At 67.0% G+C, this 55,284-nt stretch carries 52 protein-coding genes (2 of these 52 running past the window's edge); 17 read left to right on the plus strand and 35 right to left on the minus strand.

Going from position 1 to position 55,284, the window contains the following annotated elements; all coding sequences use genetic code 11:
* Positions 1-23, minus strand: the beginning of a protein-coding gene (gene rpmG, locus OMP44_RS11295) for a 50S ribosomal protein L33 (RefSeq protein ID WP_007159904.1). It extends 133 nt beyond the left edge of the window; the window shows 23 of its 156 coding nt (coding positions 1-23); it begins with the start codon at positions 21-23; the stop codon falls past the left edge of the window.
* An 11-nt stretch (positions 24-34) separates the two neighbouring features.
* The gene (rpmB, locus tag OMP44_RS11300; protein WP_007159903.1) at positions 35-271 is read right to left on the minus strand and encodes a 50S ribosomal protein L28; all 237 of its coding nucleotides are present in this window, start codon (positions 269-271) and stop codon (positions 35-37) included.
* A gap of 391 nt (positions 272-662) precedes the next feature.
* On the opposite strand from rpmB, the gene OMP44_RS11305 reads away from it, so the two are divergent.
* Positions 663-2,240: an ABC transporter substrate-binding protein gene (locus OMP44_RS11305; protein ID WP_280308136.1), complete on the plus strand. Its 1,578-nt coding sequence runs from the start codon at positions 663-665 to the stop codon at positions 2,238-2,240.
* A gap of 51 nt (positions 2,241-2,291) precedes the next feature.
* Here the strand turns inward: OMP44_RS11305 and OMP44_RS11310 are convergent, their stop codons facing one another.
* The 10 genes from OMP44_RS11310 to OMP44_RS11355 all read right to left on the minus strand — a co-directional run bounded on the left by OMP44_RS11310 (position 2,292) and on the right by OMP44_RS11355 (position 15,715).
* Positions 2,292-2,621, minus strand: coding sequence for a Na+/H+ antiporter subunit G (locus OMP44_RS11310; RefSeq protein WP_133860017.1), 330 nt, complete (start codon positions 2,619-2,621; stop codon positions 2,292-2,294).
* Between the two features lie 171 nt (positions 2,622-2,792).
* The gene (locus OMP44_RS11315) at positions 2,793-3,062 is read right to left on the minus strand and encodes a K+/H+ antiporter subunit F (RefSeq protein WP_133860016.1); all 270 of its coding nucleotides are present in this window, start codon (positions 3,060-3,062) and stop codon (positions 2,793-2,795) included.
* Complete coding sequence (locus tag OMP44_RS11320; protein ID WP_187980593.1) at positions 3,047-3,550, minus strand: Na+/H+ antiporter subunit E; 504 nt, start codon at positions 3,548-3,550, stop codon at positions 3,047-3,049. The genes OMP44_RS11315 and OMP44_RS11320 overlap by 16 nt, the downstream gene beginning before the upstream one ends.
* The gene (locus OMP44_RS11325; RefSeq protein ID WP_280308144.1) at positions 3,547-5,046 is read right to left on the minus strand and encodes a monovalent cation/H+ antiporter subunit D; all 1,500 of its coding nucleotides are present in this window, start codon (positions 5,044-5,046) and stop codon (positions 3,547-3,549) included. The genes OMP44_RS11320 and OMP44_RS11325 overlap by 4 nt, the downstream gene beginning before the upstream one ends.
* Entirely contained in the window at positions 5,043-5,372 is a 330-nt protein-coding gene (locus OMP44_RS11330; protein ID WP_017642337.1) for a Na+/H+ antiporter subunit C, read from the minus strand. Before OMP44_RS11330 ends, OMP44_RS11325 begins: the two co-directional genes overlap by 4 nt.
* Before the next feature lies 1 nt (position 5,373).
* Positions 5,374-8,181, minus strand: a complete 2,808-nt coding sequence (locus tag OMP44_RS11335; protein WP_280308147.1) for a monovalent cation/H+ antiporter subunit A — start codon at positions 8,179-8,181, stop codon at positions 5,374-5,376.
* A 432-nt stretch (positions 8,182-8,613) separates the two neighbouring features.
* On the minus strand, positions 8,614-10,047 hold the full coding sequence (locus tag OMP44_RS11340) for a TolC family protein (protein WP_280308150.1): 1,434 nt from the start codon (positions 10,045-10,047) through the stop codon (positions 8,614-8,616).
* Positions 10,044-13,220, minus strand: a complete 3,177-nt coding sequence (locus OMP44_RS11345) for an efflux RND transporter permease subunit (RefSeq protein WP_273862437.1) — start codon at positions 13,218-13,220, stop codon at positions 10,044-10,046. The genes OMP44_RS11340 and OMP44_RS11345 overlap by 4 nt, the downstream gene beginning before the upstream one ends.
* 159 nt (positions 13,221-13,379) lie before the next feature.
* Positions 13,380-14,597 (minus strand): efflux RND transporter periplasmic adaptor subunit, encoded by a 1,218-nt coding sequence (locus OMP44_RS11350; RefSeq protein ID WP_133860010.1) that lies wholly within the window; start codon positions 14,595-14,597, stop codon positions 13,380-13,382.
* A 197-nt stretch (positions 14,598-14,794) separates the two neighbouring features.
* Positions 14,795-15,715, minus strand: coding sequence for a LysR family transcriptional regulator (locus tag OMP44_RS11355; protein WP_027597405.1), 921 nt, complete (start codon positions 15,713-15,715; stop codon positions 14,795-14,797).
* Positions 15,716-15,864: 149 nt separating this feature from the next.
* Between OMP44_RS11355 and OMP44_RS11360 the strand changes: the two genes are divergently transcribed.
* On the plus strand, positions 15,865-16,881 hold the full coding sequence (locus OMP44_RS11360; protein WP_187980588.1) for a zinc-dependent alcohol dehydrogenase family protein: 1,017 nt from the start codon (positions 15,865-15,867) through the stop codon (positions 16,879-16,881).
* 57 nt (positions 16,882-16,938) lie between these two features.
* On the opposite strand, the gene OMP44_RS11365 is transcribed toward OMP44_RS11360, so the two are convergent.
* Together OMP44_RS11365 and OMP44_RS11370 are read right to left on the minus strand one after the other, a co-directional pair.
* A complete protein-coding gene (locus tag OMP44_RS11365; protein ID WP_133860008.1) occupies positions 16,939-18,000 on the minus strand; it encodes an acyltransferase family protein in 1,062 nt (353 codons plus the stop codon).
* Positions 18,001-18,299: 299 nt separating this feature from the next.
* Entirely contained in the window at positions 18,300-18,596 is a 297-nt protein-coding gene (locus OMP44_RS11370) for a YciI family protein (protein WP_187980587.1), read from the minus strand.
* 197 nt (positions 18,597-18,793) lie between these two features.
* On the opposite strand from OMP44_RS11370, the gene OMP44_RS11375 reads away from it, so the two are divergent.
* Entirely contained in the window at positions 18,794-19,747 is a 954-nt protein-coding gene (locus OMP44_RS11375; protein ID WP_280308157.1) for an aliphatic sulfonate ABC transporter substrate-binding protein, read from the plus strand.
* A gap of 139 nt (positions 19,748-19,886) precedes the next feature.
* On the opposite strand, the gene znuB is transcribed toward OMP44_RS11375, so the two are convergent.
* The 3 genes from znuB to OMP44_RS11390 are packed head-to-tail and all read right to left on the minus strand — an operon-like array spanning position 19,887 to position 21,917.
* Entirely contained in the window at positions 19,887-20,672 is a 786-nt protein-coding gene (znuB, locus tag OMP44_RS11380) for a zinc ABC transporter permease subunit ZnuB (protein ID WP_133860006.1), read from the minus strand.
* Entirely contained in the window at positions 20,665-21,435 is a 771-nt protein-coding gene (gene znuC, locus OMP44_RS11385) for a zinc ABC transporter ATP-binding protein ZnuC (RefSeq protein WP_280308160.1), read from the minus strand. The genes znuB and znuC overlap by 8 nt, the downstream gene beginning before the upstream one ends.
* A complete protein-coding gene (locus tag OMP44_RS11390) occupies positions 21,432-21,917 on the minus strand; it encodes a Fur family transcriptional regulator (protein ID WP_133860004.1) in 486 nt (161 codons plus the stop codon). Before OMP44_RS11390 ends, znuC begins: the two co-directional genes overlap by 4 nt.
* A gap of 65 nt (positions 21,918-21,982) precedes the next feature.
* Here OMP44_RS11390 and znuA point away from each other — a divergent pair, with 65 nt between their 5' ends.
* From znuA to OMP44_RS11410, 4 genes are all read left to right on the plus strand, one after another.
* Entirely contained in the window at positions 21,983-22,969 is a 987-nt protein-coding gene (znuA, locus tag OMP44_RS11395) for a zinc ABC transporter substrate-binding protein ZnuA (RefSeq protein WP_280308164.1), read from the plus strand.
* Between the two features lie 518 nt (positions 22,970-23,487).
* A complete protein-coding gene (locus OMP44_RS11400; RefSeq protein WP_007159882.1) occupies positions 23,488-24,165 on the plus strand; it encodes a response regulator transcription factor in 678 nt (225 codons plus the stop codon).
* Positions 24,162-25,556 (plus strand): ATP-binding protein, encoded by a 1,395-nt coding sequence (locus OMP44_RS11405; RefSeq protein WP_133860002.1) that lies wholly within the window; start codon positions 24,162-24,164, stop codon positions 25,554-25,556. Before OMP44_RS11400 ends, OMP44_RS11405 begins: the two co-directional genes overlap by 4 nt.
* A gap of 61 nt (positions 25,557-25,617) precedes the next feature.
* Positions 25,618-26,070: a thioesterase domain-containing protein gene (locus OMP44_RS11410; protein WP_017642321.1), complete on the plus strand. Its 453-nt coding sequence runs from the start codon at positions 25,618-25,620 to the stop codon at positions 26,068-26,070.
* Positions 26,071-26,323: 253 nt separating this feature from the next.
* Here the strand turns inward: OMP44_RS11410 and OMP44_RS11415 are convergent, their stop codons facing one another.
* The gene (locus tag OMP44_RS11415; RefSeq protein WP_187980583.1) at positions 26,324-28,027 is read right to left on the minus strand and encodes a peptidoglycan D,D-transpeptidase FtsI family protein; all 1,704 of its coding nucleotides are present in this window, start codon (positions 28,025-28,027) and stop codon (positions 26,324-26,326) included.
* Between the two features lie 129 nt (positions 28,028-28,156).
* On the opposite strand from OMP44_RS11415, the gene OMP44_RS11420 reads away from it, so the two are divergent.
* Positions 28,157-28,471, plus strand: coding sequence for a YkgJ family cysteine cluster protein (locus OMP44_RS11420; protein ID WP_280308175.1), 315 nt, complete (start codon positions 28,157-28,159; stop codon positions 28,469-28,471).
* 181 nt (positions 28,472-28,652) lie between these two features.
* Here OMP44_RS11420 and OMP44_RS11425 read toward each other — a convergent pair whose 3' ends face one another.
* Both OMP44_RS11425 and OMP44_RS11430 read right to left on the minus strand, forming a co-directional pair.
* A complete protein-coding gene (locus OMP44_RS11425; protein WP_093255091.1) occupies positions 28,653-29,057 on the minus strand; it encodes a YkgJ family cysteine cluster protein in 405 nt (134 codons plus the stop codon).
* Between the two features lie 3 nt (positions 29,058-29,060).
* Positions 29,061-29,633, minus strand: coding sequence for a xanthine phosphoribosyltransferase (locus OMP44_RS11430; protein WP_044343057.1), 573 nt, complete (start codon positions 29,631-29,633; stop codon positions 29,061-29,063).
* A gap of 1,593 nt (positions 29,634-31,226) precedes the next feature.
* On the opposite strand from OMP44_RS11430, the gene OMP44_RS24980 reads away from it, so the two are divergent.
* Positions 31,227-31,871, plus strand: a complete 645-nt coding sequence (locus tag OMP44_RS24980) for a methyl-accepting chemotaxis protein (RefSeq protein WP_431312638.1) — start codon at positions 31,227-31,229, stop codon at positions 31,869-31,871.
* 52 nt (positions 31,872-31,923) lie between these two features.
* Here the strand turns inward: OMP44_RS24980 and OMP44_RS11440 are convergent, their stop codons facing one another.
* The 11 genes from OMP44_RS11440 to OMP44_RS11490 form a co-directional block, all read right to left on the minus strand.
* A complete protein-coding gene (locus tag OMP44_RS11440) occupies positions 31,924-32,190 on the minus strand; it encodes a hypothetical protein (protein WP_058791715.1) in 267 nt (88 codons plus the stop codon).
* A gap of 89 nt (positions 32,191-32,279) precedes the next feature.
* The gene (locus tag OMP44_RS11445; protein ID WP_280308192.1) at positions 32,280-33,386 is read right to left on the minus strand and encodes a hypothetical protein; all 1,107 of its coding nucleotides are present in this window, start codon (positions 33,384-33,386) and stop codon (positions 32,280-32,282) included.
* Positions 33,387-33,462: 76 nt separating this feature from the next.
* A complete protein-coding gene (gene bioD / locus OMP44_RS11450; protein WP_280308195.1) occupies positions 33,463-34,134 on the minus strand; it encodes a dethiobiotin synthase in 672 nt (223 codons plus the stop codon).
* Between the two features lie 5 nt (positions 34,135-34,139).
* Positions 34,140-34,937: a malonyl-ACP O-methyltransferase BioC gene (gene bioC / locus OMP44_RS11455; RefSeq protein WP_280308198.1), complete on the minus strand. Its 798-nt coding sequence runs from the start codon at positions 34,935-34,937 to the stop codon at positions 34,140-34,142.
* Positions 34,918-35,643, minus strand: coding sequence for an alpha/beta fold hydrolase (locus OMP44_RS11460; RefSeq protein WP_280308201.1), 726 nt, complete (start codon positions 35,641-35,643; stop codon positions 34,918-34,920). The genes bioC and OMP44_RS11460 overlap by 20 nt, the downstream gene beginning before the upstream one ends.
* 7 nt (positions 35,644-35,650) lie before the next feature.
* Positions 35,651-36,826, minus strand: a complete 1,176-nt coding sequence (bioF, locus tag OMP44_RS11465) for an 8-amino-7-oxononanoate synthase (RefSeq protein ID WP_133862047.1) — start codon at positions 36,824-36,826, stop codon at positions 35,651-35,653.
* A gap of 86 nt (positions 36,827-36,912) precedes the next feature.
* Positions 36,913-37,962: a biotin synthase BioB gene (bioB, locus tag OMP44_RS11470; RefSeq protein WP_280308206.1), complete on the minus strand. Its 1,050-nt coding sequence runs from the start codon at positions 37,960-37,962 to the stop codon at positions 36,913-36,915.
* A 276-nt stretch (positions 37,963-38,238) separates the two neighbouring features.
* The gene (locus OMP44_RS11475; protein ID WP_280308208.1) at positions 38,239-39,789 is read right to left on the minus strand and encodes a phospholipase D family protein; all 1,551 of its coding nucleotides are present in this window, start codon (positions 39,787-39,789) and stop codon (positions 38,239-38,241) included.
* Positions 39,786-41,066 carry an NAD(P)/FAD-dependent oxidoreductase gene (locus OMP44_RS11480; RefSeq protein WP_280308211.1) on the minus strand — a complete coding sequence of 427 codons (1,281 nt, stop codon included), beginning with the start codon at positions 41,064-41,066 and terminating at the stop codon, positions 39,786-39,788. The genes OMP44_RS11475 and OMP44_RS11480 overlap by 4 nt, the downstream gene beginning before the upstream one ends.
* A 34-nt stretch (positions 41,067-41,100) precedes the next feature.
* A complete protein-coding gene (locus tag OMP44_RS11485; RefSeq protein WP_280308213.1) occupies positions 41,101-41,910 on the minus strand; it encodes a class I SAM-dependent methyltransferase in 810 nt (269 codons plus the stop codon).
* Positions 41,911-41,982: 72 nt separating this feature from the next.
* A complete protein-coding gene (locus OMP44_RS11490) occupies positions 41,983-42,471 on the minus strand; it encodes an Lrp/AsnC ligand binding domain-containing protein (RefSeq protein WP_007159864.1) in 489 nt (162 codons plus the stop codon).
* Between the two features lie 157 nt (positions 42,472-42,628).
* Here OMP44_RS11490 and dadA point away from each other — a divergent pair, with 157 nt between their 5' ends.
* The 4 genes from dadA (at position 42,629) to OMP44_RS11510 (ending at position 46,159) form a co-directional block, all read left to right on the plus strand.
* Entirely contained in the window at positions 42,629-43,927 is a 1,299-nt protein-coding gene (dadA, locus tag OMP44_RS11495; protein WP_280308220.1) for a D-amino acid dehydrogenase, read from the plus strand.
* Entirely contained in the window at positions 43,902-44,258 is a 357-nt protein-coding gene (locus OMP44_RS11500) for a RidA family protein (RefSeq protein WP_027597427.1), read from the plus strand. Before dadA ends, OMP44_RS11500 begins: the two co-directional genes overlap by 26 nt.
* Positions 44,259-44,351: 93 nt before the next feature.
* The gene (alr, locus tag OMP44_RS11505) at positions 44,352-45,422 is read left to right on the plus strand and encodes an alanine racemase (protein WP_280308226.1); all 1,071 of its coding nucleotides are present in this window, start codon (positions 44,352-44,354) and stop codon (positions 45,420-45,422) included.
* A gap of 182 nt (positions 45,423-45,604) precedes the next feature.
* Complete coding sequence (locus tag OMP44_RS11510) at positions 45,605-46,159, plus strand: cupin domain-containing protein (protein WP_007159860.1); 555 nt, start codon at positions 45,605-45,607, stop codon at positions 46,157-46,159.
* A gap of 227 nt (positions 46,160-46,386) precedes the next feature.
* Here OMP44_RS11510 and OMP44_RS11515 read toward each other — a convergent pair whose 3' ends face one another.
* Positions 46,387-46,968 (minus strand): DinB family protein, encoded by a 582-nt coding sequence (locus OMP44_RS11515; RefSeq protein WP_280308229.1) that lies wholly within the window; start codon positions 46,966-46,968, stop codon positions 46,387-46,389.
* Between the two features lie 118 nt (positions 46,969-47,086).
* Here OMP44_RS11515 and OMP44_RS11520 point away from each other — a divergent pair, with 118 nt between their 5' ends.
* The 3 genes from OMP44_RS11520 to OMP44_RS11530 all read left to right on the plus strand — a co-directional run bounded on the left by OMP44_RS11520 (position 47,087) and on the right by OMP44_RS11530 (position 50,958).
* Positions 47,087-48,064, plus strand: a complete 978-nt coding sequence (locus OMP44_RS11520) for a hypothetical protein (protein WP_280308232.1) — start codon at positions 47,087-47,089, stop codon at positions 48,062-48,064.
* Positions 48,065-48,133: 69 nt separating this feature from the next.
* The gene (locus tag OMP44_RS11525; protein WP_273862419.1) at positions 48,134-48,349 is read left to right on the plus strand and encodes a hypothetical protein; all 216 of its coding nucleotides are present in this window, start codon (positions 48,134-48,136) and stop codon (positions 48,347-48,349) included.
* Positions 48,349-50,958 carry a cellulase family glycosylhydrolase gene (locus tag OMP44_RS11530; protein WP_280308235.1) on the plus strand — a complete coding sequence of 870 codons (2,610 nt, stop codon included), beginning with the start codon at positions 48,349-48,351 and terminating at the stop codon, positions 50,956-50,958. Before OMP44_RS11525 ends, OMP44_RS11530 begins: the two co-directional genes overlap by 1 nt.
* A gap of 232 nt (positions 50,959-51,190) precedes the next feature.
* On the opposite strand, the gene rep is transcribed toward OMP44_RS11530, so the two are convergent.
* Complete coding sequence (gene rep, locus OMP44_RS11535; RefSeq protein ID WP_187980568.1) at positions 51,191-53,203, minus strand: DNA helicase Rep; 2,013 nt, start codon at positions 53,201-53,203, stop codon at positions 51,191-51,193.
* 213 nt (positions 53,204-53,416) lie between these two features.
* Positions 53,417-54,109: a hypothetical protein gene (locus OMP44_RS11540; RefSeq protein ID WP_187980567.1), complete on the minus strand. Its 693-nt coding sequence runs from the start codon at positions 54,107-54,109 to the stop codon at positions 53,417-53,419.
* 173 nt (positions 54,110-54,282) lie between these two features.
* Between OMP44_RS11540 and OMP44_RS11545 the strand changes: the two genes are divergently transcribed.
* A complete protein-coding gene (locus OMP44_RS11545) occupies positions 54,283-54,867 on the plus strand; it encodes a flavin reductase family protein (RefSeq protein WP_187980566.1) in 585 nt (194 codons plus the stop codon).
* A gap of 39 nt (positions 54,868-54,906) precedes the next feature.
* On the opposite strand, the gene OMP44_RS24985 is transcribed toward OMP44_RS11545, so the two are convergent.
* Positions 54,907-55,284, minus strand: the 3' portion of a protein-coding gene (locus OMP44_RS24985; RefSeq protein WP_372241648.1) for a methyl-accepting chemotaxis protein. It continues 168 nt past the right edge of the window; the window shows 378 of its 546 coding nt (coding positions 169-546); the start codon falls outside the window, past its right edge — the gene reads right to left on this strand; its stop codon occupies positions 54,907-54,909.

The following is a 55,284-nucleotide window of genomic DNA, read 5'->3' on the forward strand; positions in this document are numbered from 1 at the left end:
ATCAAACGGATCAATTCACGCATGACGAATCCCCTTAGAATTTTTCGCCGCGGCTACGCAGCTCGGACAGTACGGTTTCGATACCGCGCTTGTCGATGATACGCATGCCCTTGGCAGAAACGCGCAGACGCACGAAGCGCTTCTCGGATTCTACCCAGAAACGGTGGTGCTGCAGATTCGGCAGGAAACGACGACGGGTTTTGTTGTTAGCGTGGGAAACGTTGTTCCCAGTAATCGGACCCTTACCGGTTACTTGGCAAACTCTCGACATGGCTCAGCCCTCATAAACCTCATGCCAAACCCGGCATGGGTTGGCCGCTTGTAACTGTATTGATTCCTGTTTTGACGGGGAGAGCCGGCAAATGCCGGGGACCTGAAGCGGCCATACCCCGAAAAAAGAGCGCTGTTTTATACCAGAAGTACTCTGGCATAACAAGGTAGGGCGACGGATGAAATGCCCGCGCACCGGGCGCTATGCGAGCCCGGCCGGAATGCCAACCGTTCGTCGGTCAGAAGCATTGTGACGGACGGACGGGTGGTCTAGTTTAGAGCGACTGCCATTTTCAATCCACGTCCGTCAGACGACCGCCCGCGGCGCCCGTCAGCCGTTGCCAGCCACCCGGGCGCCGTCTGCCCACTTCGGATCCACAAGGAATCGTTCTATGCGTCTCGCCGCCTTGCCTCTGCTCTTCGCGCCCCTGCTGGCGCAGGCCGCCACGCTCAGCGTCTGTACCGAAGCCAGTCCGGATGGATTCGACGTGGTGCAGTACAACTCCCTGACCACCACCAATGCCTCGGCCGACGTGCTGATGAATCGCCTGGTGGAATACGACGCCAGCGAAGCCAAGCTGGTGCCGAGCCTGGCGCAGAGCTGGACGGTATCGAGCGACGGCCTGACCTATGATTTCGCCCTGCGGCCGGACGTGAAGTTTCACCACACCGACTACTTCACTCCCAGCCGTACCCTGACCGCCGACGACGTGGTGTTCAGCTTCCAGCGCATGCTGGAAAAGGATCACCCCTGGCACGCGGTGGCCAAGAGCGGCTATCCCCATGCCCAGTCGATGCAGTGGCCCAAGCTGATCAAGAGCGTGGAAAAGACCAGTGACCTCGGCGTGCGCATCGTGCTCAACAGCCCGGACGCCACCTTTTTGCCGACCCTGAGCATGGGCTTCGCCTCCATCTATTCCGCCGAATACGCCGAGCAGTTGCTCAAGGCCGGCAAGACCGCCCAGCTCAATGACGAACCCATAGGCACCGGTCCCTTCGTCTTCAAGCGCTACCAGAAGGATGCCGCGGTGCGCTACGCCGCCAATCCGGACTACTTTGCCGGCAAGCCCAAGCTGGATGGGCTGATCTATGCCATCACCCCGGATTCGGCGGTGCGCCTGCAGCGACTCAAGCGCGGCGAGTGCCAGATCGCCCTGTCGCCCAAGCCCCAGGATCTGCAGAGCGCCCAGGAGGACAAGAGCCTGCAGGTGCTGCAGACGCCGGCCTTCATGACCGCCTTCGTCGGCATCAACACCAGCCATCCGCCGCTGGACAACATCAAGGTGCGCCAGGCCATCAACCTGGCGTTCGACAAGCAGAGCTATCTGAAGGCGGTGTTCCAGGACACCGCGGTGGCCGCCGACAACGTCTATCCGCCCACCACCTGGGGCTATGCCAAGGACGTGCCGGCCTACCCCTATGACCCGGCCAAGGCCAAGACGCTGCTGGCCCAGGCGGGCCTCAAGGACGGCTTCAAGACCACCATCTGGACGCGCCCCAGCGGCAGCCTGCTCAATCCCAATCCGCAACTGGGTGCCCAGATGCTGCAGGCCGACCTGAAGAAGATCGGCGTCGATGCGCAGATCCAGGTGATCGAGTGGGGCGAACTGATCCGCCGCGCCAAGACCGGCGAGCACGACCTGCTGTTCATGGGCTGGGCCGGCGACAACGGTGATCCGGACAACTACCTGACGCCGCAATTCTCCTGCGCCTCGGTGCAGTCGGGGCTGAATTTCGCCCGCTATTGCGACAAGACCCTGGATGGCGCCATCAGCAAGGGCAAGACCCTGTCCGACCAGATGGCACGCGCCACGGTGTATCACCAGGCGCAGCGCATCATCCACGACCAGGCGCTGTGGCTGCCGCTGGCGCACCCGACGGTGACGGTGCTGGCCAATAAAGGCGTCGAGGGCTACCAGCCCAATCCCTTCGGCCGCCAGGACTTCAGCAAGGTCAGCGGCGGTCGCTAGGAACGCCTGTAGCCCGACCGCCCGGGCGCGATGAGCGGGCCGTAGCCAGTCCTAGCGCCAGGGCCGGCCGTCGGTACGCTCGACCTGCCTGACCTTCTGCTGGATGGCGGCGCGCGCCAGCATGTGGGCGCTGACCGGCGCGGTGATGAAGATGAACAGGGCGATCAGCAGTTCGTGCAGGCTGAGGCCCTCGCCCTGGACGCTGAAGAACAGCATCGAGGCGACGATGGTGCTGCCCACGCCCAGGGTGGTGGCCTTGGTCGGACCGTGCAGGCGCATGAAGAAGTCCGGCAGCCGGTACAGGCCGATGGCGCCGATAAGGGCGAAGCTGCTGCCGATGAGCAGCAGGGCGCAGATCAGGAGTTCGAGCCAGAAGGGCATGGATTTTCCTCTCTAGAAGCTGTTCATGATCTTGCGAGCTAGAGCCAAGCAAGGCGAAAAGACTTGAGGAAGCGGATCGGACTCGCGCCCGAGTTTACGAATGGTAAATGAGCATTCCGAAAGTCTTTTCAACGCCGCTTGGCCGACGCGCAGCTGATCAGGGATAGGTTCTCAGTCGATGATTTCGCCATGCAGCATGTGCTTGCCCAGCGCCACGGTGCCGACGAAGCCGGTCACGGCGATGAGCAGCGCCGCTTCGAAGAAGACGTCGGTGGCCAGCCAGATGCCGAACAGGATGATGATCGCCAGGACATTGATATAGAGCGTATCCAGCGCCAGCACCCGATCCGGGATGTCCGGTCCCTTCACCAGGCGATAGACGTTGAGCACGGCGGCCACGCCCATCATCCCCATACACAGCAGGGTCACGTAGGTGAGCATTCGAAGATCTCCTTGAGCGGGGCTTCATAGCGCGTCTTGACCTGGCGGATCACCTCGTCCTTGTCCGCGACATCGAGACCGTGCAGCAGCAGGGTCTTGCGATCGCCGCTGAGGCCGGACGAAACGGTGCCGGGGGTGAGGGACACCACGCAGGCGAGCAGGGTGAGCAGGAATTCGTCCTCGATGTCGATGGGGACCTCGATGAATGCCGGCTTGAGCGCCTCGGTCCGGCCCAGCACCAGTCGCGCGACGTGCAGATTGGCGACGATGATGTCGTACAGCACCATCAGCATGTAGCGCAGCAGGAGCAGGGGACGGCGCAAGCGAGGGGCGTGCAGCAGGAAGTCCTGGCAGAGCAACGGGATGCCCCAGCCGAGCAGCAGGCCCAGCAGCAGCTGGCCGAGACTCAGGCTGTTGTTGAGCAGCAGCCAGGTCAGGGTCAGCAGGACGGTGAGCAGCGGGTGTGGCAACAGGCGCCAGCGCTTCATGGGCCAACCCCCCGGACGATGTCGAAGTAGGGTGCGACGTCCAGCAGTTGCCGGGCGGTCTCCAGGGCATAGCCATGCAGCGGCGCCGCCAGCGCCATCAGCAGCGGGCTGCCCAGCAGCAGGCCGAGGGTGGCGGCGAGCTGGACGGGATCGAGGCGCACGTCCAGGGTCGCGCCCTTGCCGCGCCAGAACAGCGTGGTCCCGGCACGAGACAGGGCGATGAGCATGCCCAGCCCGCCGAGCAGCACCACCGGCCAGATGATCAGTGCCGGCCAGGCGGTGCCAGTGGCCTGCAAGAGCATCACCTTGCCGAGAAAGCCGGGGAAGGGCGGCAGGCCGGCAACAGAGATCGCCCCGAGAAAGAACAGGCCGCCGAGCAACCGTGGATGACGCAACGGCGGACCGCTCTTGAGCAGGTCGCCTTGCCCGCCACGCTGCTGGGCGATGAGATCCGCCAGCAGGAACAGGGCGCCGGCGATCCAGGTGCTGTGGACCAGATAGAACAGCGTGGCGGCCAGGCCGGAGACGCTGCCCAGGGCCACGCCGGTCAGCAGCATCCCCACCGAGATGACCACCAGGTAGCCGAGCAGGGTCTTGAGATGGTGGGCGGCCAGGGCGCCGAATACCCCGGCGGCCAGGGTGACCGCCGCCAGTGGCCAGAGCCAGGGCAGCACGTAGTGGGCCAGGGGCCCGGCGGCCGCGCCGAACACCAGCAGGAAGACGCGGACGATGGCGTAGAGCCCGACCTTGGTCATGATGGCGAACAGGGCGGCGACCGGCGCACTGGCCGCCGAATAGGCGCTGGGCAGCCAGAAGTACAGCGGCAGGATGGCGCCCTTGAGGCCGAATACCACCAGCAGCAGGAAGCCCGCGGCGGCCAACAGGGGCGTGCGCTCGGGGTCGGCGCTGGCGACCCTCAGGCCGAGGTCGGCCAGGTTCAGGGTACCGAGCAGGCCGTAGAGCAGGCCGATGCCGATCAGGAACAGCGCCGAGCCCACCAGGTTGAGCACCACGTAGTGCAAGCCGGCGCGTACCCGTGCGGGGCCGGCGCCGTGCACCAGCAGGGCATAGGAGGCGATCAGCAGGATCTCGAAGAAGACGAAGAGATTGAACAGGTCGCCAGTGAGGAAGGCGCCGTTGATACCCAGCAACTGGAACTGGAACAGCGCGTGGAAATCCGGACCGCGCGCGTCGTCGCCGCGGCAGGCGTAGAGCGCCGCGCCCGCGGCCAGTACCGCCACGGTAGCCAGCATCAGCGCGGCCAGGCGATCCAGCAGCAGGACGATGCCGAAGGGCGCCGGCCAGTCGCCGAGGGCATAGACCTCCAGCTGGCCGCTGCCGGCCCGATGCAGGAGCAGCAGCGCTAGTGGCAGCAGGGTCGCGGTGGCGAGCAGCGACAGCCGGCGCGCGGTACGGGCGGACAGCCGCGGGCGCATGAGCAGGAGGGCGCCCATGAACAGCGGCACGAGGATCGGCAGGATGATCAGGTGCTTCATCGGCGCGGCTCCTCGCCATCCACGTGGTCGGTGCGCAATTCGCCCAGGGCACGCAGCGACAGGGCGACCACGAAGGCGGTCATGGCGAAGCCGATGACGATGGCGGTGAGCACCAGCGCCTGGGGCACCGGATCGGCCTGCTCGGCGGCCTTGCCGATCACCGCCGGCACGCCGGTGCGCAGGCGGCCCATGGCGAACAGGAAGAGGTTGACCGCGTAGGAGAGCAGGGTAAGGCCGAGCACCACCGGATAGAGGCGCGCCCTGAGCAGCAGGTACACGCCGCTGGCGGTGAGCACCCCGAGGGCCGTGCAGAACAGGATCTCCATGCTAGAGCACCTCCTGGCTGGAACCGTCCGTGTCCTTTTCGTCCCGGCTGACGTGGCCCAGGTTGGAGAGGATCAGGAGGGTGGCGCCGACGACGGCGAGGTAGACCCCGAGATCGAAGATCAGCGCGGTGGCCAGTTCGGTCTTGCCGATCAGGGGGATGGCGAAGTAGTCGAAGGCGGTGGTCAGGAAGGGCCGGCCGAACGCCAGCGAGCCCAACCCGGTGAGGGCGGCGATCAGCACCCCGAGGCCGCAGAGGGCGTGGTAGCTGATCGGCAGGCGGCGCTGGGTCCAGGTCACGCCATGGGCCACGTACTGCAGGATCAGAGCGATGGCGGTGATCAGGCCGGCGATGAAGCCGCCACCCGGCAGGTTGTGGCCACGCACGAAGATGAAGGCCGATACCAGCAGCGCCAGCGGCAGCAGCACCCGGGCCACGTTGTTGAGGATCATCGGATGGCTGTCGCGCGACCAGGGCGTGCCCTTGGGGTCGACCAGCGGATGCGGCAGGTGCAGGTGCTTGAGCAGGCCATAGACGCCCGCCGCGGCGATGGCCAGCACGGTGATCTCGCCGAGGGTGTCGAAGCCGCGGAAGTCCACCAGGATGACGTTGACCACGTTGTAGCCACCGCCACCGGACACCGAATTGGCCAGGAAGAAGTCGCCAATGTCGGTATAGGGCCGGGTGAGCACGGCATAGGCCAGCAGCGCCACCAGCAGCCCCAGGCCGCCGGCCAGCAGGACGTCGCGCAGGCCGCGCAGGCTGCTGGATTCGATGGGGGTGCGATCGGGCATGAAGAACAGCGCCAGCACCAGCAGGATGATGGTCACCACCTCCACCGACAACTGGGTCAGCGCCAGGTCGGGCGCCGAATAGCGGGCGAACAGCAGCGAGACGATCAGCCCCACGGTGCTCAGGGTCATCAGCGCCTTGAGTCTATTGCGGTGGAAGAACACCGTCAGCACCGCGGTCAGCATCAGGATGCCCAGGCCCAGGGCGGTGAGCGGATCGAAGGGCGACAGGGCCACCGGGCCGTGAAGGCTGTCCAGGCCGGACAGCGCCGCCACCAGCAGCACCAGGGTGGCAGCCAGCATCAGCGCGATATAGCCCTGCAGCGAGCCGCTTTCCAGGCCGAGGGTCAGGCGTTGGGCGAAGCCAGTCAGCCGACTCATGCTCTTCTCGAAGACCTGGAGGGCATCGATGTCGGGCAGGCCCTGCTGCCAGCGGAACAGCGGCTGGCGGAAGGCATAGACCAGCACGCCGCCGACCATGGCGACAAGGCTCATCACCAGGGCGGTGTTGAAGCCGTGCCAGATGGACAGGCTGTAGTCGGGCAGACTGCCGCCGAGGGCGGCGCTGGCCCCGGCGGCCAGCAGCGGCGCCACGGTGTAGCCCGGCACCACGCCCACCAGCAGGCAGAGCAGCACCAGGATCTCCACCGGGATCTTCATGTAGCGCGGCGGTTCGTGGGGCGGATAGTGAGGCAGGTCGCGCGGTTCGCCGTTGAAGAAGACGTCGTGGATGAAGCGCAGCGAATAGGCCACCGAGAAGACCCCGTAGAGCACCGCCACCGCCGGCACGATCCAGCTGAAGCTGCCGAACAGGCCGTGGTTGAGGGTCTCGTTGAAGAACATCTCCTTGCTCAGGAAGCCGTTGAGCAGCGGCACCCCGCCCATGGCCGCGGCGGCGACCATGGCCAGCACCGCGGTGTGCGGCATGTAGCGCCAGAGTCCGGCCAGGCGGCGCATGTCGCGGCTGCCGGTCTCGTGGTCGATGATGCCGGCGGCCATGAACAGCGAGGCCTTGAAGGTGGCGTGGTTGAGGATGTGGAACACCGCCGCCACGGTGGACAGCTGGGTGTCGAGGCCGAACAGCAGGGTGATCAGGCCCAGGTGGCTGATGGTGGAGTAGGCCAGCAGGCCTTTAAGGTCGTGCTGGAACAGCGCCAGGATGGCGCCCACCACCAGGGTGGTGAGGCCGGTGAGGGTGACGATGTAGAACCACCATTCCGAATCGGCCAGTGCCGGATAGAGCCGCGCCAGCAGGAAGACTCCGGCCTTGACCATGGTCGCCGAGTGCAGGTAGGCCGAGACCGGCGTCGGCGCGGCCATGGCCTGGGGCAGCCAGAAGTGGAAGGGGAATTGTGCGGACTTGGTGAAGACACCGATCAGCACCAGGATCAGCGCCAGCGGATAGAGGGCATGGCCGGTGATCAGCGGGCCGGCGGCGAGGACGTCGGTGAGCTCGAAGCTGCCGACGATATGGCCGAGCAGGAGGATGCCGGCGAGCAGGGCCAGGCCGCCGCCGCCGGTGACGGTCAGCGCCATGCGCGCGCCCTGGCGGGCTTCCTTGCTGTGGCTCCAGAAGCCGATCAAGAGGAAGGACGACAGGCTGGTCAGCTCCCAGAACACCATCAGCAGCAGCAGATTCTCCGCCAGCACCACGCCCAGCATGGCGCCCATGAACAAGAGCAGGTAGGCGAAGAAGCGCCCGACCTTTTCATCCTTGCTCAGGTAATAGGTGGCATAGAGGATCACCAGCAGGCCGATGACCAGGATCATCAGCGCGAACATCAGCCCCAGGCCGTCCAGGCGCAGGCTGAGATTCAACCCCAGCGCCGGTAACCAGTCGACCCGGTGCAGCAGCACGGCGCCGTCCAGGACCGCGGGCAGCTGCGTGGCCAGCAGGGCCAGGGCCAGGGCGGGGGCCACGGCGGTGCCCAGGGCGCAGGCGCGCCGGCCGAAGCGATCAGTCGCCAGCGACAGCAGTGTTCCCAGGAAGGGCAACGCGATGATCAGCGCCAATACCATGCCTGCATCCTTTAGCTGAGCCGCCTCACGGCGGTTGGTAGATGGGGCTCCCTCAGACCTCGAGCGGCATTCGATCCCTTCACGCAGCGATCGCCTGAATGGCGAAAGGCGCAGAAATCGATGTTCGAGTTTCGTACAAGAACAGGAGGTTTAATAACCTAAGGTGATAATAAAAGAGAGACCACAAAATCCTAGCCCCGTCTCCCTTACAAAATATTAGGAAACAGCCAGGCAGCGTCCAGCACAGGACGCAAACGCCCGACGGGCGCTGTTCGGGTCTCACTGAGACCTCTGGGACGGGCTTTTGCTCAGATCTGTGCGGAGGAGGGCTACCCGGTGCGGTGCCCAAGGCACCGCACCGGGTAGCGGAAGAAAAAACCCGACACGCCAAAGGAGCAAGAGAACACGCGAGTCGGGGGTAAGCGCCGGCGGTTAGCGCGCCGGCGCGGGGGAAGCGTTGCCCTGGGCGAGACGGGTGGGTTGCACGTCCCAGCCGCCACCCAGGGCCTTGTAGAGGGCGACGATGCCGCGATAGAGCTCGATTTCGCCCTGGGCCTGCTGGTCTTCGGCGGCCAGGCGTTCGCGCTGGGCGTCGAGCAGCACCAGGAAGTCGGTACCCCCCTCGCGGTAGCGGATCTCGGCCTGGTCGGCGGCGGCGCGGCTGGCCACCGACTGGCGGATCAGCGCCTGCAGGCGCTCCTGGCGACGGCCATAGTCGCTAAAGGCGTTGGCACTCTCTTCCAGGGCGGTCAGCACCTGCTGCTCGTAGTTGGCCAGGGCCTCGTCGGAGCCGGCGCGGGCGCCGCGCAAGCGGGCGCGGACGCTGCCCAGGTCGAAGGCCGCCCAGCTGATGCTCGGGCCAAGGCCCCAGGCGCGGGCGGCACTGCTGCCGATCTGCGAGCCGCGTCCGGCGGTAAAGCCGAGAAAGCCCGAGAGACTGACCCGCGGGAAGAGGTCGGCGGTGGCCACGCCAACGTCGGCGGTGGCGGCGGCCAGCCGGCGTTCGGCGGCCGCCACGTCCGGCCGGCGGCGCAGCAGCTCGCCGGGATCGCCGATGGGCAGGCGCTTGACGATGGCCGGCAGGGCCTTGGGCGCGAGATCCACGCTCAGCGCATCGGGACGCTGGCCGAGCAGGGTGGCGATGCGATTGCGCGCGCGGGTGGCCTGAGCCTGGAATTCCGGCAGGCTGGCTTCGGTGGCGGCCAGGCGTGCCTCGCTGCGCTGCACGTCCAGGTCGCTGCCCATGCCTTCGTCCCTCAGGGTCACGGTCAGGCGGCGCGCCTCGCGCTGATTGCCCAGGTTGTCACGGGCGATGCGTTCGCGCAGTTGGGCGCCGCGCAGGTCGCCATAGGCGTCCACCAGTTCGGCGATCAGGCTGACCTGCAGGCCGGCGAGGTCGGAGGCCGCGGCTTCGGCGCGGGCATCGCTGGCTTCCAGGGTATGGCGGACGCGACCGAACAGGTCCAGCTCCCAGGCCATGTCCAGGCCCAGGTCATAGCGGTCGCTGTTGACCCGCTGTTCGGTGAAGCCGGGCTGCTGGGCCTTGCCGAGCTGGCTGCTGGCGCGACTGGTGACCGTGGGATAGAGATCGTTGGCGTCGTCGTCGCGCAGGGCGCGGGCGGCACGCAGCCGGGCGAAGGCCGCGCGCAATTCGCGGTTGCCGTCCAGGCTGCTGGCGACCAGAGCGTTGAGGGTCGGGTCCTCGAACTGGCGCCACCAGAGCGTCTCGAAGCGACCCTGGTCATAGACCGCGGGCTGCTGGCTGGCCTTGAGTTGCGCGGGCGCCTGCTCGGGCGCCTGGTAGTGCGGACCGACGGCGCAGGCGGAGACCGCCAGCGCCAGCAGCAGGGGAGCGAAAGCCTTCATGCCTGGGCCTCCTGGGCAACGGCGGAGCGGGCCTGGCGACGCTCCACGAAGGCGCGTACCAGCACATAGAACAGTGGCGTGAGCAGCAGGCCGAAGAAGGTCACCCCGAGCATCCCGGAGAACACCGCGACGCCCATGGCATGGCGCATCTCGGCGCCGGCACCGGTCGAGGTCACCAGGGGCACCACGCCCATGATGAAGGCGAAGCTGGTCATCAGGATGGGTCTCAGGCGCAGGCGGCAGGCCTCCAGCACCGCGGCGACGCGGTCCTTGCCGGTGGCCTGCTGGTCCTTGGCGAACTCGACGATGAGGATGGCGTTCTTGCACGCCAGGCCCACCAATACGATCAGGCCGATCTGGGTGAAGATGTTGTTGTCGCTGCCGGCCAGGATCACCCCGGTGATGGCCGAGAGCAGGGTCATGGGCACGATCAGGATCACCGCCAGCGGCAGACTCCAGCTCTCGTACTGGGCGGCCAGCACCAGGAAGGCCAGCAGCACGCAGAGCGGGAACACCAGCAGGGCGGTATTGCCGGAGAGGATCTGCTGGTAGGTCAGCTCGGTCCATTCGAAGGTCATGCCGTTGGGCAGCTCCTGCCTGAGCAGCCCCTCGATGGCCGCCTGGGCCTGGCCGGAGCTGTAGCCCGGGGCCGGCGCGCCGTTGATCTCGGCGGTCAGGAAGCCGTTGTAGTGCATCACCCGATCGGGGCCGGCGGTGTCGCTGATCTTGACGAAGGTGGACAGGGGCACCATCTCGCCGCGGTCGTTGCGCACCTTGAGCTGGCCGATCTGCTCGGGCTCCAGGCGGAAGCGCTGGTCGGCCTGGACGTTGACCTGGAAGGTACGGCCGAAGCGGTTGAAGTCATTGGCGTAGACCGAGCCCAGATAGGCCTGCAGGGTGTCGAAGATGGCGTCGATGGGCACGCCGTGGGTCTTGGCCTTCTCGCGATCGATGTGGGCATCGATCTGCGGCACGTTGACCTGGTAGCTGGTGAACAGCGACTCCGGCGCCAGCTCCGGCAGCTGCCGCGCCTTGGCCAGCACGCTCTGGGTCTGGGCGTAGAGCTCTTCGTAGCCCAGGTTGCCGCGGTCCTCCACCTGCAGGCGGAAGCCGCCGATGCTGCCCAGCCCCTGCACCGGTGGCGGCGGGAAGATGGCGATGATGGATTCCTGGATGGCGGCGAATTCGCCGTTCAGCTGGGCGGCGATGGCGCCAGCCGACAGCGAGGGATCACGGCGCTCCTCGAAGGGCTTGAGGGTCACGAAGACGATGCCGCTGTTGGGGCTGTTGGTGAAGCCGTTGATGGACAGGCCCGGGAAGGCCACGGTGCTTTCCACGCCCGGATGCTTGAGGGCGATGGCCGACATGCGGCGGATGACCTCTTCGCTGCGATCCAGGGTGGCGGCGTCGGGCAGCTGGGCGAAGGCCACCAGGTACTGCTTGTCCTGGGGCGGCACGAAGCCGGTCGGCGTCTTCACCAGCCCCAGGCCGGTCAGGCCCAGGAGGATCACATAGAGCACCAACACGATGGAGCCACCGCGCAGCACCCGGCGCACGGCGCCGACGTAGCCGTGGCTGGCTTTTTCGAAGAAGCGGTTGAAGGGGGCGAACAGCCAGCCACCGAACAGCCGGTCGAGCAGGCGCGAGAAGCGGTCCTTGGGCGCGTCGTGGCCCTTGAGCAGCACCGCGGCCAGGGCCGGCGACAGGGTCAGGGAGTTGAAGGCCGAGATCACCGTGGAGATGGCGATGGTCAGGGCGAACTGGCGATAGAACTGCCCGGTGAGACCGGAGATGAAGGCGGTCGGCACGAACACCGCGCAGAGCACCAGGGCGGTGGCGATGATGGGCCCGGTCACCTCGCCCATGGCGCGCCGGGTGGCGGCCACCGGATCGAGGCCGAGGCCGATGTTCCGTTCGACGTTTTCCACCACCACGATGGCGTCGTCCACCACGATGCCGATGGCCAGCACCAGGCCGAACAGCGACAGCGCATTGAGCGAGAAGCCGAAGGCGTGCATCACCGCGAAGGTGCCGATCAGTGACACCGGCACCGCCGCCAGCGGAATGATCGAGGCGCGCCAGGTCTGCAGGAACAGGATCACCACCAGCACCACCAGGATGATGGCTTCGAACAGGGTGTGCACCACGGCCTCGATGGAGCCGCGCACGAAGATGGTCGGGTCGTAGACGATCTCGTAGTCCATGCCCTGGGGGAAGCCCTGCTTGAGCTCGGCCATCTTGGCGCGCACCTGGTTGGACAGGTCGATGGCATTGCTGCCGGGGCGCTGGAAGATCGGGATGGCCACCGCCGGCTGGTTGTTCAGCAGGGATCTCAGGGCGTACTGGTTGGAGCCCAGTTCGATGCGGGCGATGTCGCGCAGCCGGGTGATCTGGCCGTCGCTGCCGGCGCGCACGATGATGTTGGCGAATTCCTCCTCATCCACCAGGCGGCCCTGGGTGTTGATGGCCAGCTGGAAGCTGGTGCTGCCGGGGGCCGGCGGCGCGCCGAGGGCACCGGCGGCGACCTGGCGATTCTGCTCGCGGATGGCGGTGACCACGTCGCTGGCGGTCAGGCCGCGCGAGGCGACCTTGTCCGGATCGAGCCAGACGCGCAGGGAATAGTCGCCCATGCCGAACAGCTGGACATCGCCCACGCCGTCCAGTCGCGCCAGTTCGTCCTTGACGTTGATCAGGGCGTAGTTGGACAGATAGAGCATGTCGTAGCGCTGATCCGGCGAGGTCAGGTGCACGACCATCGCCAGGTCCGGCGAGGCCTTGTCGGCGGTCACGCCGAGGCGCTGCACCTCTTCCGGCAGCTTGGGCAGGGTGCGGGTGACGCGATTCTGCACCTGCACCTGGGCGGTATCCAGGTTGGTGCCCAGGGCGAAGGTGATGGTCAGGGTCAGCTTGCCGTCGGCGGTGGACTGGGACGACAGGTAGAGCATGTGCTCCACGCCGTTCATGGCCTGCTCCAGGGGCGCGGCGACGGTCTCGCCGATCACCTTGGGGTTGGCGCCGGGAAAGGTGGCGCGCACCACCACGGTGGGCGGGACCACCTCGGGGTATTCGCTGATCGGCAGCTGGAACAGCGAGATGGCCCCGCCGATCAGGATGATCAGCGAGAGCACGGCGGCGAAGATCGGCCGGCGGATGAAGAACTGGGAGAAGTTCATCGGAGCAGTCCTTGAGCGAAAGGCGTGCAGAGGCGCAGCCATCCCGGCCATGGGCCGCTCCTACAGGCACGGACGCCATCGTGGGAGCGGTCCATGACCGCGATACCGCGATGCCTGGACGGGAGAAAGTCTGAAACGGGACGGGGTGGAGCCTGGGGTCTAGCGGCTACCTACCTTGAGCGGCTGGGTAGGTGCCGGCAGGCTGGCGAGGACCGCGTCGCGCTGGCGCTTGAGAGCAGCCAGGGTGGTGGCATCGGCCATGGGCACCGACTGGGCGTCGACGGTCATGCCCGGGCGCACCCGCTGCAGGCCGTTGACCACGATGCGATCGCCGGCTTCCAGCCCCTTGCGCACGATGCGCAGGCCTTCCAGGCGCGGACCCAGGTCGACGGTGCGATAGGCCGTCTTGCTCTGGCCATCCACCACCAGCACGAATTTCTTGCCCAGGTCGGTGCCCACGGCGGCGTCCTGGATCAGGGTACCGTCGTAGGTGCCGCTGCCCACCAGGCGCAGCCGGGCATAGAGCCCCGGGGTGAAGCGACCGTCGGCGTTGTCGAACACGGCGCGACCATGGATGGTGCCGGTGCGCGGATCGAGCTGGTTGTCCATGAAGTCCATGTGGCCTTCATGGGAGAAGTCGTCCTCGTTGGACAGCGCCATGTAGACCGGGCTGGCCGTACCGCGCTGACCCTGGCGGGCCAGGGCCTGCTGCTTGAGGAAGACACGCTCGTCGGCGTCGAAATAGGCATAGACCTTGTCGGTGGAGACCAGGGTGGTGAGGCGGGTGTCGCCGGCGTTGACCAGGTTGCCGGCGGTCACCTCGGCGCGGCCGACGCGCCCGTCGATGGCGGCGCGGACCTCGGTGAAGCCCAGATTCAGGCGCGCGGCATCCAGTTGTGCCTGGGCGGCGGCGACGCTGGCCTTGGCTTCTTGGGCGGCGCTGCGGCGAGCCTCGACGATTTCCGCGGAGATGGCGTTGCTGCTGCGCAGGCGTTCGCCGCGGGCGGCTTCGTCGGCGGTGCGACTGGCGCTGGCGCGGGCCTGTTGCAGCTCGGCTTCGAGGCGCTTGACCTCGGCCTGGAAGGGGCGCGGATCGATCTGCAGCAGCAAGTCGCCACGCTTGACCCGGGCACCCTCGTGGAAGAGCACGCGGTCGACGTAGCCGGAAACGCGCGGACGCACCACCACGGACTCGGGCGCTTCCAGGCGGCCGGTCACCTCGTCCCATTCCACCACCGGCTGACGCAGCACCTCTGCGGCGCTTACCTTGGGCGCGGGCGGCGCGGCGCTGGCCTGGGGATGGGAATCGCCGCAGGCGGCAAGGAACAGGGTTGAGGTCAGGGCCAGGGGGCCGAGGGTTTTCGCGAAGAGATCCATGTTCGAGTCCGCCCGAGGTGGAAAGAGGTCAGGGAGGCGAGTCTGCCGCCGGGGAAGGGCGACGACGAATCGAAGGGCTCGAACTTATTTATCGATGACGGTGATGGTTTTGCCGTAGGTATCGCTGGCGGTGATGGCCCTTGCTGAAAAGGGCCGTTGTTGAGCCGTTCTGCCGGATCGAGCGCAGGGTCCGTGTCTCAAAGACTGTCCGGATCGCCAATGAACATCTGGATGCGCGACCTCAGCCAGCGTTCGCCGGGGTCGTGATCCTGGGCGCCGCTCCAGGCCATGGGCAATTCATGGCTGCCGTCGCGCAGCTCTTCCGGCGGGTCTTCGTACCTCAGACCACCGGTGCTGGCCAGCAGGCGCGCGGTGTAGTCCGGCACCATCACCAGCAGATCGGTTTCCGCCAGCAGCGACCCCAGGCCATTGAACTGGGGCACCGCCAGCACCACCCGGCGCTGGCGACCGAGCTTGTCGAGCAACTCGTCGATATAGCCGGTGAGATCGCCGGCATAGGACACCAGAGCATGGGGGCGGGCGCAGTATTCGTCCAGGGTCAGGCGCCCGGGCTTGCTGTCGGCGCGCAGCACCTTGAAGCCGAAGCGGCGCACCGGCCGGCGCTTGGCATTGGCCGGCAATTCCTCGGTATAGCCCACCGCCACGGTGATCTCGCCGGAGGCCAGCATGCCGGCGGCGGTCAGGTAATTCATCCGCCGCACCACCAGGGTGGTGCCGGGTGCCTCGATGCGGATGCGCCTGAGCAGCGGCGGCAGCAGGGCGAATTCGACGTCGTCGGACAGGCCGACGCGAAATACCCGGTCGGCGCTGGCCGGCTCGAAACTCTGGGTGCGGCTCACCGCGCTGGAGATCTGGTCCAGTGCCGGCGACAGCAGGGCGGCGATCTCCTGGGCCCGCGGGGTGGGTTCCATGCTGCGCCCGGTGCGGACGAACAGCGGATCGTCGAACAGGGTGCGCAGCCGCGCCAGGGCGGCGCTGATCGCCGGCTGGCCGAGGAACAGCTTTTCCGCGGCACGGGTGACGCTGCGCTCGAGCATCAGGGTCTCGAACACGATGAGCAGGTTGAGGTCGACGCGACGCAGATCGGTACGGTTCATTCAGGCCCCGGCAGGGAGTGGATCGATACCCCCGATGTCCATTATCGATGGGGATGCATAGAATCCTAAGGGAAGGCTGGTTAGAGTCCTAGTCATAGCAGTCCGCCTCGGCAAACGTCCCGGGGTTGGCATCAACGCGAGGTAATGCCATGTCCCGCCTGATCCAGTTCACTGAATTCGGCCCGCCGGAGGTGCTCGCCTGCATCGACCGACCCACGCCCGTGGCGGGTCCCGGCGAGGTGCTGGTGCGGGTCCAAGCCATCGGCGTGAGCTGGTACGACGTGCTCTGGCGGCAGAATCTGGCGCCCGAGCAGGCCGTGCCGCCGGCCGGTCTCGGCTGCGAGCTGGCCGGGGTGGTCACCGCCCTGGGCGAGGGCGTGGCCGACCTGGCGGTGGGCGATCGCGTGGCCAGCTTCCTGGGGCACGACATCAATCGCTACCCGGCCTATGGCGACGACCTGGTCTATCCGGCCACCTCCCTGGTGCGCTACCCGGACGTGCTCACCCCGGTGGAAGCCGCGGTGCACTACAACCCGCTGCTCACCGTCTACACCGCGCTGATGCACCAGGCCCGGCTGCAACCGGGCGAATGGGTGCTGATCACCGATGCCAGTCGCTGCTGCGGCCCGGCCTCCATCCAGCTGGCCAAGGCCCTGGGTGCCCGGGTCATCGCCAGTACCCACGATGCCGGCGACCGTGACTACCTGCGGGAGCTGGGTGCGGAAAGGGTCATCGCCGCCGAGGAAGAGGATCTGGTCAGCCGCATCGCCAGCATCACCGACGGCGTCGGCGTGCACGTCGCCCTGGATGCCCTGGGCGGTCCGCAACTGGCGCTGCTCGGCGAGGCCATGGCGCCCCGCGGCCGGCTGCTGCTCTACGGCCTCAACGGGGGCAACCAGACCCCGCTGCCGGCCTGCGCGGCCTTCAAGAAGAAATTCAAGCTCTACATCCACTGCGTGCAGGACTTCACCGGCCAGCCGGAGATGGGCCTGGAAGCCGATTGCGCTGCGGTGCGCGAAGCCCTGCAGCACATCGACCAACTGACCCGCGATCGCCTGCTCAAGGCGCAGATCAAGCAGGTCTTTCCCTTCGAGCAGTTCGTCGAGGCCCACCGCTGCATGGAGCAGTGCCCAACCCGGGGCCGCGTCGTCCTCAGCGTCGAGTGATGTGCCGATAATAAAAAACCCACGCCTTGGCGTGGGTTTTTTTCATGGCCGCTCGGCCTAGGCGGCGGCTTTCTTCTGCAGCGGCGGCGTGGCGCGGTTGACCCGCGTCTTGGCGCCGAAGAAGGCCACGCTGAGGAAGTGCAGCGGACTGATCCGTTCCAGCACCAGCTTGAGCGCCACCGGCAGGAACAGGCCCATGACCATGCTGACGGTAAAGACCACCCAGACGTCGTGCACCTGCAGCTTGTTCAGCACGATGCGCGCACCGGCGGTGCCGAAGACGTGGAACAGGTAGATCTCGAAGGAGAAGTAGCCCAGCCAGGCCAGCGGCTTGAAATAGAAGCGGCGGGCGATCAGCAGGCTGATGGCGGCGAGGCCCAGGGCAGTGCCCACCACGGCCATGTCGCCTTCGTCGAGATCGACCAGCTCGAACAGGTAGGCCTGGTCGATCGCCACCAGGATCACCAGGGCCACGGCCATGGTCACGACATTGCGTTGGGTGATGAGCTGCGCGCCGAAGCGGTAGAGACCCAGCCCCAGCAGGAAGAAGGGGAACAGCTGCACCGCCTTGTAGAGGCTGAACAGGTCCGGGAAGCTCTCCCAGGCGAAGGACGCCGCCAGGGCCACGGCGAACACCAGGCCGAAGTTGCGCAAGGTCAGCAGCAGCCCGGCCTTCTCCAGCAGGGCGATCACCACGAAGATGCAGAAGATCGACTGCAGGAACCAGAAGTGCGCGTAGCTGAAGAAGTAGATGCTGAAGATATCGGTCAGCTGCGGCTTGTAGTTGGTGTTGGGCACCGCCATCTGCAAGGCGAAGAACAGCGTGGACACCACCAGCAGGGGAATGCCGATGCGTTTGAACTTGCCCTGGTAGAAGCGCGACAGGTCGCTGCCGGTATTCACCGGGCGCAGCGCGTAGACGTAGCCGGAGATGGCGGTGAACAGCGGCATCCGGACATAGACGAGGGAATCGTAGAGATAGCGCAGCACCGATTCGTCGGGCACCTTCATGCCCAGGGTCGACGAACTGCCGATGACATGGCCCGCTACCATCAGAAACAGCGCCAGTCCGCGAATCGTCTCGATGCGCAGATCCTTTTCAGGCGTGGTCTTGGTCATGCTGAGTCCTCTGTACTAGCTAAGCGAGACAGCGTTTCCACGGGAGTGGGAAAGGATGTCGGCGCATCAGATCATCTGAGCCCGGTGAGCTTAGGCTAGTTCGTTAGCTTCCTTGCGGTAAGGACGGGAAAAGTCCGGCTTTTCTTGCGCTGCATCACTTTTCTGTGAATCGATTCCTGGAAGTGTGAACTTGCAACGGCTGCGAACGGCGTTGATTAAGGTGGCATTGTGCCAGTTTTAAGGCTTTCTTAAGCCAGATGGCGTAAGCACGGCGGCCGTATCGGCCGCCGGTTCGATCTTCAGACGAACGCCTTGCCGTCCAGAATCGCCTTGCGCCAGCGGGAGATGCGCACCTCACCCGGCAGACCGGCGCTGGTGAAGGGATCGCGGGCGATGAAGGCTTCCGCCTCGGCGCGGGTTTCCACATCGACGATGTAGACGCTGCCGCTGGCGGTCTCGCCATCGTCACTGAGCTTGGCGCCGCAGGCCAGCAGGGCCGCGGCGTTCTCGCGCAGGAAATCCAGGTGGGCCGGGCGATGCTGCTGGCGCAGGGCCAGGCTGTCCGGCTTGTCGAAGGTCTCGATCAGAAAAGGCATGGCAGGCTCCGAGAGGGGCGACGGCCCGGGTGGCCGTCGCTGGCGCAGGGTGGCGCGATCCTGGTGTCAGCGTCAATCGGACCTTGGCCTGCTCTCTCTGCCCGGCCCGGTCATAGCCTTAGCAGAGAAACGTATTAAACATTTTGGTCTAGGTAGGCCAGGCTTACCTTTCCAAATGGAATATCAGGAAGGTCGCCATGTTTCGCTCCCCTCTCCGACGCTGGCTGGCGCAGGGCGCCGTTCTGCTACTGGCACTCGGGATGCTCGCCCCGGCCCAGGCCGCCGACCAGGTCCTGCGCATTGGCTATCAGAAGGGCGGCGGTCTGCTGGCGGTGCTCAAGGCCCAGGGCACTCTGGAGCAGGCCCTGGGCGCCCAGGGCTATCAGGTGAGCTGGCGCGAATTCCAGGCCGGCCCCCAGTTGCTGGAGGCCCTCAACGCCGGCAGCATCGACGTCGGCTACACCGGTTCACCGCCGCCGATCTTCGCCCAGGCGGCCGGGATCGACCTGGTCTACCTGAGCGCGGAACCGGCCAGCGAGGCGGTGGAGGCCATCCTGGTGCCGACCGCCTCGCCGATCCATGACGTCGCCGGCCTCAAGGGCAGGAAGGTGGCGGTGCAGAAGGGCTCGAGCGCCAACTTCCTGCTGGTGGCCGCCCTGGAAAAGGCCGGGCTGAGCTTCAAGGACATCCAGCCGGTCTATCTGCCGCCAGCCGATGCCCGCGCCGCCTTCGTCAACGGCTCGGTGGACGCCTGGGTGGTCTGGGATCCCTATCTCGCGGCCATCCAGCAGAGCCAGCCGGTGCGCGTGCTCGCCGACTACCAGGGACTGCTGCACGCCAACAGCTTCTATGAGGGTTCCCGCCGTTTCGCCGACGCCCATCCCGCGGCGATCCGGCTATTGCTGGCGGAACTGGCCAAGGCGGGCGCCTGGGCCAATGCCCACAAGCCCGAGGTGACGCGCATCCTGGCTGCCCAGATCGGGCTGCCGGAAACGGTGATCGCCACCTGGCAGGCGCGTACCGGTTATGGCGCGACGGCGCTGACGCCGGAGATCATCGCCACCCAGCAGCGGACCGCGGACATCTTCAAGGCCCAGGGGCTGATTCCCCGGGCGGTGGATGTCAGTCAGGCGGTCTGGCGGGCGCCCTAGGACACCGTTCAAAGTTTCGCGAGCTAGAGCCAGGCAAGGCTAAAATGGCTGAGGAAGCGGAGTTTAGTGGTGCTAAATGAGCATTCCGAAGCCATTTTCAACGCCGGCTGGCCGACGCGTAGCAGACTTTGAGCAGTCTCTAGGCGCGGCGGGGCAGGAGGTAACCCAGCAGAAACATCCCGGCGGCGGCCACCACCACCGAGGGGCCGGCCGGGGTGTCCTGGTACCAGGACAGCGTCAGGCCCAGGCAGACCGCGGCCATGCCCAGCAGGCTGGCGCCACAGGCCATCTGCTCGGGGCTGCGGGCATGGCGCTGGGCGGTGGCGGCGGGAATGATCAGCAGCGAGGTGATCAGCAGCACCCCGACGATCTTCATGGCCACGGCGATGACGATGGCCACCAGCAGCATCAGCGCCAGGCGGATCCAGGTTACCGGCAGGCCTTCGACCTGGGCCAGCTCCTCGTGCACGGTGATGGCCAGCAGCGGACGCCACAGGCAGGCCAGGGCCACCAGCACCACGGCGCTGCCGCCAAGGATCCAGCGCAGATCGGCCGGGCCCACCGCCAGCAGATCGCCGAACAGGTAGCTCATCAGGTCGATGCGCACCTCGTGCATGAACGACAGCGCCACCAGGCCCAGCGACAGGGTGCTGTGGGCAAGGATGCCCAGCAGGGTGTCGGCGGCCAGGCCGCGGCGGCGCTGCAGCACCACCAGCACCACGGCCAGCGCCAGGCAGCCGACGGTGACGGTCAGGGTCGGACTGACATCCAGCAGGAAGCCCACGGCGACCCCGAGCAGGGCGGCGTGGGACAGGGTGTCGCCGAAATAGGCCATGCGCCGCCAGACCACGAAGGAGCCGAGGGGACCGGCGACGAGGGCGAGGGCGAGACCGGCGAGCAGGGCATACAGCAGGAAATCAGCCATGCTTGCAGTGGGCTCCATGGACATGCGGGGTCTTGACCACGCTGCCATGCAGGTCGTGGGCGTGATCGTGGTGATGGTGATAGATGGCGAGGTTGCGCGCACTCTGGCCGAACAGCGCCTGATAGGCCGGATCGCCGCTGACCTGCTCGGGATGGCCGGAGCAGCAGATGTGGCGATTCAGGCAGATCACCTGGTCGGTGGCGCCCATCACCAGATGCAGGTCGTGGGAGACCATCAGCACGCCGCAGCCATGGCGCTCGCGCAACTGGCCGATCAGTCGGTACAGCTCGCTCTGGCCGTTGATGTCGACGCCCTGCACGGGCTCGTCGAGCACCAGCAGCTCGGGCTGGCGAAGCAGCGCGCGGGCCAGCAGCACCCGCTGCAGCTCGCCGCCGGAAATGCTCTGCAGGGGACTGTCGATGACGCCCTCTGCGCCTACCTCACCCAGGGCGGCCAGGGCACTGGCGCGATTCACGCCCGGCACCAGGCGCAGGAAGCGCAGCACCGACAGTGGCAGGGTGGCATCCACCTGCAGCTTCTGCGGCATGTAGCCGATGCGCAGCCGCGGGCGACGCCAGACACTGCCGCGATCGGGCGTGAGCAGGCCGAGCACGCTGCGCACCAGGGTGGTCTTGCCGGCGCCATTGGGGCCGATGAGGGTGACGATGCGGCCGGGGTCCAGGGTCAGGCTGACCTGGTCGAGCACCGCCTGGCCGGCAAAGGTCACGCCGACATCCTGCAGCCGGATCAGCGCCTCGCTCATGCCTGCTTCCGGCAGGCGGCGCACTGACCGACCACTTCTACGGTCTGGCCTTCCACCTGGAAGCCCACGGCGCTGGCGCCGTCGAGGATGGCCTGGTGCACCGCTGGCTGTTCCAGCTCGATGCTCACCTGACAGCTGCGGCAGATCAGGAACTGGCCCTGATGGGCCTCGCCGGGATGGTTGCAGCCGACGAAGGCGTTGAGCGAGGCGATGCGGTGCACCAGGCCGTTCTCGACCAGGAAATCCAGCGCCCGGTAGACGGTGGGCGGCGCGGCGCGGCGGCCGTCCTGCTCGCTGAGCACGGCCAGGATGTCGTAGGCGCCAAGCGGCTTGTGGCTTTGCCAGACCAGCTCCAGCACCCGCTTGCGCAGGTCGGTGAGGCGCACGCCGGCGCGGCTGCAGAGTGTGTCGGCCTCGGCCAGCGCGTGGGCGACGCAGCGCGAATGATCGTGGGGCCGAAAGGCCAGGGGGGCGTCGGACATGAAACAGTACCTTGGGAGCCAGGACGTTATTATATTGCACCTCTCTTAAGAATCGGGATTTTCACGTGCCGCGCCTCCTACCCCTCGTCGCCTCCCTGCTGCTCGCCTGCACCCTGCTGCCCGCCCAGGCCGAGGTGAAGGTGCTGACCAGCATCAAACCCCTGCAACTGATCGCTGCGGCCATCCAGGATGGCGCCGGCCAGCCGGCCGTGCTGCTGCCGCCGGGCGCCTCGCCGCACCATTACGCCCTGCGGCCCTCGGACCTGCGCCAGGTGCGCGAGGCCAACCTGGTCTACTGGATCGGCCCGGATCTGGAGACCTTCCTGCCGGCGGTGCTCAAGGACCGCCAGGGTCCCAGCCTGGCCATCCAGGAATTGCCCGGCCTGCACCTGCGCCGCTTCGGCGTAGAGCATGCGGACGCCCATGACGACGATCACGGCGATGAGCACGAGCACGATCACGAGCATGCGCACGGTGATGAACAGGGCGGCGAACCGGAATACGCCCACGACCACGACCATCGTCCGGGCAGCCTGGATGCCCATCTCTGGCTGAGCCCCGCCAATGCCCGGGTGATCGCCACCCGGCTGGCCGCCGACCTGAGCCAGGCCGATCCGGCCAATGCGCAACGCTACGCAGCTAACCTCAAGACCTTCGAAAGCGCACTGGCCGCCAAGGAGCAGAGCCTGCGCACCCAGCTGGCGCCGCTGGCCGGCAAGCCCTATTTCGTCTTCCACGAGGCGTTCGACTATTTCGAGGAAGCCTATGGCCTGAGCCATCGCGGCGTCTTCGCCCTGGGCGCCGACGTCCAGCCCGGCGCCCGTCACGTGGCCGCCATGCGCGAAGAACTCAAGGCCGCCGGCCCGACCTGCGTCTTCACCGAGCCGCCGCTTCAGCCAAGGATCGCCACCACCCTGAGCAGCGGTCTGCCGGTGACCCTGGTGGAACTCGATCCCCTCGGCGCAGGCATCCCGGTCGGTGCTCAAGGCTATGCCCAGCTCCTGCAGACCGTGGCCGACACCCTGGGCGGCTGCCTGGGCAAGCTGCCCTGAACCCCTGCCGGGCGACGGATCGGCAACCGCTGCCATCCGTCGCTCTCGGGCCACTTCGCGGTCGTTCAGCTTGCGTTCAGGACGAGTTCAGGCAGCGTTCAGGGCCATTGGCCTAATCTGCAACTGTCAGATCAGCAACGCCGAGGTCGCCCGGACATGTTCACCCTAGCGCAGCTCCCGCTACGGCAGATCGTCCGGACACTTCGACCCGACCTGGCGATGTTCATCCTTGTAACTCCACTGCAGGGTCACCAAGTCAGCTCTGGTCCCCTGTAGCCGTCTCGCGACGGAGCCGTCCCCCAACGGCAGTTTCCGATCCCCATGAAGTGCTCCTTACCTCTCCAACTGGAGAGGTTTTTTTTGCCTGGAATAAAGTGAGTGACCCCGTCCATGCCTCACCCGCGCTCGCCGTCAGCCCGCCAAAGCCGCCATAATCGGTGCCGGGGCGTCGCTGCGCGCAGCGTGAGCTACGTGCGGTCGCAGCCACAGAGAGTCTCGTTAGCTGTTCAGGAGTCTGCATGAAGATCCTCGTCGTCGAAGACGAAAACCTGCTGCGCCACCACCTCAAGGTGCGTCTGGGTGAAGCCGGTCATGTCGTCAATGCCGTGGCCGATGCGGAAGAAGCGCTCTACAGCGCCCGCGAATTCCACCACGATCTCGCCATCATCGACCTGGGCCTGCCCGGCATGAGCGGCCTCGATCTGATCCGTCAGCTGCGCAACCAGGGTGCCACCCTGCCGATCCTCATCCTCACGGCCCGCGGCAGCTGGCAGGACAAGGTCGAGGGCCTCGGTGCCGGGGCTGACGACTACGTGGTCAAGCCCTTCCAGTTCGAAGAGCTGGAGGCGCGCCTCAATGTGCTGCTGCGCCGCTCGGCGGGTTTCGTCCAGCCGAGCATCCGCGCCGGCTCGCTCAAGCTGGACCTGGGCCGCCAGCAGGCCTTCAACGAAGAACAGCCGCTGCAGCTGACCGCCTACGAATACCGGCTGCTGGAATACCTGATGCGCAACCACCAGCAGGTGATCACCAAGGAGCGGCTCATGGAGCAGCTCTACGACGATGACGGCGAGCACGACAGCAACGTCATCGAGGTGCTGGTCGGCCGCCTGCGGCGCAAGCTGGAAGCCAGCTGCCAGATGCAACCCATCGAAACGGTCCGGGGCCGCGGCTACCTGTTCACCGAGCGCTGCCAGTGATCCGTTCCTTTCGCGTGCGGCTGCTGCTCAGCGCGGCGCTGCTGGTGATCGTCTGCCTGGCGCTGATCGTGCCGGCGATCCGCAATGCCTTCGACCGTACCGTGGAAAACTTCGTCGCCGCGCGGCTGGAGGCCAACGCCAACACCCTGATCGGCGCGGCGCGGGCCATCGACGGGCGCCTGGCGATGCCGGAAATGATCGCCGAGGAGGTCTTCGACCGACCCGGTTCGCCGATCCTCGGCTATGTCTACGACCAGAACGGTCGCCTGCTCTGGCGCTCGCGCTCGGCGATCAAGGAGCGGCCCAACTACCGGCCGACCTTCGACGGCGGCGGGGTCAAGCTGGTCAAGGCCACCGATGACCAGGGCCAGGGCTTCTTCGTCTTCGATCGCGAGGTGCTGCTGGGCAATCCGCCGGTGGCCGGCTTCAGCGTGGTCACCATGCAGCCGGCCGAGGAATACGAACGGCTGCGCGCGACCTTCGTGCATCAGGTGATTCTCTGGCTGGTCGGGGTGCTGGGTGCGCTGCTGGTATTGCTGGCCCTGGTCATGCAGTGGAGCCTGAGACCGCTGCGCCGCCTCAGCCAGCAGCTGGACGCGGTGGAAACCGACCAGCGCGAGCTGCTCGACGAAAAGAACGTGCCCAGCGAGATCAGCCGCCTGATCCGCTCGCTCAACCGCCTGCTCGATCACGAACGGCTGCAACGCGAGCGCTACCGCGACACCCTGGGCGATCTGGCCCACAGCCTGAAGACCCCCTTGGCGGTGTTGCAGGGCGTGACCGAAGAGTTGCGCCGGCAGCCGCAGCTGGATCAGGAGGTCGGCACCCTGCAGACCCAGATCGAGCGCATGAACCAGCAGGTGATGTACCAGTTGCAGCGGGCCACCCGCCAGGGCGGCGCGGTGCTCAGCCGGCCGCTGGAACTGGCGCCGCTGCTGGACTCCCTGTTCAGCACCCTGGACAAGGTCTATGCCGAGAAACGCGTCCAGGCCGAGATGGACCTGCCGCCGAATCTAAGGGTGCAGGCCGAGGAGGCCGCCATGCTGGAGGTGTTCGGCAATCTCCTGGAAAACGCCTATCGGCTCTGCCTGACCCAGGTGCGGGTCAGCGCCCGTCGCCATACCGAGCACTGGGTGCTCGATATCGAGGACGACGGCCCGGGCATCCCTGCCGAACGGCGCGAAAGCGTGCTGCGCCGCGGCATGCGCATGGACAGCCGGCACCCGGGGCAGGGCATCGGCCTGGCGGTGGTGCAGGACATACTCGAAGGCTATCGCAGCAGCCTGACCATCGACGAGTCGAGTCTGGGCGGCGCTCGTATCCGCTTCCGCCTGCCGGCGGCGATTTCCCCGGAGCGGCCTTCCTTGGTGCACAATGGCGCCAGGACGTGACCCATGGGTCATGGCTTGCGTCTGCTCCTGATAGTGAAATTCTGTCTGTAAGGACCCCGGCATGAGCCGCGACTGCCGTCACCTCGAATCCCTGTTGCACCACGATATTCCCATCACCAAGGCCCTGGGCCTGGAAGTCCGCGACTGGAGCGAGCAGCGCCTGCAGCTGCATGCTCCGCTGGATGCCAACATCAACCACGCCAGCACCATGTTCGGTGGCAGTCTCTATTGCGTGGCCGTGCTGGCCGGCTGGGGCTGGCTGTACCTGCGGCTGCGCGAAGCCGGCATCGAAGAAGGCCACATCCTCATCCAGGAAGGCCAGATCAGCTATCCGCGGCCCATCACCGCCGACGCCCTGGCCTATGGCGAACCGCCCGAAGCCCGCGCCTGGGAACGCTTCGAGACCACCTTCCGCCGCCGCGGTCGCGCGCGCATCACCCTGCAGTCGCGCATCGTCACCGAGAGCGGTGAGGATGGGGTGCGCTTTACCGGTCAGTACGTGCTGCACCGCTGAAAGCTTGTCCAAAGTCTGCTGCGCGTTGGCCAAACTGCGTTGAAAAGACCCTGGGCCGCCAGCCCGGTCGGAATGCTCATTTACCAATCGTAAACTCGCGCGCGAGTCCGATCCGCTTCCTCAGGTCTTTTCGCGGGGCCGCCCAGGCCTTGTCTGGCTCTAGCTCGCGAGCCTTTGAACAAGCTTTGGCCAGGTAGCGCGGCATGCAAAAGGGCGACCCTGGGGTCGCCCTTTTTTTGTGGCCGTTCCCCGGCTAGCCGTGGGGATGCGGCTCGGACTTCGCCTGCTGGGCGGTATTGGTGTCGGGCAGGTTGTCCGGCGGCACGGCCAGGGCGCGCAGGGCGCCGGACATGATCTCGCTGAAGGTCGGCGCCGAGACCAGGCCGCCGAAGTAGCCTTCCTTGGTCGGGGTATCCAGCATCACCGCCAGCACCAGCTTGGGATCGGCCGCCGGCGCCATGCCGACGAACATCGAACGATAGGCGTGCTCGGTGTAGCTGCCGGAGCCGGCCTTGCGCGCGGTACCCGACTTGCCGGCCACGTGATAGCCGGGCACCCGGGCGCGGATCACGCCGCCGTCGTCTTCCACCACGTGGTTGAGCATCATGCGGATGCGCCGGGCGATGGTCGGGTCCATGGCCTGGACACTCTGCTGCTTCTGGTCCTTGAGCAGGGTCAGGGGCGTCAGCTGGCCATCGTTGGCGATCACCGAGTAGGCCTGGGCCAGTTCGGCGACATTGACCGCCAGGCTGTAGCCAAAGGACATACTGGCCGTGGCGATCTGCGACCACTTGGTGTGGCCGGGCAGGTAGCCGGCGTTCTCGCCCGGAAAGCCCAGCGCCAGGGGATTGCCGAAGCCGACCCGGCTGAGCTGCTCGTAGATGGGCAGCGGCCCGATCTGCAGGGCCACCTTGCTCATGCCGATGTTGGACGAGTTGAGCAGTACCCCGGTCATGGTCAGCACGCCGCGCTTGGCCACGTCGTGGATGGTATGACCGTCGATGGTCATCCAGCCCGGCGCCACGTCCACGGTGCTGTTCTCGTTGAACTTGCCCGAGGCCAGGGCCACCGACATGCTGAACGGCTTGATCACCGAACCGGGCTCGAAGGCGTCGGTCAGGGTGCGGTTGCGCATGTTGGGGATCTGCAGGGTGGCGCGGTTGTTGGGGTTGTAGGAGGGGAAATTGGTCATCGCCAGGATCTGGCCGGTCTTGGGATTGACCAGCACCGCCGACCCGGACTGGGCGCCGAACTTCTCCACCGCGGTCTGCAGGGCGCGATAGGCGATGAATTGCAGGCGCAGGTCGATGGACAGGGCGACGTCCTTGCTCGGTCGCGGCTGGCGCACCACGCGGATGTTCTTGACCACCGAGCCGCGCGGATTGATCAGCACCTCGCGCACGCCGCCCTTGCCGGCCAGCCAGTCCTCGAAGCCGAGTTCCAGCCCCTCCTGGCCATGGCCGTCGATGTTGACCATGCCGATCACCTGGGCCACCAGGTCGGAGCTGGGGTAATAGCGCTTGTATTCCTTGATCTGGCGGACCCCGGGCACGCCGAGGGCCATGATGTTCTCGCCGTCGATGGGCGACAGCGCCCGGGCCAGGTAGAGGAAGTGCTTTTCCGGATGGCCGAGGATCAGGTTGCGCAACTCGGCTTCGGGCTTGTGGATGGCCTGGGCCAGGCGCCCCAGCTGGTCGGCGCTGTCCTGCATCTCGGCCGGATTGCACCAGATGGTCACCACCTCGGTGGAAACCGCCAGGGGCGCACCGTTGCGGTCGGTGATCATGCCGCGGGTGACCGGAATGGGAATGTGGCGCACCGAGCGGCGGTCGCCCTGGTCGCCAAGGAAGGCGGCGTCGATCAGCTTGAGGTAGGTGATGCGGCCGGCGACCACGCAGGTCAGCAGGATCAGCACGGCGACCACGACATAGAAGCGATAGCGGGGTGCGGCCGTCATGGCGGCTCCTGCGCGAGAAGGGGGCTTGGGCATGGTCACAACTGGTTACAACCGTCAGGGACGCGCATGGTAACTGGTCCAGCCATCGGCCGGAAACCGCTGGGCGGTCCGGGGCGGTACACTGCGCACATGAGCGACATCCCCCTGCACGACCTTTCCCCCCCTACCGTGACCTGCGAGAGCTGTCAGGCCTGGTGCTGCCGCCAGGAAGTCCTGCTGTTCGACGATGCCGGCGTGCCTGCCCGCTACATCGAGGAAGACTGGACCGGCACCCGCATGAGGCGTCTCGACGACGGCTGGTGCGCGGCCCTGGATCGCGAGCAGATGAACTGCAGCATCTACGAGGTGCGCCCCTGGGTCTGCCGGATCTTCGACATGGCCGGCCCGGAATGCCTGGAAGAACGGGCGGACATGAAAAGGGCAATGGAGAGCGGTGATTTCTGAGGCATTCGCCTGAAAGGTGAACCGTCCGGGTGGTCCCATCGCGGCTATGGGCCGCTCCTACGGAACCATCCGACCTCTGTAGGAGCGGCCCATGGCCGCGAACAGCCTAGCACCGGAGTTCCACAGAAGCGGCCGCATCGGCGGACTGCCATGGCCGCGAGCGCTAGTATACGTGCTGTTACTAACGCAGCTTCTGCGGCTTGTAGGCGCAATAGTTCGGGCGCGGGCCGACCCTTGGGTGGTTGCGGCAGGTTTCCGGGCGCTGGTCGTAGATGGTGCACAGCCGCGTCTTGGGATGCAGATAGATGCAGTCGTTGTTGGACAGCCGCACCAGGGTGAACAACCCGGTCTTGGCATTGAGGCGTTCGACCACGCCGTCCTTCTTGAGCCGCTTGGCGATGTCCTTGAGCGGCTCGCCCTTCTCGAATTCATCCACCACGCCCATGCGGATCAGATCGGACAGGCGGGCCTCCACCGGCAGGGTGCAGCAGCTGGACACGCAGTCCAGGCACATGGCCTTGTCGTAACGAATCCAGGTTTCGGTGCGATCGAGATCGGCACCGAGAATGCGCAGTATCTGAGCCATGGCTTACTCGGCGAAGGTGACCTGACCATTGGCCAGGGAGGCGACACGGGCCAGGGATTCGACGCGATAGCCCTGGGCATCCAGTTCGGCGCGACCGACCTGGAAGGACTTCTCGATGACGATGCCCAGGCCGGCGACCTGGGCCCCGGCCTGACCGATGATGGAGATCAGCGCCTTGGCCGCCTTACCGTTGGCAAGGAAGTCGTCGATGATCAGCACCCGGTCGTCGGACGACAGATGCATGGTCGAGACGGCTATGGTGCTCTCGGTCTGCTTGGTAAAGGAATAGACACTGGCGACCAGTAGATTGTCGGTCAGGGTCAGCGACTGGTGCTTGCGGGCGAAGATCACCGGCACGCCCAGCTCCAGGCCGGTCAGTACCGCCGGGGCGATCCCCGAGGCTTCGATGGTCACGATCTTGGTGATGCCGGCGTCGGCGAAGCGGCGGGCGAACTCCTGACCGATGTCGCGCATCAGCGCCGGATCAATCTGGTGGTTGAGGAAGGCATCGACCTTGAGCACCTGCTCGGAGAGTACTTGGCCTTCGCTGCGAATCTTGGCTTTGAGGCGTTCCACGCGGACGGTCCTTTAACGGCAACGCCCGGGCCTGAGTACAGGACCGGGTCTGGGAATACGGGAGGGCGGCGATTGTGCCCTATCTTTCAAGAAAGTCGTTAGTTTGCCGACAAATCGTCCTATAGGTATCCGCAACGGATAGCCGACGCTTGCCGGTGGCTGGCACAGGAGTGGTCGAACATGGGTGTTTTGTTGTCACCGGGGATTCGCGTGCTGAGCCAGTTCGGCTTCGCCCGCAAGTTCGCCCTGCTGCTGGTGCTGTTCATCCTGCCCCTGGCGGTCAGTCTCTGGCTGCTGGGCGCCGATTTCCAGGCCAAGCTGGCCACCGTCAGTGGCGAGCGCAGTGGCGTGCGGCTGCTGCAACGGCTCGACGCAGTGGAGGAGGAACTCACCCTCCGGCGCAACCTGACCGCGCGCTGGAAGGCGATCGACACCAGTCGCCAGGAGACGCCGGCCGTGCAGGCCGCCGTCGCCGCCCTGGAAAGTCGCAACGACAGCCGGCGCGAGCGGCTCGCCCGGCTTGAACAGCAACTGGGGATCGAAGGGGCCGGCGCGGATGTGCAGGCGCGCTTCAAGACCCTGCAGCAGGCGCTCGCCGGGCTCGAGGTCGCGGATCTGCGCGGCCTGGGCTGGTGGCCGGACGGCTACGACAGATTCACCGCCGCCCTCGGTGCCGTCCAGGCGCTGCGCGAGGAAATCGCCCTGGACAGCGGCCTCATCCTCGATCCCTGGATGGAAACCTATCTGCTGATGCAGATCGGCACCACCCAGTCGGTCGAGTTGTACGAACGCCTGGGCCGCCTGGCCAGCGTCGGCCAGGCCAGTGTGGTCTCCGGCCAGTTCAGCCTGCAGAGCCGCCTGCAGCTGCGCGACCTGCGCGCGCGCGTCGGCGACTCCAGCGAAAGCCTGGCCAAGGTCGCCGTCCTGCTCGGCAACAAGCTGCCCGCCGACATGGCCGGCTGGAAGGACGACTACCAGAAGGTCAGCAGCCAACTGGACGCCAGTCTCAAGACCCTTGATCAGGGGGTATTCGGCGGCGAGATCACGCTCAGGCCGGAGCAGTTCGAAGCCACCCTGGACGGCGTCCTGCAAGGTCTGCAGACCTTCCGCCAGCAGACTCTGAAGAACCTGGATCAACGGCTGCAATACTATGGCGCCGATGCCGTGCGCAGCTTTGGCGCCATTGCCGCCGGCTTCGGTCTGCTGCTGGTGGTGACCTGCTATCTGCTGCTGTGCATGCAGGCCGCCATTCGTGGCAGCGCCCGGCGCATCACCACCCTGGCCGAAGGCCTGCGCGACGGCGATCTGACCCGCTCGGCGCAGGTGAGTGGCCAGGACGAACTGGCCGAGATCGGGCGCGCCCTTGACCTGGCCGTGGTGCAGTTGCGGGGCAGCCTGCAGGCGGTCGAACAGGAGAGTCGCCAGGTGGGCACGGCTTCCGGCGAGCTGGGTCAGCAGGCCGAGGCGGCGCTGGGCGCCGTGGAGGCCCAGCGCCAGCAGATCACCCAGATCGCCACCGCCGCCACCGAACTGGCCGCCACCGCCCAGGGCGTGGCGCGGAGTTGCGAAGAGGCCGCCGGCCGTGCCGAGCAGATGCGCGGCATCGCCGAGGCCAGCCAGAGCGACAGTCGTCAGACCACGGCCAGCATCCAGCGCCTCAACCAGCGCCTGGACGAGACGGCGGCGGCCATGGCCCAGGTCAATGCCCAGGCCGGGCAGATCCAGCAGGTGGTGGACGTCATCCGCGGCATCGCCGAACAGACCAACCTGCTGGCGCTCAACGCCGCCATCGAGGCGGCCCGGGCGGGTGATCAGGGAAGGGGATTCGCGGTGGTCGCCGATGAGGTGCGTTCGCTGTCGCAGCGCACCCAGGCCTCCACGGCGCAGATCGCCGGGACCGTCGGCAGCCTGAGCGGCACCGTGGCCCAGGCCGTGTCCCTGATGCAGGATGCCTGTGGCCAGGCCGCCAGCGACGCCCAGTCGATCACCGGGCTGGGAAGGCGACTGGAAGAGATTGCCGAGTCGGTACAGGGCGTCTCCGACACCCTGGTGCAGATCGCCACCGCCGCCGAGCAGCAGGCGGTCACCGCCGATCAGGTCAGCGGCAATATCCAGCAGGTCGATGGGGCCGCGGCCGATCTGCTCGGCAACGCGCGCACGGTGCAGAGCACGGCGGTGGGTCTGGAGGCGGGCAGTCGCACCCTGACGGCCAACACCATCCGTTTCCGCCTGGGCTAGAACGCAGAAGGGGCGCCTCTCAGGGCGCCCCTTCCAGTCACAGAATGGCTGATCAGGCGCGGGTATCGAGCAGCCGGCCCAGGGTTTCCTGCGAGGCCTGCATGACCTTGGTACCGGCCAGCGCCTGGTACTTGCCGACATCCAGATTGACCAGTTCGCTGGCCAGATCGGCCTGGCTGTTGGTGGTCGCGCCCAGGGCTTGCTGCTCGTTGCGCGCCGTCTGGGAGGCGAGGGCGGCACCGGCCTTTTCGACCGTGCGGCTACCGTTCTGGTAGGCCTGCACCCCGGCATAGAGCGAATTGCTTGAAGTCACGTTCATGGACAGGGTCCTCGACGGTGATGTCAAAGGGCTATTGAAGCAGCTTTGACGCCAAAGAACCAGCAGTCCGTGTCGCCGCCTGTGTCCGGCTATTGCCGGATAGTCGCCTGGTTGCCCTGGCCGCTCTGGCGCAGATCGAGGCCGTTGCCTGGGCTTGCCTGACTGATCGAGGCGTACTGGCCAGCGCCCTGCTGGCTGGCGCTGACCCGGGCATCGCTGGTCAGCCCCGCCTGCAGGAGATGGCCGTCGCCCACCTGCTCGACGCCGAGTTCGACGTTGTCGCCCACCCAGACCGCACTGATCTCGTTATCGTTGCCCTGGGCAGCCAGGATCAGGTGGGAATCGTTACCGCCGATCAGGACGCCGGCGCTGTTGCGCTGGCCCTGCTGTTGCAGTTCGAGGCGATTGCCGTTGCCGGTCACGCTCGCCTGGACCGCGTTGTCGTCGCCCCGCTGGCGCACGCTGACGCTCTGGGGGCGATCGGCGCGGCTGTTCTGCTGCACCGCCGCGCTGTTGCGCTGGCCGATCTGGACCAGCTCCGCGTCCTGCTGTCGCGTGCTCTGGCGAATCGTCGCCCGGTTGTCGTCACCCCGCTGCTCGACCACCGCCCGATTGGCACCGCCGCCCTGCAGCAGCTCGACCTCGTTGCGCGCGCCCAGGCTCAGTACGTCCTGGACATGATCGTCGCCCACCTGCCTGAGTCGCGCGGCGCTGTCGCGACCGTCCTGGAACAGATTCAGTCCGTTGCGCTCGCCCTGTTGCTCGATGCGCAGCCGCTGATCGTCACCGCCCTGGCGTACCAGGGCTTCGTCGAGCAGGCCGCGCTGGACGATGTCCACCGTGTTGCGCTGGCCATGGCCCTGATAGACATAGGCATGGCTCTGGCTGGCCTCGCGCTGGTCGATGAGGACCTCGCGCGCACCGCCGGCCGCCTGGGTGACATTGGTGAAGTTGCCGACGCCGCCCTGCTCGACGCGGGTACGGTCGCCTTGGGAGGCGCTCTGGGTGAGATAGGCCTGGCTGGCACGACCGCTCTGGCTGACCTCCAGGGTGCCCTGGCGGGTATCGGGTTCCTGGCTCAGGAAGGCGCCGAGGCGCTCGCCGCGCTGCTCCACGAGGGTCTGGTTGTCCAGCGCCCAGGCATGGCTGGTCAGGCCGAGCAGGCCCAGGCAGGTCAGGAACTTGAAGGTAGGCACTGGGGCGATCCGGCAGCGGTAGACAGGGCAGTCTGCCGCCGGCCTGGCCCTGCGGCCATCGCCCGAAAGACTGATATCAGCCCGGCAGGCGCAGGTGCGCGGCGACCGCGGCGGGAGTGGCCGCGGCCAGGTGCGGCACCGTGCCCAGGCAGGGCGCCGGCAGGCGTTCGTGCAGGGTGGCGAGGTTGTCGTCCAGCCGCAGGGTGGCCGGGGCCACCAGATTGGCCACCCAGCCGGCCAGTGGCAGGCCGTCGGCGAGGATGGCCTCGGCGCTGAGCAGGGCGTGGTTGATGCAGCCCAGGCGTACCCCCACCACCAGGATCACCGGCAGACCCAGCTCGCGGGCCAGATCGGACAGGGACTCGCGGCCGGCCAGGGGCACGCGCCAGCCACCGGCGCCTTCCACCAGGCTGAAATCGGCCTGCAGCGCCAGGATCCGCCGCACTGGCGCGGCCAGGGCGGCGACGCTGAGGTCGATGCCGGCTTCGCGGGCCGCCAGGTGAGGGGCGATGGCGGGTTCCAGGGCGATGGGATTGATGTCGCTGTAGCCGAGCGGTAGCGAGGTCTCGCCGAGCAGCGCCAGGGCATCGCCGTTGCGCAGCCCCTCGGCGGTGCGCTCGCACCCGGAGGCCACCGGCTTGATCCCGGCGGTGGCGAGGCCCTGCAGCCGGGCTCGGTGCAGCAGCCCGGCGGCGGTGGTGGTCTTGCCGATCTCGGTGTCGGTGCCGGTGACGAAATAGGCGGGCATGGCGGTCATTCCTTGCGCAACAGGACGTGGATCACCTGGTAGGTGGCGGGCAGCCCGGCGGGCTCGCGCAGGCCCTCGTAGGCCTGGGTGAAGGCGGCCAAGCGCTGGCGCCCGGTGAGGCCCTGGGGGCGCCCCTGGTTGAGGTTGTGGGCGCCGATGGCCTTGAGGTGCTGGGTCAGGGCGCGCAGATCGGGGAAGTGCAGCCGCTCGGGTGCGACCTCCAGCGTCAGCACCTGCAGGCCGCTGGCCTGGGTGGCTGCGGCATAGGCCGCCTGCTGACGGAAGCGATTGACGTGCACCTGGTCGTCCACCCGGGCCCAGCTCTGGCGCAGTTCGTCGAGGGTGCCGGCGACCAGGCTGCTGAAGGCCAGCACACCGCCTGGCCGCAGGATGCGGCGCGCCTCGGCGAGCACGGCGGGCAGGTCCGGGCACCATTGCAGGGCCAGACTGGAGAGGACGAGATCGCAGCAGGCGTCGCGCAGCGGCAGGCGTTCGGCGTCGGCGGTCAGGTAGTGGCCGGCACCGGCGCCCTGGGCACGGGCATGGCGGAGCATGCCGGGCGCCAGGTCCAGGGCCAGGCCTTCGGCCTGCGGATGGCGCTGGGTCAGGACGCGGCTGCAATAGCCGGTGCCACTGCCCAGATCCAGCCAGCGTTGCGGATGCAGAACGGGTAGCCGGGCGAGCAGGCCGTCGGCGACCCGGCGTTGCAGCAGGGCGGCGCCGTCGTACTGCGCGGCGGCGCGGGAAAAGGACAGCGCCACCTGGCGCTTGTCGGGCAATACGTCAGCCATCGCGTCCTGCATAGATGAATTCACGGATACGGGTGGCCACCTCGTCCGGGCGTTCCAGGGGCAGGCCATGGCTGGCGTGCTCCAGGACCTCGATCTGGGCGTTGGGCAACTCGTCGCGCAGGGCCTGGGCAGCCGTCGCCGGGACCAGGGCGTCATGGGCGCCGAACAGGTGTAGCTGGGGACCGCTGAAGGCCTGCAGGGCGGCGCGGGTGTCCAGGCGCGCGAGCAGCTCCAGACCGGCGATGACCACCTCGGGGTCGATCTCGGGCAGGGTCACCTGCAACTGGCGGGCAAGGGTGCGGCTGTCGCGCGCGCCCTGGGCCACCAGCAGGGTGAAACGCCTGAGGGTCTGGTCGGCGTCCAGCGAGCAGGCCTCGAAGAAATCGGTGAAGACGCTGCGCGCCATGGCGGTCTGCCAGCCAGCGCGGGCGACGAAGCAGGGATTGCTGGCCAGGGTGATGAGGCCGTGCACGCCCTGGGGGCGGCGCAGGGTGAATTCGCTGGCGAGCATGCCGCCCAGCGACCAGCCGGCCAGCCAGCCGCCCTCGGCGATGCGGGCTTCCAGGTCGGTGAACCAGGCCTGGGTGTCGGTCAGGGTCGGCAGCGGTTCGATCAGCACGTCGAGAAAGGGTGCCTGCTCGACGAGTTCGTCACGCAGGGGCTCCAGCGGAGCGTTGCCCAGGCCCCAGCCGGGCAGCAAGATCAGGGTATCGCGCATGGGTCGGTCACTTATCCGCGTCAGGCGGTAATTCGGCCATGGCCTGGGCCAGAGCGTCGAGCAAGAGGTCCACGTGCGCTTCGCGATGGGCCGCCGTCAGGGTTACCCGCAGGCGGGCACTGCCGGCCGGTACGGTGGGCGGTCGGATGGCGGTGACCAGGATCCCGCGTCGGCGCAGGGCGGCGGAGAGTGCGAGGGCGCGCGCGCTGTCGCCGACCAGGATGGGCTGGATCGGCGTGGCGCTGAGCATAAGGTCCAGGCCGAGAGCCGTCGCGCCCCTGCGGAATCTCTGGATCAAAGTGTGCAGAAGCTCACGGCGCCAGCCTTCCTCACGGACGAGCTGCAGGGCGGCGAGGGTGGCGCAGGCCACCGCCGGCGGCTGGCTGGTGGTGTAGATGTAGGGCCGGGCGAACTGGATCAGGGTCTCGATCAGCGCTTCGCTGCCGGCGACAAAGGCCCCGGCGGTGCCGCAGGCCTTGCCCAGGGTGCCGACCAGCACCGGGACCTGACTCTGGTCCAGGCCGAAATGCTCGACGATGCCGCCACCGCTGGCGCCCAGGGTGCCGATGCCGTGGGCATCGTCCACCAGGGTCCAGGCGCCGTGACGCTGGGCGACCTGGCAGAGTTCGGGCAGGGCGGCCAGATCGCCATCCATGCTGAAGACCCCGTCGGTGACCACCAGGGTGTCGCCTTCGGCCTTGGCCAGGCGCGTGGCCAGGCTGGCGGGATCGTTGTGCAGATAGCGGCCGAAGCGCGCGCCGCTGAGCAGGCCGGCATCGAGCAGGGAGGCGTGGTTGAGGCGGTCCTCCAGCACCGTGTCGCCACGCCCGACCAGGGCGGTGACCGCCGCCAGGTTGGCCATGTAGCCGGTGGAGAACAGCAGGGCGCGCGGCCGCCCGGTGAGTTCGGCCAGGGCCTCTTCGACTTGGTGGTGCGGACCGCTGTGGCCGATCACCAGGTGCGAGGCGCCACCCCCCACCCCCCAGCGCTCGGCGCCCGCGCGCAGGGCGGCGATCACCTGGGGGTGATTGGCCAGGCCCAGGTAGTCATTGCTGCAGAAGGCCAGCAGGGGTTCGCCATCCACCACCACCTCGGGGCCCTGGGGCGCTTCCAGCAGCGGGCGGCGCCGATAGAGGTGCTCGGCGTGACGCTGGGCCAGGCGGGCGGCGAGGTCGAAGGCCATGGGGTTCTCGTTGATAATGGTTCAGAGCGCCCTCACCCCAGCCCTCTCCCAGGGGGAGAGGGGGAAGAGCAGGAGGGAGCGCGGAGTCAGGCGGTGGCGGCGTCGTAGAAGAGTTCGCCGTTGCGCTGTTCCACCAGGGCCTGCTCGATGGCGGCCTGGTGCACCTCGTCGGCGTGCTCTTCGCGGGCTTCGGGCTGGATGCCGAGGCGGGCGAACAGCTGCATGTCCTTGTCGGCCTGGGGGTTGCCGGTGGTCAGCAGCTTCTCGCCGTAGAAGATGGAATTGGCGCCGGCCAGGAAGGCCAGGGACTGCATCTGCTCGTTCATCTGCTCGCGACCGGCGGACAGGCGCACATGGGACTTGGGCATGAGGATGCGCGCCACCGCCAGGGTGCGGATGAAGTCGAAGGGATCGACGTCCTTCTCGTCGGCCAGCGGGGTGCCCTGGACCTTGACCAGCATGTTGATCGGTACCGACTCGGGATGCTCGGGCAGGTTGGCCAGCTGGATCAGCAGGCCGGCGCGGTCGTCCACCGACTCGCCCATGCCGAGGATGCCGCCGGAGCAGATCTTCATCCCGGCTTCGCGGACGTAGGCCAGGGTCTGCAGGCGCTCGCCGTAGGTGCGGGTGGTGATGATGCTGCCGTAGAACTCCGGCGAGGTGTCCAGGTTGTGGTTGTAGTAGTCGAGGCCGGCGTCGGCCAGGGCGCGGGTCTGCTCCTGGTCCAGGCGGCCGAGGGTCATGCAGGTCTCCAGGCCCAGCGCCTTGACGCCTTGTACCATCTGCAGGACATAGGGCATGTCCTTGGCGGACGGGTGTTTCCAGGCGGCGCCCATGCAGAAGCGGGTCGAGCCGATGGCCTTGGCCTCGGCGGCCGCCTCCAGCACCTTCCGCACCTCCATCAGCTTTTCCTTTTCCAGGCCGGTGTTGTAGTGGCCGGACTGGGGGCAGTACTTGCAGTCTTCCGGGCAGGCGCCGGTCTTGATCGACAGCAGGGTGGAGACCTGCACGCGATTGGGATCGAAGTGCTGGCGATGCACGCCCTGGGCCTGGAACAGCAGGTCGTTGAAGGGCTGCTGGAACAGGGCGCGGACTTCGGCGAGAGTCCAGTCGTGACGCAGGGCGGTAGCGCTCATGGGAGATCCTCGATGCAGGGGGCGGCCGGGTGCCGGAGCGGGGCCGGTGAGTGCGGTCGACCTTAGCCGAAGTATGGGTTGACTACTGTTCATAAAATGAGCAATTGCCGGATTTTTTGCAGGGAGATTGATGGAGTCGTAGGTTGGATTGAGCGCTAGTGGAGCCCAACAAGGCTGGCACGGTGCTGGTTGTTGGGCTTCGACGGTGGAGCCGTCTCAACCCAACCTACGCGCTAACCCCCTCTCTTCGGGAGAGGATTGGGGTGAGGGCGAAGCCTAGAGCATCCGCTCCAGCCCCACCGCCTTGACCACCCAGGCGTTGAAGCGCCGCCAGGCGCTGCCCGGTTCGTGGTGCAGCACCCGGGGCTGGCCGTCGCGCTCGCTGACCCACTCCAGCCGCACCTGTCCGCGATCCTCGACGCGCTTGACCGCATAGGAGACGCTCGGGTCCATGCCCTGCAGCATCAGCTGGCGCAGGCGACCGGTGAGGGCCGGGCTGTCCACCAGGATGCCGACCTCGGTGTTCCACAGCACCGAGCGCGGATCGAAATTGAAGGAGCCGATGAAGGACCAGCGCCCGTCGATGGCCATGGCCTTGCTGTGCAGACTGGATTCGGATTCGCCAAAGCTGTAGGGCAGGGCGGAGCGTTTCTGGTCCGGGCGGGCGCGCAACTCATAGAGCCTGACCCCCTGGGCCAGCAGGGCCGCGCGATAGGGCGCATAGCCGGCGTGCACGGCGGGTACGTCGGTGGCTTCCAGGGCGTTGGTCAGTACCCGGACGTCCACGCCGCGGGCGGCCAGGCCACCCAGGTAGGCGACCCCTTGATTCATCGGCACGAAGTAGGAGGAGACCAGCAGCAGTTCGTGCTGGGCGCCGTCCAGGGTCGGTTGCAGCTGATGGGTGAGCAGCAGCTGCCAGTCCGGTTCGTCTTCGGCCAGCACCTTGCGCGGCGCATCCCAGAATGCCTGGGCATGGGCCCAGGTCAGCTCCCGCAGCCAGCCGTCGAGCTGGGGCGCGGTGGCGTAGCGCCGCAGGCGGTTGTACAGCGCCAGGTCGCGGGTGCGTTCGCTGTCGAGGTAATGATGCAGCCGCGCGCGCAGCCGCACCAGCGCGGTGGGCGAGGGGGCGAACCAGCGCAGCCGCCGGGCCGGCTGGCTCAGCGGACTGTTCCAGTACTGGTCGAAGCTGGTGCCCAGCTGGCGCGCCACCGGGCCGGCGGCGAGCAGGTCGAGATCGGTGAAGTTCATCTCCGGGCGGGCATCGAAGTACTCGTCACCCAGGTTGCGGCCGCCGACGATGGCCACGCTGTCGTCGGCCAGCCACAGCTTGTTGTGCATGCGGCGGTGCTGATGGTTGAGATCCACCAGGCGGCCCAGGGCCCGGGTCGGACCGGTGCTGCGGCCCAGGTGCAGCGGATTGAAGACGCGGATCTGCACATTGGGATGGGCCGCCAGTACGGCGATCTGGTAGTCGTTGCCGTCGCTGCTGGTGTCGTCGATGAGAAAGCGGATGCGCACGCCGCGATCCGCCGCCTTGAGCAGTTCGTTGACCAGCAGCCGCGTGGTGAGGCCGTCGTGGACGATGTAGTACTGGATGTCCAGGCTGCGCTGGGCCTTGCGAATCAGCTCGGCGCGAGCGGTGAAGGCATCGGTGCTGGTTTCCAGCAGACGCAGACCCGACAGGCCCGGATGGGTGGCGCCGGCCGTGCGCACCTGGCTGTCCAGGGCGGTGCCGGCGACCGGCAGGACCTGGGAGGCGTGGCGCGGAATCGGCGTGGCGCAGCCGGCCAGCAGCGCCAGCAGCAGGGGTACGAACAGGCGGATCACAGGCTGTCCTTGAGGCGATACCAGAGCATGCCCAGGGCCAGCAGCGGCGACCTCAGGTGGCGACCGCCGGGAAAGCGCGCATGGGGCACGCGGGCGAACAGGTCGAAACCGGCCGACTGGGTGAGGATGGCCTCGGCCAGCAGGTGACCGGCCAGGTGGGTGGCGTTGACCCCATGACCGGCATAGGCCTGGGCATGGAAAACATTGGGGTGCTCGCGCAGCCGGCCGATCTGCGGCAGGCGATTGGCGCCGATGCCGATCATGCCGCCCCAGGCGTAGTCGATGCGGACCTCGGCCAGCTCGGGGAACACCTCCAGCATCTTCGGCCTCATGTAGCCGGCGATGTCCCTGGGATCGCGTCCGGAGTAGTGGCAGGCGCCGCCGAACAGCAGGCGGCGGTCGGCGGAGAGGCGGAAGTAGTCCACCGCCACGTTCTGGTCGCAGACCGCGCGATTGCCCGGCAGCAGCCGCGCGGCGCGTTCGGCCGAGAGCGGCTCGGTGGCGATCACATAGCTGCCGGCCGGCAGGACCTGGGCGGCGAGATCGGGTTGCAGGTCGTCGATATAGGCGTTGCAGCAGAGCACCAGGGTCTCGGCCGAGACCCGGCCGCGGGCGGTGTGGACGCGCACCCGGGGGCCGTATTCCAGGCGGATGACCTGGCTGTCCTCGAAGAGCTGCACGCCCAGCGCCCGGGCCGCGGCGGCTTCGCCGAGGGCCAGATTGAGCGGATGCAGGTGGCCGGAGCCCTCGTCCACCAGGGCGCCCTGGTAGCGGTCGGAGCCGACCACCTCGGCCAGTTGGGCCTTGGGCACCAGGCGCAGCGGATGGGGATAGCCCAGGGCCTGCAGCGCGGCATGCTCTTCCTGCAGGTGCTGCCAGTGGCGCGGCTTGTTGGCCAGGTCGGCGAAGCCCCAGGTGAGGGCGCAGTCGATGCCGTGGCGGGCGATGCGCTGACGCACCAGGTCCACCGCCTCGAAGCCCAGGCGCTTGAGTTCGCGCACCCCCTCGGTGCCAACGACCGGTTCGAATTGCTCGACGTCATGACCGACGCCGCGGATCAGTTGGCCGCCGTTGCGGCCGCTGGCGCCCCAGCCGATGCGGCGGGCTTCCAGCAGCACCACCCGGGCGCCGCGCTCGGCCAGTTCCAGGGCGGTAGTGAGCCCGGAAAAGCCACCGCCGACCACGCAGACATCCGCCTGGACCTCGCCCTCCAGGGGCGGAAGGTCCAGTTCCAGATTGGCGGTGGCGGCGTAGTAGGAAGGCGCGTGGGGCTGCATGGCGACGTCTGGCTGACCTGGCGAAGGCGCAATCCTAAGCCGCCGGGCGCCCGGCTACCAAGGTGAAACTCATCGGCAGCTGGGCGTCCTGGTCTTGATAGAGGTCGTAGTCGACCTCGCGATTGGAGTGCGGATGCTCTTCCAGCCGTTGCAGCGCCAGGCCGGCATCCAGGCAGGCGGTGACGATGGCGCCCAGGGTGTGGATGTGCCAGTAGCTCGGCGCGCCCTGGCCGTGATCAAGGCCGTCGTAGGCGATGAGGTGGTCGCTCACCAGCGGCTCGCGGCGGAAGTAGCTGTAGCGCGGCACCAGCGGCTGATCCGCCTGGGGCTCGAAGACTTCCAGGAAGGGATGGGTCTCGTAGATCACCAGGCGCCCACCCGGGGCCAGCAGGCCTTGCACCGCGGCGAAGAAGGCCGGCAGATCGGGCATCCAGTTCAGCACGCCGATGGTGATCAGCACCAGGTCGTGCTGGCCGAGTCCGGCGGGCAGGGCATAGATGTCGGCCGCCACCAGTCGCGGCGCCAGGCCCGCCGCCGCGGCCAGCTGCTCGCCCTGGGCGAGAAAGGCCGGCGACTGGTCGATACCCAGCGCGGGACGGCCGCCAAGGCTGGCCAGGGAGAGCAATTCGCGGGCGTTGTTGCAGCCGACCTGGGCGCAACTCAGGCCGCGGATGTCCAGCTCGGTGAGGGTGCGGGTCAGGCAGTCATCCAGGACCGAGAATCCGGGTTGCCGGACCTGCTCCAGCAGAGTCTCCCAGTCCTCGCCCCGGGCATGGAGCGGCGCCGACAGCTCCCAGGCCTGGCGATTGGCGGCGGTGATGAGTTGGCGTTGGCGGGGATCCATGGCGTGGCCTGCTTGGCGATCTGACGAAAGAGCGCAGCCTAGACGCCCGGCGCCGGGATCGCCAGGCGCGCGCTAATCCGGCACCGGCAGACTCAGGGTCTCCTTGATCTCTTCCATCACGATGTAGCTCTTGGATTCGCGCACATGGGGCAGCTTGAGCAGGATGTCGCCGAGCAGCTTGCGATAGGAGGCCATCTCGGAGATGCGCGCCTTGACCAGGTAGTCGAATTCGCCGGAGACCAGATGGCATTCCAGCACCTGGGGCAGCTTGAGCACGGCGCGGCGGAATTCCTCGAAGGTGTCGCCGGACTTGTAGTCCAGGCTCAGCTCGACGAACACCAGCAGCCCGGCCTTGAGGTGCTGCGGATTGAGGCGGGCGTTGTAGCCCTGGATGATGCCCTCGCGCTCCAGGCGACGGACGCGCTCGGTGCAGGGCGTGGTGGACAGCCCCACCCGTTCGCCCAGCTCGGTGAAGGAGATGCGGCCATCGTCCTGGAGGATGCGCAGGATGTTGCGGTCGATCTTGTCCAGCTCGCGTCTGGCCTGGTGATGGGTACGCATCGCGGGGGTCTCTGCCAAAGGGGTCTTTACCGGAAAATTACTCCGAATATAGGCAATTCTTCAGTGATTAGCACTGCGAGCGGCTTTCTATACTTGCCGTATCTGCCTTCATTTCGACGAAAGCCGGCGAAATCCTCTCGCCGGCCAGGAGCTAGCGATGCGTGTACTGGTTTTGGGTAGCGGCGTCATCGGCACGACCAGCGCCTACTATCTGGCCCGTCAGGGTTTCGAGGTGGTCGTGGTCGATCGCCAGGCCGGTCCCGCGCTGGAGACCAGCCATGCCAACGCCGGTCAGGTCTCGCCTGGCTATGCCTCGCCCTGGGCCGCGCCCGGCGTACCGCTCAAGGCGCTGAAGTGGCTGTTCCAGAAGCACGCGCCTCTGGCCATCCGCCTGACCGGCGACAGCAGCCAGTACCTGTGGATGGCGCAGATGCTGCGCAACTGCACCGCGGCCCGCTATGCGGTCAACAAGGAACGCATGGTGCGGCTGTCCGAATACAGCCGCGACTGCCTCGACGAGTTGCGCCAGGACACCGGCATTGCCTACGAAGGCCGCCAGCTGGGCACCACCCAGATCTTCCGCACCCAGCAGCAGGTGGAGGCCGCGGCCAAGGACATCGCCGTGCTGGAGCGCTCCGGCGTGCCCTTCGAGCTGCTCGACCGCGACGGTGTGGCCCGGGTCGAACCGGCGCTGGCGGCGGTCAAGCACAAGCTGGCCGGCGGCCTGCGCCTGCCCAACGACCAGACCGGCGACTGCTTCCTGTTCACCAATCGCCTGGCCGAGGAGGCCCGCCGCCTGGGCGTGGAATTCCGCTTCGGCGCCGAGATCCAGCAACTCAGCGCCAGTGGCGATCGCATCGATGGCGTCAGGGTCGATGGCGAACTGCTCACCGCCGATCACTACGTCCTGGCCCTGGGCAGCTATTCGCCACAGCTGCTGGCGCCCCTGGGCATCCGCGCGCCGGTCTATCCGCTCAAGGGCTATTCGCTGACGGTGCCCATCGTCGATGCCGCCATGGCGCCGACCTCGACCATCCTCGACGAGACCTACAAGGTCGCCATCACCCGCTTCGACGATCGCATCCGCGTCGGCGGCATGGCGGAGATCTGCGGCTTCGACCTGAACCTGGATCCGCGCCGCCGCGCGACCCTGGAAATGATCACCGGCGACCTCTATCCTCGCGGCGGCGACCTCGCCCGGGCCAGCTTCTGGACCGGTCTGCGACCCGCCACCCCGGACGGGACCCCCATCGTCGGTGCCACCCGCTATCGCAACCTGTTCCTCAATACCGGGCACGGGACGCTGGGCTGGACCATGGCCTGCGGCTCCGGTCGCCTGCTGGCCGATCTGATCGCCCGCAAGCAGCCGCAGATCAGCGCCGAGGGTCTCGACATCTCCCGTTATTCCGCTACCCAGGAGTCCCCGCGCAATGCCCGTACAGCGTCTGCACACTGATCGCCGCCTCAGCGAAATCAACATCCACAATGGTACCGTCTACCTGGCCGGCCAGCTGGCCGACGACTTTTCCGGCGACATCTACCAGCAGACCCGCGAGACCCTGGCCAACGTCGACAAATTCCTCGCCGAGGCCGGCAGCGACAAGCAGCACATCCTGGTGGTGACCATCTTCCTGCGCGACATCGCCCTGCACTTCGAGGGCATGAATCGCGCCTGGGACGAATGGGCCGCCCAGGGCGCCACCCCGGGTCGCACCACCGTCGAAGCCAAGCTGGCCAAGCCGGACATCCTGGTGGAAATGAACGTCATCGCCGCCGTCAAGGCCTAAGACCGCTGTTCCCCCTCTCCCCCTGGGAGAGGGCCGGGGTGAGGGCGCTGTCCAGCCCTCCTTTCCCTCACGCTTCCTTTGCCGAGACCTCCCATGCGTCCCGCCCGCGCCGTCATCGACCTTGCCGCCCTGCGCCAGAACTATCGCCTGGCACTTGAACTCTCCGATGCCCGCGCCCTGGCGGTGATCAAGGCCGATGCCTATGGCCATGGCGCCGTGGCGGTGGCCAGCGCCCTGGCCAAGGAAGCCGACGGCTTCGCCGTGGCCTGCATCGAGGAGGCCCTGGAGCTGCGCGCCGCCGGGATCCGTGCGCCCATCCTGTTGCTGGAAGGCTTCTTCGGCGTCGACGAATTGCCGCTGATTGCCGAGCATGATCTCTGGACGGTGATCCATGCCGACTGGCAACTCCAGGCGGTGGAGCGGGCCACTCTGGCGCGGCCGCTGCAGGTCTGGCTGAAGCTGGATTCCGGCATGCACCGGGTCGGCTTCTTTCCCCAGGACTACGCCGCCGCCTACCGGCGACTGCTGGCCAGCGGCAAGGTCAGCGGCATCGTCAAGCTGACCCACTTCGCCCGCGCTGACGAACCGGACAGCCCGGCCACCGCGACGCAGATCGCCACCTTCCGCGCGGCCACCGAGGGCCTGCCCGGACCCACCAGCCTGCGCAATTCGCCGGCGACCCTGGGCTGGCCCCAGGCGGCCGGTGACTGGGTGCGCCCGGGGCTGATGCTCTATGGCGTCTCGCCCTTCGCTACGCCCCAGGCTGCGGCCGAACGACTGCAACCGGTGATGACCCTGACCTCGCGGGTGATCGCCGTACGCGAACTGCCAGCCGGCGAGCCGGTGGGCTATGGCGCGCGCTTCGTCACCGCCGGGCCGACCCGGGTCGGCGTGGTCGCCCTGGGCTATGCCGATGGCTATCCGCGCCATGCGCCCAACGGCACCCCGGTGGCCATCGAAGGCCGTCCCGGCCAACTGATCGGTCGGGTATCCATGGACATGCTCACCGTCGACCTCACCGATCATCCCCAGGCCGGGGTGGGCAGCGAGGTGGAATTCTGGGGCCGCCAGGTGTCGGTGGCGGACCTGGCGGAACGCTGCGACACCATCCCCTACCAGCTGCTGTGCAATCTCAAGCGGGTGGCGCGCAGCTATCGCGACTAGGCCCTGGGCAGGGCCTCCGGGCGCTGCCGCCGCCAGGCGAACGCCTTGCGGAGGCCGCACGTCCGTCGTGGTGTTGTAAATCTCGAACAGCGTTGCCATGATGCCGAACACCGTGCCGCGGCACGCCTTCAGCGCGTGGCCTGGCCACGTCTCACCCGCCTGCTCGAGGAGTCTTTCCCACCTTGGACGTCGGTGCCCGCCTGCAAACCATCCGTACCCTCAAGGGCCTCTCCCAGCGCGAACTCGCCAAGCGTGCCGGGGTGACCAACAGCACCATCTCGATGATCGAGAAGAACAGCGTCAGTCCCTCCATCAGCTCGCTGAAAAAGGTGCTGGCCGGCATCCCCATGTCCCTGGTGGAATTCTTTTCCCTGGACCTGGAGCAGGACACGCCGACCCAGGTGGTCTATCGCGCCAATGAGCTCATCGACATCTCCAGTGGCGCCCACACCGTGCGCATGCGCCTGGTCGGTCGGGCCCATCCCAGTCGCGCCCTGGCCTTTCTCGACGAGACCTATCCGCCCGGCGCCGACACCGGCGAAGAGATGTACGCCCATGAAGGCGAGGAGGCCGGCCTGGTGGTGGAAGGCCGCCTGGAGCTGACCGTGGGCGGCGAGGTGCACATCCTCGAACCCGGCGACAGCTACTACTTCGAAAGCAGCCGCCCGCATCGCTTCCGCAATCCCTTCGAAGCCCCCGCCCGGCTGATCAGCGCGACCACGCCGGCGAATTTCTGAGCACCCGCGGCAAGGCGGCTGTAGGGTGGAAAACGGCGCAGTCTTTTCCACCTGGAGGCCGGTGCGGGAGCGGCCCTCACCCCAACCCTCTCCAGGAGGGAGAGGGGGCTGGCCGGGTAGATTCGTGGGCAGACCGTAGGTTGGGCTGAGACAGTTTCATCGTCGAAGCCCAACATCGCCGCCACGTCGAGGTAAGGCCTGTTGGGCTTGGCTGCGCTCAACCCAACCTACGGGGCAGTCCCCCATAACTCCCCTTCATCGATCCCCAGGGCCGCCAGCTCCGCCCGGCGTAGCGGTTCGTCCTGGGCGAGAAAGAATTCGTCCAGTTGCGGCGGCGCCACGCCGCTGGCCAGGAGCAGGGCGTGGGCCTGGCCGCGGTGGTGCAGCTGGTGCACGAAGAGGTGCTGCAGGGTGCGCAGGCGCTGTTCCCGTACCGGGCCGCTGGCGCGGGGCAGGGTGATGAGCGGGGTCAGTTGCTGCGGACCAAGGTTGCGGCACAGGGCGATGAGGCGCAGGTCACTGGCGCTCTGGGCCGCACGCAGCGTCGCCAGGTCAGGCCAGGCGGTATCCTGGTAGGGCCGGGGCTGGTCGTGCAGGGCATCGAGATAGAAGCGATCGACATCGAGCAGATGGCCGAGCAGGGCCCAGAGCGAGCCGAAGAAGGCGGCGGGTTGGGGCGCCCGCAGGGCGGCGACCGGCAGCAGGGCGCAGGCCGCCAGCAGGAGGTGGTTCGACCAGCGATTGTTGCAGGCCTGGGCCAGCAGCAGGGTGGTGGTCATGGGCAGGTCCTCGGCACGGCGCGCGGACACCTACTGTAACCTGCGGCGGTGTGGCGGAGGTCGCAGCCTGGGCCCCCTTGGCATTGAGCCGCTGCCGGCACTTTGCCATGCTCCGCGGCTCTGCTCTCTATCTGCAAGGATGCGCCTGATGCCTAGAATTTCGCCCTGGTTCGGCCTGGTCGCCGCCCTGTGCCTGGGTGCCCCGGTCCGGGCCGCCGACTCCGTCGCCCTGCCCGACCTGCCCTACATCCCCCTGGGCGTGGTCGGCCACGACAACAACGCCGCCTATCCCGATGCGCAGATGGAAAGGCGCCTGCAGCTGCTCGACCGCTACAACCTGCGCAGCTATCGCTCGGGTGAATTCCTGCTGCTGGATCTGCCCCGCCTGGATCGCCTGGTGGCCCTGGCCCGCCAGTACCGCATCACCCTGCGACCGGTGATCACCCAGCAACTGACCCAGGCCCAGGCCTATGCCCTGGCCAAGCGCTACGCCAAGGACATCAAGATCTGGGAGATCGGCAACGAGCAGGACTATTCGCGGGTCGGCGCCGGCATCCGCATCAGTCGACTGGTGGACATCTATCGCGGCATCCGCCGGGCCTCCGACGAACTGGACGCCGGCCTCGAGACCACCATCAACGTGATGTCCTGCAACCCCGACGACCGGGGCCCCAAGGCCCGTTGCCCGGGCGATCGCCTGGGGTCCATGTGGTTTCTCGATCAGGCCCGGGCCGCCGGGTTCGCATTCGACCACATCAGCTTCCACTACTACCCGCACTACCGCGACCGCGGCCGCTGGATGGATCTCTACCTGGGGCAGATGCGCGCCATGGCGGAAAAGTACCGGACGCGGATCTTCTTCAATGAGGTCAATTGCGGCGAGATCTACCAGGGCGCCACCGATGGCGGCCGGCCGGGCGATCAGGGCTGCCATGACAGCCTCGAAGCCATCCTTTCCGAACTCAATGGGCGCTATCGCGACATCGTTCGCGAGATCAACGTCTACGAATTGCTCGACGAGCCGACCCATCCGATTGCCCATGAGCGTCACTTCGGGCTGATGTACGACCTGGACCGCCCAAAACCGGTCATGGAACTGATCCGCCGCTATGCCGGCAAGCCCTGAGCCGTCAGAAAGCGGACAAACCTGACTTCAACGCGAAAGCAGGTCTCATCGGTGACCGGATGGTCACCGATGAATGGTACACAAAGTGCCATCATCGGCACCGTACATCTGGCAAAACGCCGCGTTTACCCCTGCATCGTGATGGCACGGGTTCTTATTGGTCTAGCGCTTGCACTAGGCTTTGCAGGTGCTAGGGAAACGATCTTCCCCGGCAGTTTTCCTGCTGTACCGAGGTGGGATGCACGGATCGAATCGCGCACCTCGGCCTATCTGGTTCCTTCTTGATGACAATCCTTAGCTCCATCTCCCGCCGCCTGCCGCGTCAGGCGCTGCTCTTGCCTGCCCTGTTCGCCACCGCTTCGCTTGCCACCTCCGCCCAGGCCGTTGACCTGGTCGGTCTCAACTTCTCCGGCGCCACCTTCGCCGCCCAGGTACTGCCCGGTGTCAACGACCGCAACTTCATCTTCCCGGCCGAGAGCCATTTCCAGCAGTGGAGCGCCAAGGGCGTGAAGCTGGTGCGCTTCCCCATCCTCTGGGAGCGCCTGCAATCGTCCATGGGGGCCAATCTCGATCCCACCTACGCCGGCCTGATCGATCGCACCCTGGGCTACGCCCAGAAGTACGGCGTCAAGGTCATCCTCGATGTGCACAACTACGCCCGCTATCAGGGCAAGGTCATCGGCGCGGGCGAAATCCCCTACGAGGCCTTCCAGAACCTCATGACCCGCGTCGCTCAGCGCTGGGGCACCCATGCGGCGCTCTATGGCTACGACATCATGAACGAGCCCCACGACGCCGTGAGCAACTGGCCGACCGCTGCCCAGTACGGCATCGATGGCGTGCGCGCGGTCGATTCGACCCACCCGATCTTCATCGAAGGCAACGGCTGGGCCGACACCACCCGCTGGCCGCAGTGGAACGATACGCTGCTCAAGCTCAAGGACCCGGCCAACAACCTGATCTTCATGGCCCAGGCCTTCTTCGACACCAGCCTGAACGTGGCGACCCTCTCGCCCAGCTATGGCGTCGAGCGCCTCAAGCCCTTCGTCACCTGGCTCAAGGCCAACAACAAGCGCGGCTTCATCGGCGGCTTCGGCGTACCTGACACGGATGCGCGCTGGTTGCCCATTCTCGACGGCATGCTGGCCTATCTGAAGCAGAACTGCATTCCGGCCACCTACTGGGCCGCCGGCCCGGGCTGGGGCACCTACAACCAGGCGGTCGAGCCGATCAATGGCAAGGAGCGTCCGCAGTGGGCGGTGCTGGCCAAGTACCTGGACAAGGACAGCTGCGCCGGTATCGGTCCGCAGGTGACCCCGACTGCCGCCACGCCAGCCAAGACCGAGACCGCCACGGGCGGCGCGACCGCGGGCACCACCGGCGGGACCGGGGCTACCGGCACGACCGGCGCGACCGGAGCGACCACCGGCACCACCACCGGCGCCGCGCCGGCGACGGGTACCAGCACCACGGGCACCACCGCAGGCAGCACGCCCATGGCTGGCGCCGTCACCGGCACCGCCGCCAATGCCGCGACCTCGTCCAAGCTGACCACCGTCGAGCAGCTCTACCTGGCCTACTACGGCCGGGCCGCCGATGCCGGCGGCCTCAACTACTGGGCCTCGCGCCTGGCCGGCGACATGAGCGTCGAGCAACTGGCGGCCAACTTCGCCGGCAACAGCGAATCGACCGCCCTCTATGGCTCGCTGAGCGGTGCGGCCCTGGTCAATCAGGTCTACCAGAACCTCTATGGCCGTAGCGCCGACAGCAGCGGCAGCGCCTACTGGACCAGTCGCCTGGCCAACGGCGTCACCTCGCGCGCCAACCTGCCACTGGAGGTCATGCGTGGCGCCGCGGGCGACGACAAGACCGCCTTCGACAAGAAGGTGAGCAGCGCGCTGGCCCAGGGCACCACCACGACCACGCCGACCCCCGCGGCCAGCGTGCAACCGGTGCAGAACGTGGTCCTGCCGGTCGCCAGTGGCAGCGTCTCCTCGGCGCCGTTGACCGGCTACAAGAACATCCCCCTGGGGGTGGTCGGCCACGACAACAGCGCCGCCTATCCGCCTGCCGAGATGGAGGCCCGCCTGCAGCTACTGGCGGCGCGCAATCTGCGCACCTATCGCTCCGGCGAGTATCTGGTGACCAACCTGCCCGAGCTGGATCGGCTGGTGTCCCTGGCCCGCAAGTACAACATCACCCTGCGGCCGGTGATCACCCACAAGCTGACCCAGGCGCAGGCCTATACCCTGGCCAAGCGCTACGCCAACGACATCAAGATCTGGGAGATCGGCAACGAGCAGGACTACGCCAAGGCGGGTGCGCAGGATCGCATCAACACCCTGGTCGGCATCTATCGCGGCATCAAGCAGGCCTCGGACGAGCTGGGCGCCAACCTCAAGACCACCATCAACGTGATGGCGTGCAACTCGGATGATCGCACCACCACCTCGCGTTGCCCGGGTGATCGCAATGGGGCCATGTGGTTCCTCGACCAGGCCAAGGCATCGGGCTTCAACTTCGACTACATCAGCTTCCACTACTACCCCTACGTCGACGACAAGGGCTACTGGATGGACATGTACCTGGGCCAGATACGCGCCATGGCCAACAAGTACAAGACCAAGGTGTTCTTCAACGAGATGAACTGCGGCAACGTCTACCAGGGCAACACCGACGGCGGCCGTGACGGCGATCGGGCCTGCTACGACAGCGTCAAGCAGATGCTCACGGTGCTCAACACCAGCTACAGGGACGTGGTGGCCGAGATCAACGTCTACGAACTGCTCGATGAGCCGACCCTCTCGGTGGTCCACGAGCGCCACTTCGGGATGATGTATGACCTCAAGCGTCCCAAGCCGATCTTCGACATGGTGACCAGCTTCGCCAAGTAAGACCCGGCGCGGCCAGACCACCGCCCCCGCTGCCTGACCGGTAGCGGGGGCGGTGTCGTTTTGGGGGGAGGAAAGGAGGGGGTGTCAGTCCGGCGTGGGGCGGCCCTCACCCTAACCCTCTCCCTGGGGGAGAGGGGACTGATTGGCGTGTGGTGAACCGTCAGGGTGACTTCGGATGCCCCCTCTCCCTCAGGGAGAGGGTTGGGGTGAGGGTAAGTGCCGGCAGAGATCCTCAGCCCTTCTTCAGCATCGCCCGCATCGCCGCCAGGGCGTCGTTGCCGCGGGCGGCCTTCTGTTCCTGGGGCGCTTCTTCCAGGCCTTCCCACTGCAGGTCCTCGGGTGGCAGTTCGTCGAGGAAGCGACTGGGGGTGCAGTCGATCAGCTCGCCGTACTGCTTGCGCCGGGTGGCGTAGGTGAAGGCCAGGGTCTGACGCGCGCGGGTGATGCCCACGTAGGCCAGGCGGCGTTCCTCCTCGATGGTGTCGGCCTCGATGCTGGAGCGGTGCGGCAGGATTTCCTCTTCCATGCCCATGATGAACACATAGGGGAATTCCAGGCCCTTGGAGGCGTGCAGGGTCATCATCTGCACCCCGTCGGCGCCTTCCTCTTCTTCCTGCTGGCGTTCGAGCATGTCGCGCAGGACCAGCTTGGCGATGGCGTCCTCGATGGTCATCTGGCCGTCCTCGTCCTTTTCCAGGATGTTCTTCAAGGCATCCAGGAGGAACCAGACGTTGCCCATGCGGAAGTCGGCGACCTTGTCGGAGCTGGCGTTCTGGCGGATCCAGTTCTCGTAGTCGATGTCCATCACCATGCTGCGCAGGGCGCCGATAGGATCCTCGCCCGCGCAATTCTGGCGGACCCCGTCCATCCAGCGCTTGAAGCGCCCCAGGCGCTCGGTGAAGCGGGCGTCCAGGTGCTCGCCCAGGCCGATCTCGTCGGCGGCGGCGTACATCGAGCGATCCCGGCTGCCGGCATAGTTGCCGAGCTTTTCCAGGGTGGTGGAGCCGATCTCCCGGCGCGGCACGTTGATGACCCGCAGGAAGGCGTTGTCGTCGTCCGGATTCACCAGCAGGCGCAGGTAGGACATCACGTCCTTGACCTCCTGGCGGGCGAAGAAGCTGGTGCCGCCGGAGAGCCGGTAGGGAATCTGGTGGTGCTGGAGCTTGAGCTCCATCAGCTTGGCCTGGTGGTTGCCGCGATAGAGGATGGCGAAGTCCGCGTAGGGCCGCTGGGTCTTGAGGTGCAGCGTGAGGATTTCCAGGGCGATGCGTTCGGCCTCGCCATCCTCGTTCTTGCAGCGCAATACCCGGATCGGATCGCCGTGGCCCATCTCGCTCCACAGCTGCTTCTCGAACACGTGGGGGTTGTTGGCGATGAGCACGTTGGCGCACCTGAGGATGCGACTGGTGGAGCGGTAGTTCTGCTCCAGCATCACCACCTTGAGCGAGGGGAAGTCGTCCTTGAGCTGCATCAGGTTTTCCGGTCGCGCGCCGCGCCAGGCGTAGATCGACTGGTCGTCGTCGCCCACCACGGTGAACTGGGCGCGCTCCTGCACCAGCATCTTCACCAGCAGGTACTGGCTGGTGTTGGTGTCCTGGTATTCGTCCACCAGCATGTAGCGGATGCGGTTGCGCCAGCGCTCCAGCACCTCGGGATGCTCCTGGAACAACTTGACCGGCATCAGGATGAGGTCGTCGAAGTCGACCGCGTTGTAGGCCTTGAGGGTGCGCTGGTAGTGCAGGTAGACCACCGCGGCGGTCTGCTCCTTGGGCGTGCGCGCCTTTTCCAGGGCCTCTTCCGGCAGGATGAGGTCGTTCTTCCAGTTGCCAATGTAGTTCTTGATCTCGTCCAGGCCGTCGTCGCCCTGGTATTCCTTCTGCATGATGTCGGTGAGCAGCGCCTTGATGTCGCCCTCGTCGAAGATCGAGAAGCCCGGCTTGTAGCCCAGGTGCACGTACTCGCGGCGGATGATGTTCAGCCCGAGGTTGTGGAAGGTCGAGACGGTCAGACCGCGGCCTTCGCCGGCTTTCAGCAGGCTGGCCACCCGCGCCTTCATCTCGCGCGCCGCCTTGTTGGTGAAGGTCACGGCGCAGATGTACTGGGCGCGGACGCCACACTGCTGCACCAGGTAGGCGATCTTGCGGGTGATGACGCTGGTCTTGCCGGAGCCGGCACCGGCCAGCACCAGCAGGGGACCGCTGATGTAGGCCACGGCTTCGGCCTGGCGGGGATTGAGCTTGGACATGGCGGACCGGGGTGACGACGCTGGGCAAGAATTCTACCAGCGCCAGTCCCCGCGGTCAGAGCCTGATTCAAAGTCTGCTGCGCGTCGGCCAACCTGCGTTGCAAAGGCCTTCGGAATGGTCATTTACACTATATAAACTCCGCTTCCTCAGGCCTTTTCGTGGGGCCGCCTAGGCCTTGTTTGGCTCTAGCTCGCGAGACTTTGAACAGGCCCTTAGGGCTTGGGCGGTGGCGCGACGAAGGTCAGCTGGCGCGGATAGCCGTACTTCTCGCCGGGCAGTACCGGGCTGTCGAGGAACACGCCCATGCTGCGGCCGAATTCGCTGACGTGGGTGACGGCATAGTCCTGGCCGTCGGCCAGACGGACGATGGCGCCCGGCTTGAATTCCTCGCGATTGCGCTCGGTGACCGGGATGGAAATGCCGGCGGCCTTGCGATAGATGCCCTTGAGCCAGTCCTGGTTGGTGAAGTCGTTGATCGGGGTGTTGAAGCGCCCCGGCAGGCGCTGCAGATGGCGCCCGGTACCGGGGGCGTCGTCCACCGCCAGGCGCCGGGGATAACCCACGGCCTCGGCATCCAGCGGCTGGCCCTCGACGAACACGGCCAGGTTGTCGCCGACTCGCTGGACCTCGGTGATGGCACGCCACTCGCCATCGCCCAGCTGGACCTGCCGCCCGCTGATGAAGCCCTCGACGTTGGCCGGGGTCGCCGGAATGGTCACGCCGGCCACCCGGCGCAGGACGCCACGATCCCAGTCTTCGTTGCTGAAGTCGTTGATGGAGCTGGAGAGGAGTGGCTGGGTGGCGGAAGTCTCGTGCGAGGGGCTGGCGGTCTGTGCTTGGGCCAGCGGCAGGCCGAGACAGCAGGCGCAGAACAGCAGGGCGGAGAGAGCCAGGCGAGTGGGCATAGAGGTCATCCTTAACGCAGGTTTCTTGTCGGTCCCATACCGGGAGTGGGCGATAGACCCCTGATGTCCTCCGGCGTTTGGCGAGCGTCGCGCAAAGCGGCAATTTTTTTCCCGCGCGGCGCCGAACGGCAAGGGCTGCGTTACCCTGGGGCTTTAACCGCGGGAGTCCAGCCATGAATTCAACCCTTGCCGCCGTCCCCCTGGCCAAGGCCTATCGCCTGCTCAACCACGGTCCCACGGTGCTGGTCAGCGCCGCCCACGCGGGCCGGCGCAACGTCATGGCCGCAGCCTGGGCCATGGCGGTGGATTTCGAGCCGGGCAAGGTGGCGGTGGTGCTCGACAAGCAGACCTGGACCCGCGAATTGCTGGAAGCCGAGGGCAGCTTCGTGCTCAGCGTGCCCTGCGCCGCCCAGGTGGATCTGGTGCAGACGGTAGGCAATACCAGCGGTCGCGCGCTGGACAAGTTCGCCGCCTACGGCATCGAGACGCTGGCGGGCGAACAGGTCAGCGCGCCGCTGATCGCCGGCTGCGTGGCCTGGCTGGAATGCCGTGTGCTGCCCGAGGTGCACAACCAGCAAGGCTACGACCTGTTTCTCGGTGAGGTGCTCGCCGCCCGGGCCGATACCCGGGTGTTTCGCGAAGGACGCTGGGATTTTCGTGGCCAGGACAGCCTGCGCACCCTGCACCATGTCGCCGGCGGTCACTTCCTGGTGATCGGCGACGGCATCCAGGGGCAGATGCTGACGCCGAAAGCCTGAGACCGCCGGCGCCCGTGCCTGGCGCCGGCGCGGCCCGGGTCAGACGCGGAAGCGCGCGACCATCTGCTGCAGATCGCCGCCCAGGCGGGCCAGTTCGTTGACCGACGCCGCGGCGTGGGCGTTGGCAGTGGCCGATTCCTCGGCCAGGCCGCTGACCTTGACCACGTTGCCGTTGATCTCCTCGGCAACCAGGCTCTGCTCTTCCACCGCGGTGGCGATCTGCTGATTGAGATTCTGGATCTCCGCCACCGCCTGGTAGATGACCTCCAGGGCGCGTTCGGCGTCCTGGGCCAGGGTCACGGTGCCCAGGGTGCGGTCGCGGCTGGCCTGCATCCGCGCACTGGCTTCGGTGGTGCCCTGTTGCAGGGTGGCGATGAGTTCGCCGATTTCCTGGGTGGACTCCTGGGTCCGTTGCGC

Origin of the sequence: Pseudomonas flavocrustae (assembly GCF_029872515.1) — a bacterium.
GTDB lineage: Bacteria > Pseudomonadota > Gammaproteobacteria > Pseudomonadales > Pseudomonadaceae > Chryseomonas > Chryseomonas aestiva.

What these genes read in the sequence shown, in the direction of transcription:
- rpmB (WP_007159903.1), bottom strand. Translation starts at nt 271, where the DNA reads ATGTCGAGAGTTTGCCAAGTAACCGGTAAGGGTCCGATTACTGGGAAC.
- OMP44_RS11305 (WP_280308136.1), top strand. Translation starts at nt 663, where the DNA reads ATGCGTCTCGCCGCCTTGCCTCTGCTCTTCGCGCCCCTGCTGGCGCAG.
- OMP44_RS11310 (WP_133860017.1), bottom strand. Translation starts at nt 2,621, where the DNA reads ATGCCCTTCTGGCTCGAACTCCTGATCTGCGCCCTGCTGCTCATCGGC.
- OMP44_RS11315 (WP_133860016.1), bottom strand. Translation starts at nt 3,062, where the DNA reads ATGCTCACCTACGTGACCCTGCTGTGTATGGGGATGATGGGCGTGGCC.
- OMP44_RS11320 (WP_187980593.1), bottom strand. Translation starts at nt 3,550, where the DNA reads ATGAAGCGCTGGCGCCTGTTGCCACACCCGCTGCTCACCGTCCTGCTG.
- OMP44_RS11325 (WP_280308144.1), bottom strand. Translation starts at nt 5,046, where the DNA reads ATGAAGCACCTGATCATCCTGCCGATCCTCGTGCCGCTGTTCATGGGC.
- OMP44_RS11330 (WP_017642337.1), bottom strand. Translation starts at nt 5,372, where the DNA reads ATGGAGATCCTGTTCTGCACGGCCCTCGGGGTGCTCACCGCCAGCGGC.
- OMP44_RS11335 (WP_280308147.1), bottom strand. Translation starts at nt 8,181, where the DNA reads ATGGTATTGGCGCTGATCATCGCGTTGCCCTTCCTGGGAACACTGCTG.
- OMP44_RS11340 (WP_280308150.1), bottom strand. Translation starts at nt 10,047, where the DNA reads ATGAAGGCTTTCGCTCCCCTGCTGCTGGCGCTGGCGGTCTCCGCCTGC.
- OMP44_RS11345 (WP_273862437.1), bottom strand. Translation starts at nt 13,220, where the DNA reads ATGAACTTCTCCCAGTTCTTCATCCGCCGGCCGATCTTCGCCGCCGTG.
- OMP44_RS11350 (WP_133860010.1), bottom strand. Translation starts at nt 14,597, where the DNA reads ATGGATCTCTTCGCGAAAACCCTCGGCCCCCTGGCCCTGACCTCAACC.
- OMP44_RS11355 (WP_027597405.1), bottom strand. Translation starts at nt 15,715, where the DNA reads ATGAACCGTACCGATCTGCGTCGCGTCGACCTCAACCTGCTCATCGTG.
- OMP44_RS11360 (WP_187980588.1), top strand. Translation starts at nt 15,865, where the DNA reads ATGTCCCGCCTGATCCAGTTCACTGAATTCGGCCCGCCGGAGGTGCTC.
- OMP44_RS11365 (WP_133860008.1), bottom strand. Translation starts at nt 18,000, where the DNA reads ATGACCAAGACCACGCCTGAAAAGGATCTGCGCATCGAGACGATTCGC.
- OMP44_RS11370 (WP_187980587.1), bottom strand. Translation starts at nt 18,596, where the DNA reads ATGCCTTTTCTGATCGAGACCTTCGACAAGCCGGACAGCCTGGCCCTG.
- OMP44_RS11375 (WP_280308157.1), top strand. Translation starts at nt 18,794, where the DNA reads ATGTTTCGCTCCCCTCTCCGACGCTGGCTGGCGCAGGGCGCCGTTCTG.
- znuB (WP_133860006.1), bottom strand. Translation starts at nt 20,672, where the DNA reads ATGGCTGATTTCCTGCTGTATGCCCTGCTCGCCGGTCTCGCCCTCGCC.
- znuC (WP_280308160.1), bottom strand. Translation starts at nt 21,435, where the DNA reads ATGAGCGAGGCGCTGATCCGGCTGCAGGATGTCGGCGTGACCTTTGCC.
- OMP44_RS11390 (WP_133860004.1), bottom strand. Translation starts at nt 21,917, where the DNA reads ATGTCCGACGCCCCCCTGGCCTTTCGGCCCCACGATCATTCGCGCTGC.
- OMP44_RS11400 (WP_007159882.1), top strand. Translation starts at nt 23,488, where the DNA reads ATGAAGATCCTCGTCGTCGAAGACGAAAACCTGCTGCGCCACCACCTC.
- OMP44_RS11410 (WP_017642321.1), top strand. Translation starts at nt 25,618, where the DNA reads ATGAGCCGCGACTGCCGTCACCTCGAATCCCTGTTGCACCACGATATT.
- OMP44_RS11415 (WP_187980583.1), bottom strand. Translation starts at nt 28,027, where the DNA reads ATGACGGCCGCACCCCGCTATCGCTTCTATGTCGTGGTCGCCGTGCTG.
- OMP44_RS11420 (WP_280308175.1), top strand. Translation starts at nt 28,157, where the DNA reads ATGAGCGACATCCCCCTGCACGACCTTTCCCCCCCTACCGTGACCTGC.
- OMP44_RS11425 (WP_093255091.1), bottom strand. Translation starts at nt 29,057, where the DNA reads ATGGCTCAGATACTGCGCATTCTCGGTGCCGATCTCGATCGCACCGAA.
- OMP44_RS24980 (WP_431312638.1), top strand. Translation starts at nt 31,227, where the DNA reads ATGCGCGGCATCGCCGAGGCCAGCCAGAGCGACAGTCGTCAGACCACG.
- OMP44_RS11440 (WP_058791715.1), bottom strand. Translation starts at nt 32,190, where the DNA reads ATGAACGTGACTTCAAGCAATTCGCTCTATGCCGGGGTGCAGGCCTAC.
- bioD (WP_280308195.1), bottom strand. Translation starts at nt 34,134, where the DNA reads ATGCCCGCCTATTTCGTCACCGGCACCGACACCGAGATCGGCAAGACC.
- bioC (WP_280308198.1), bottom strand. Translation starts at nt 34,937, where the DNA reads ATGCAGGACGCGATGGCTGACGTATTGCCCGACAAGCGCCAGGTGGCG.
- OMP44_RS11460 (WP_280308201.1), bottom strand. Translation starts at nt 35,643, where the DNA reads ATGCGCGATACCCTGATCTTGCTGCCCGGCTGGGGCCTGGGCAACGCT.
- bioF (WP_133862047.1), bottom strand. Translation starts at nt 36,826, where the DNA reads ATGGCCTTCGACCTCGCCGCCCGCCTGGCCCAGCGTCACGCCGAGCAC.
- bioB (WP_280308206.1), bottom strand. Translation starts at nt 37,962, where the DNA reads ATGAGCGCTACCGCCCTGCGTCACGACTGGACTCTCGCCGAAGTCCGC.
- OMP44_RS11480 (WP_280308211.1), bottom strand. Translation starts at nt 41,066, where the DNA reads ATGCAGCCCCACGCGCCTTCCTACTACGCCGCCACCGCCAATCTGGAA.
- OMP44_RS11485 (WP_280308213.1), bottom strand. Translation starts at nt 41,910, where the DNA reads ATGGATCCCCGCCAACGCCAACTCATCACCGCCGCCAATCGCCAGGCC.
- OMP44_RS11490 (WP_007159864.1), bottom strand. Translation starts at nt 42,471, where the DNA reads ATGCGTACCCATCACCAGGCCAGACGCGAGCTGGACAAGATCGACCGC.
- dadA (WP_280308220.1), top strand. Translation starts at nt 42,629, where the DNA reads ATGCGTGTACTGGTTTTGGGTAGCGGCGTCATCGGCACGACCAGCGCC.
- OMP44_RS11500 (WP_027597427.1), top strand. Translation starts at nt 43,902, where the DNA reads ATGCCCGTACAGCGTCTGCACACTGATCGCCGCCTCAGCGAAATCAAC.
- alr (WP_280308226.1), top strand. Translation starts at nt 44,352, where the DNA reads ATGCGTCCCGCCCGCGCCGTCATCGACCTTGCCGCCCTGCGCCAGAAC.
- OMP44_RS11520 (WP_280308232.1), top strand. Translation starts at nt 47,087, where the DNA reads ATGCCTAGAATTTCGCCCTGGTTCGGCCTGGTCGCCGCCCTGTGCCTG.
- OMP44_RS11525 (WP_273862419.1), top strand. Translation starts at nt 48,134, where the DNA reads ATGAATGGTACACAAAGTGCCATCATCGGCACCGTACATCTGGCAAAA.
- OMP44_RS11530 (WP_280308235.1), top strand. Translation starts at nt 48,349, where the DNA reads ATGACAATCCTTAGCTCCATCTCCCGCCGCCTGCCGCGTCAGGCGCTG.
- rep (WP_187980568.1), bottom strand. Translation starts at nt 53,203, where the DNA reads ATGTCCAAGCTCAATCCCCGCCAGGCCGAAGCCGTGGCCTACATCAGC.
- OMP44_RS11540 (WP_187980567.1), bottom strand. Translation starts at nt 54,109, where the DNA reads ATGCCCACTCGCCTGGCTCTCTCCGCCCTGCTGTTCTGCGCCTGCTGT.
- OMP44_RS11545 (WP_187980566.1), top strand. Translation starts at nt 54,283, where the DNA reads ATGAATTCAACCCTTGCCGCCGTCCCCCTGGCCAAGGCCTATCGCCTG.